Consider the following 56,444-nt stretch of genomic DNA (forward strand, 5'->3'; position numbering starts at 1 on the left):
GCAGGAAACAATCGTCGCGCAAAATTGAGTCTAAACGATAGCGAACTTCAGATTCACCACACTAGATGCAGATCGGATTTGCGAATTCGATGAGGAGACCAACGTCGCTCAGCGGGAAGGAGGACTAGACGGAAAGAGCAGCAGTGCGACGGCGAAAATCACCGCCGAACCTACGCTATTGCCGCCGATTACCCTCTACTCCCACTCGATCGTGCCCGGCGGCTTTGACGTATAGTCGTAGACCACGCGGTTGATGCCCTTCACCTCGTTGATGATCCGGGTCGCGACCTGGCTCAGGAAGGTGGCGTCGAAGGGATAGATGTCGGCGGTCATGCCGTCGGTGGAGGTGACGGCGCGCAACGCGCAGACGCTGTCGTACGTGCGGCCGTCGCCCATCACGCCCACGGTCTTGACCGGGAGCAGCACCGCGAAGGCTTGCCAGATCGCGTCGTACAGGCCGGCGTTGCGGATTTCCTCAAGGTAGATGGCGTCGGCCTTGCGCAGGATATCGCAGCGCTCGCGGTTGACTTCGCCGGGGATGCGGATGGCAAGGCCGGGGCCGGGGAACGGATGGCGGCCCACGAAGATCTCGGGCAGGCCCAGCTCGCGGCCCAGTTCGCGCACTTCGTCCTTGAACAGCTCGCGCAAGGGCTCGACCAGCTTCATGTTCATCCGCTCGGGCAGGCCGCCGACGTTGTGATGGCTCTTGATCGTCACCGAAGGCCCGCCGGTGAACGAGACGCTTTCGATCACGTCGGGATAGAGCGTGCCTTGCGCGAGGAATTCGGCGCCGCCGATCTTCTTCGCCTCATCCTCGAACACGTCGATGAAGGTCTTGCCGATGAACTTGCGCTTGGCCTCGGGATCGGTGACGCCCTCCAGCCCCTTGAGAAACAGGGTGGAGGCATCCACATGCACCAGCGGAATGTTGTAGGCGTTGCGGAACAGGCTGACGACCTGCTCGGCCTCGCCCAGCCGCATCAGGCCGTGATCGACGAACACGCAAGTGAGCTGATCGCCGATCGCCTCGTGGATCAGCACGGCGGCCACGGCGGAATCGACCCCGCCCGACAGGCCGCAGATCACCCGCCCCTCGCCCACCTGCTCACGGATCTCGGCGATCTTGGTCTTGCGGAATTCCGCCATGGTCCAGTCGCCGGCCATGCCGCAGACGTGGCGCACGAAATTCTTCAGCAGCTTGCCGCCATCGGGCGTGTGCACCACTTCGGGATGGAACTGCATCGCATAGATGCGTTTTTCGTCGTTGGCGATCACCGCGTAAGGCGCGCCGGCGCTGGCGGCGACGGGGCGGAAGCCTTCGGCCAGCGCGGTGACCTTGTCACCGTGGCTCATCCAGACCTGATGGCGCTCACCCACCGACCACAGCCCGTCGAACAGCGCGCACTGGTCGCCGATCTCGATGAAGGCGCGGCCGAACTCGCCCGAATCGCCCGGCAGCACTTCGCCGCCCATCTGGTGCATCAGCGCCTGCTGGCCGTAGCAGATGCCCAGCACTGGCCGGCCGCTTGCAAGGATCGCCTCGGGAATGCGCGGCCCGTCGGCATCGAGCACCGAGGCGGGCGAGCCCGAGAGGATCACGCCGACCGGGTCGAGCCGGGCGAAAGCCTCCTGCGCATGGGAAAACGGCGCGATTTCCGAATAGACGCCCGCCTCGCGCACGCGGCGGGCGATAAGCTGGGTCACCTGGCTGCCGAAATCGACGATCAGGACGGAATCGGATTGCTGCGAACTGGTCATGATCAGCGCGTTACGCAGGTCCGCGGCCAAAATCCAGCGGGCTACGCGGGTTGCGCGCAGCTCAAGCCGGAGCGCGCGGCGTGGCGCGGAATTCCCCGCCAAATCTAAAGCTTGCTTCAGGTCTTGCGAAATCGGCAACCCCGGCTGCCTTTTTCGCACTTGCACAATTTTGCTGCAATGCAACAATCACCGTGCAATCAGAGCAAAAGCGGATGTCCCACGAAAGGCGGCTGAACTTTCAGGAAGGACAATGCGATGAAAAAGCTGATCATTTCCGGTTTCGCCGCTGCCTGTCTCGTCGCCGCGCCCGCGGCCTTCGCCGAGCAGGTCACGGTCAAGATCAATTATACCGACCTCGATCTCTCCCGCCCCGACGACGTGCTGGCCTTGCGCAACCGGGTGCGCAACGCCGTTCGCGAAGCTTGCGCGCCGACATCGGCGGTCATCGGCTACTATTCCTCGGATGCGTCCTGCGCGAAGGATGCGATTGCGCGGGCCGAGGCCCAGATCCAGAGCGGCCGCACCCTGGCGCTTGCCATGGCCGGCGACGGCAAGCGCTAACCCTTCGATTTTCGGAACTTTCGTGCCGGGCCGTCCGATCCGTCGGGCGGCCCGTTCGATTCGCAATCGTTGCCGCCGCGTAAACGCGCGGCTTGCGAAAAATGCAAGTTATTTTGTTTCATTTGCGCTTGCAAAAATTACTAACCTACCTTAGTTACAGAACAGTCAGGGATGCCGGCGTCGAATCGCCGCGCACCTTAAAGGGAAGGAACACGATCATGACCATCATGCAGAAGACGGCCGGTGTCGTCGCGGCGCTCGGTCTTCAGGTCCTCGTCTTCGCGCTCACGCTCGCCTGAGGGCCAGCGGACGCGGCGAAACGAAGACACGATACCGACAGCAAGACATCGACAGCAGACAGGGCGGCCCGCAAGGCCGCCCTTTTTGCATCTCCGGTCCGCACCGGGGCACCGTTCAGCGTTGTGGATGGAAGGGGTTGTTGCGGCTTTCCCCATGCCCCCGGAATGCTTATATGCTCGCTATGGCAAGCACTACCGACAGCGGCAAAAGCAACGGAAACTACGGCGCGGATTCGATCAAGGTTCTCAAGGGCCTCGATGCGGTGCGCAAGCGCCCCGGCATGTATATCGGCGATACCGATGATGGTTCGGGCCTGCATCACATGGTATTCGAGGTATCGGACAACGCCATCGACGAGGCGCTGGCCGGCCATTGCGATCTCGTGCTGATCGAGCTGAATGCCGATGGCTCGGTCTCGGTGGAAGACAACGGACGCGGCATTCCCACCGGCATCCATACCGAGGAAGGCGTTTCCGCAGCCGAAGTCATCATGACCCAGCTTCACGCCGGCGGGAAGTTCGACAACACCAACGACGACAATGCCTACAAGGTCTCGGGCGGGCTGCACGGCGTGGGCGTCTCGGTGGTCAACGCGCTTTCGGAATGGCTGGAGCTGACGATCTGGCGCGACGGCGAGGAACACTGGATGAAGTTCGCCCATGGCGACGCGGTGTCGCCGCTGGTGGTGCGCGGCCCCGCGCCGGCCGGCAAGAAAGGCACGCGCGTCACCTTCCTCGCCTCGACCGACACGTTCAAGAACGTCACCGAATTCGATTTCGAGAAGCTGGAGCATCGCTACCGCGAGCTGGCCTTCCTCAATTCGGGCGTGCGCATCCTGCTGCGCGACAAGCGGCACGAGGAAGTGCTGGAGCACGACCTGTTCTATGAAGGCGGCATCGCCGCTTTCGTCAAATACCTCGATCGCAACAAGACGCCGCTGCTGCCCGATCCGATCGCGATCAGTTCCGAGCGTGACGGCGTGGGCATCGACGTCGCGCTGGAATGGAACGACAGCTACTACGAAAACGTGCTGTGCTTCACCAACAACATCCCGCAGCGCGACGGCGGCACGCACCTGGCCGCGTTCCGCGCGGCGTTGACCCGCACGCTCAACAACTATGCCGAGAAATCGGGCCAGTTGAAAAAGGAAAAGGTCAACCTCACCGGCGAGGACATGCGCGAGGGGCTGACCGCGATCGTCTCGGTCAAGCTGCCGGACCCCAAGTTCTCCTCGCAGACCAAGGACAAGCTGGTCTCGTCCGAAGTGCGACAGCCGCTGGAAAGCCTGATGGCCGACCGGATGAGCGAATGGCTGGAGGAAAACCCCGCCTATGCCAAGGCGGTGGTCGGCAAAATCATCGATGCCGCCGCCGCGCGCGAGGCGGCGCGCAAGGCGCGCGAGCTCACTCGCAGGAAGGGCGCGATGGACATCGCCAGCCTGCCCGGCAAGCTGGCCGATTGCCAGGAACGCGATCCGGCCAAGTGCGAACTGTTCCTGGTCGAAGGCGATTCGGCCGGCGGTTCGGCCAAGCAGGGGCGTGACCGGAACACGCAGGCGATCCTGCCGCTGAAGGGCAAGATCCTGAACGTGGAGCGCGCGCGGTTTGACCGGATCATCTCGTCGAAGGAAGTCGGCACGCTGATCCAGGCGATGGGCACCGGCATCCGCGACGATTTCAACCTGGCCAAGCTGCGCTACCACAAGATCGTCATCATGACCGACGCCGACGTGGACGGCGCGCATATCCGCACGCTGCTGCTCACCTTCTTCCACCGCCAGATGCCCGAGATCATCCGCGCCGGGCACCTCTTCATCGCCCAGCCGCCACTCTACAAGGTCGCCAAGGGCCGCTCGGAAGTCTACCTCAAGGACAATGCCGCACTCGATCGCTATCTGGTCGAGGCGGGCCTCGCCGGCCGCCTGCTCGAAACCACGGGCGGCGCGCGCGGCGGCCAGGAACTGGAAGCGCTGGTCGAGCACGCATTGCGGCTGCGCGCGCTGATGGGCTTCGTGCCGCGCCGCTATGATCCCGCCGTGATCGAAGTGATGGCGCTGGCCGGCGTGTTCGATTCCGATCTTTCGCGCCCCGCGCGCGAAGCGGCGGTCCAGCGCGCGGCCGAATGGCTGGGGCGCGGCGATCCCGAAGCGGTGTGGAAAGGCCTGGTGCTCGATGACGAATCGGTCCGGCTCGAACGGATCTGGCGCGGCGTGACCGATGCCTTCCCGGTGGAGGCAAGCTTCCTGTTCAGCCCCGAGGCGCGCAAGCTGGCGCGGCTGGCGGGCGAACACGTCGAAGTCTATCGCGGCACCGCGCAGCTCGTGCGCGCCGGCGCGGCGGCCCCCGAGCCGGAACCCGCAAGCGGGGACGAGGAGGAAGAGGAGCCCGCCGCCGCCACCCGCCCGACGCTGGGCGAAGGCACGATCACCCGGCCCACGCAATTGCTCGACACGGTGCTCGCGAACGGTCGCAAGGGCCTGTCGATCGCCCGCTACAAGGGCCTTGGCGAAATGAACGCCGAGCAGCTCTGGGAAACCACGCTCGACCCGGACCATCGCATCCTGCTGCAGGTGAAGGTCGAGGATGCCGACGTGACCGACGAGATCTTCACGCGCCTGATGGGCGACGTGGTCGAACCCCGCCGCGACTTCATCCAGGAAAACGCATTGAACGTCGCCAATCTGGACGTCTAGGACCGATCGACATTCAGAAGATGACGTGCCGAAAATGGGGGTTTTTCGGGACCCGGAGCGCAGCGTACTAAAGGTACGTGAGCACCGGAAGCACGGAAAATCGCCATTTGCAGGCCGTCAGGGCTGAATGTCGATCGGCCCTGGGCGGGTAGCCGGATTGCTACCCGCTGTTCCGGCCGTTTTCCAGGAAGTACCAGATCGCTGAGATCACCACCGAGCCTTCGCCGACGGCCGAGGCCACGCGCTTGACCGAGCCGGTGCGCACGTCGCCGACAGCGAAGATGCCCGGACGCGAGGTTTCGTAGGGCGATTGCGCGCCGGCTTCGGCCCCGGTCCTGACAAAGCCGCGCTCGTCCAGCTCGACCAGGCCCGAGAGCCATTCGGTGTTCGGCGCAGCGCCGATCATCACGAACAGCGCGCTGGTATCGATCCGGTTGTCGCCGCCGGGCTGCTTCAGCGTGACACCTTGCAAGTGATCATCGCCATGCAGGGCCGAGACTTCGGTGTGGTAATGGATGGTGATGCGCGGATCTGCCTCCAGACGCTGCGAGAGATAGGCCGACATCGATTCCGCCAGCCCGCCGCCGCGCACCACGACATGGACATGGCGCGCTACGCGCGAGAGGTACATCGCGGCTTGCCCGGCCGAATTGCCGCCGCCGATCACCACCACCTCGGTCTTGCGGCAGAAGCGCGCTTCCATCTCGGTCGCGGCATAGAACACGCCCTTGCCTTCCAGGTCGGCAAGCCGGTCGATCGGCAGCCGCCGGTATTGCACGCCGGTCGCCACCAGCAGGGCGCGGGCGCAGATCACGCCGTCCTCGATCGTCGCGCAGAACAGGCCGTCGGGCCGCTGCTCCAGCCCGCTGACCCGGCGCGGCATGGCAAAGCGCGTGCCGAACTTGAGCGCCTGGATCTGGCCGCGATAGACCAGGTCCGATCCCGAGATGCCGGTGGGAAAGCCCATGTAGTTCTCGATCCGGCTGGAGGTGCCCGCCTGCCCGCCGATCGCCGCATCCTCGATCACCAGCGCCGCCACGCCCTCTGCCCCGGCATAGACCGCCGCGGCGACGCCCGCCGGCCCGCCGCCAACGATCAGCAAGTCCACTTCCGGGTTCTCGCCCGCGTCGAGATCGAGATGGAGCAGCCGGGCGATCTTGCGCGGGGTGGGCTCGGCAACGATGTGGTCGCGCGCGAAGATCACCGCCGGTTCGTGATGCGCCAGCTGGCACAGCCGCGAGGCTTCCGCCTCCGCCGAATCGAGATCGAAGGACTGGAACGGGATGCGGTTGCGCGCCAGGAAGCTTTCCACCCGCTGCACTTGCGGATCGCGATCGGCACCGATCACCTTGATCGCGCTGCCTTGCGAGGCGAACTGCCGCTGCCGGCGCGCGGCGAACACGGTGATGACATGGTCCGACAGTTCGGGAACGCGCGCCATCAGCGCCAACATCGCTTCGCGCGGGGCTTCCAGCGTGCGCGTCGCCATCGAGGCGCGCATCGGCAGGTAATAGCTGCCGGAATTGAGGAAGGCGATCTCGCCCATGAACTGGGTGGCGCCGATGCCCGATTCGTAAAGCCGCTCGCCCGAATAGGGATCGACGAGTTCCACCTCGCCTTCCAGCACATAGACGAACTTGTCCATCGGCTCGCCCACGTCGGCCACGATCGCGCCCGCGTGGTAATGCCGTTCCTCGGCGATCTCGCGGATCGCGGCGAGGTGATCGTCCGCGAGCGGAACCCGCTTCATCACTTCCAGGTCGGCGCCGATCGTTTCCATGCCGTGATTCCGATTCGCCAGGGGGCCGGGATCACCAGCAGTGACACGCCGCGCGGCACCTGGGAACCCGCCCCCGCGCATCCGGCCCGGCTTGGCCCGCGCCCGCGCGCGCCCTATATCGAGGGGCATGACCAAAGCCCCCGGTAGCGATGCCCTCCATGCCCTGGCGCAAGCCGCGTTCCAGCGCATCCCGCCGCCATTCGCCGCCCACCTGGACGGGATCACGATCCGCATCGAGGAATTCGCCGACGACGAGACGCTGGCAGCGCTGGGGATCGAAGACCCCTGGGAACTGACCGGGCTCTACCATGGCCGGCCGATGGATGAGGAATCGATCTGGTCCTCGGGCGATCTGCCGCCGGTGATCACGCTCTATCGCCAGCCGCTGCTGGCCGAATGGTGCGAAACCGGAGTGCGGCTCGCCGATCTGGTGACGCATGTGGTGATCCACGAAGTCGGCCATCATTTCGGCTTGTCGGACGAGGCGATGCACGCGCTCGAACGGCAGGCGGGCTAGCAGCGGCATCCCTGGCGGATGGCGCGCGGTCTTGCCGCCGTCATGCGCAGCGGCGATACGCAAGGCATGACTCGCCTGCTTCGCTTCGCCCCCGCCTTCGCCTCCATCCTGCTGGCCGCCTGCGCCACGCCGCAAGCCGCGCGGCAGGCGGCCGCGCCGGTCGAGATCGGCATTGTCGCGATCAACGATTTCCACGGCGCGCTGGAACCGCCCCGGCAGGCCGTGCCCGCGCCCGACGGCATGGGCGGCAGCGCGCCGGTGCCCGCGGGCGGCGCGGCCTGGCTTGCCTCGGCGATCGATTCGATCAAGGCGAAACATGCCAACCACGTCGTCGTCGCGGCGGGCGATCTGACCAGCGCCTCGCAGCTTGCCTCGTCGATCTATCTCGACGAGCCGGCGGTGGGCGTGATGAACCGCGTCGGGCTGGAATTCAACGCGGTGGGCAATCACGAGTTCGATCGCGGCCGCCGCGAACTGCTGCGCCTGCAGAACGGCGGCTGCGAGAAGAACACCACGCGCGAGCCCTGCCAGATCGAAGCGTTCAAGGGCGCGGCCTATAAGTACCTTTCGGCCAGTACGATCACCGAAGACGGCTCCACCCTGTTTCCCGCGACCGGGCTGAAATCGTTCGGCACCGGCGCGAGCAAAGTGACGATCGGCTTCATCGGCCTGTCGCTGAAAGCCGTGCCGGAACTGGTTTCGCCCGACGGCATCAAGGGCCTGACTTTCGCGGACGAGGCTGACACGATCAACCGGGCCGTGCCCCTGCTGAAACAGCAGGGCGCCGATGCCGTGGTCGTGCTGATCCATCAGGGCGGCAAGACCACCGACGATCCCGATCCGAATGGCTGCAAGGGCATGACGGGCGAGATCCTGCCGATCCTGGCCCGGCTCGATCCGCGCGTCGACGTGGTCGTCTCGGGCCACACCCACTGGGCCTATGTCTGCAACTACGGCGATGTCGATCCCGCGCGCCCGATCCTGCTGACCAGCGCGGGCGTCTATGGCGAGCTTGTCACCGACATCACGCTGACGATCGACCCGGCGGCGGACCGCGTGGTCGCCAAGGCGGCGCACAACGTGATCGTCCAGTCGCCGGGCTATACCGGCGGGCGCGGCGCGGTGCCGAACAGCGATCGCTATCCCCGGTTCGCGCCGCGCGCCGATGTCGGCGAATATGTGCAGCGCTATGTCGATGCGGCCAGCGCCTATGCCCGGCAGCCGGTGGGCCACTTGTCCGGCCCGGCCGAAAAGCCCGACGGCCTGGCCAGCAACACCGGCGGCTTGCTGGGCAACCTGCTGGCCGACGCGCATCTGGCGGCAACGCGCGATGCCGGCGCGCGGATCGCCTTCACCAACCCCTTCGGCATCCGCGCTCCGCTGGTGCCGGCGGCCGACGGCAGCGTCACTTTCGGGCAGATCTATGCGGTGCAGCCGTTCAACAACACGCTCATCACCGAAACGCTGACGGGGGCCGAGATCCGGCAGGCGATCGAGGAAGGGCTGGACGATAGCGGCGCACAGCAGATGCTGGCCCCTTCGGCCAATGTCCGCGTGACTTACGACATGACCCGCCCCTCGGGCCAGCGGGTGGTCGCGCTGACGATCGACGGCCAGCCGATCGATCCGGCCGCGACGTACCGGGTGGCGATCAACAACTTCCTTGCCGGCGGCGGGGATGGCTATGCGACGTTCGCCAGGGGCACCGACGCGCGGATCGGCATGTCGGACCTTGACGCGCTGGCTGCCTGGCTCGCCGCGGTGCCGGTGCGCCAGGTGCCGCCGGAAGAGCGCACCGTGCGGCTGGACAAGTAGGAGGGTTTGCCCGGCAATGCGCCGATAGGCGCATTTTCAAACCATCCCCTTCAACCGAACAGCCACCGCCCCAGCAGGCGGTGGAACGGGAAGGTGAAGAACCCGGCCGTCAGCAGCGCGCCCAGGCACAGGCCGCGCACCAGCCGCTTGTGCAGCGCATGGTTGTGCCGCCGCGCGGCCAGCACCAGCGCGGGCAGCAGCACCAATGTGATCACCGACAGCAGATGGATCACGCTGAACCCGCCGTGATTGGTGAAGCGCAGGCGAAAGCTGACAAGGGCCGTCACCGCCAGCGCCGTCACCCAGGCATAGCCGGCCACGCGATGCCGCAAGGTGCCGCGCCGCATCCACAGGATCGCCGGCGTCAGCGCCAGGGTCAGCGCCATCGTGGCCAGGTGCAGCCACAGCTCCCACGGCAGCTTGCCCCAATCGGCCGAACCTTTCGCGACCGCGGTGACGACGAAGCCCAGCAGCACCAGCGCCAGCACGCCGATGACCTTCTCGATCCGGTCGGGCATGAGCGAAACCGGCTTGCCTGTCATGATGGAAACCCCGCTGCTTCGGGCCAGTTCGGATCGGCCAGCCCCATGACCTTGAACAAAGTGCCCATCTCGCCCTCGCCGATCAAGCGGTCGCGCGCGGCGTGGATCGCGGCGGCGTGCTGGGGCGCATAGGCGGCCAGGCTTTCGGCCCGCGTCTCGATCCCCAGCTCGCGCAGCCAGCGGCCCTGCGTGACCGTGCCCAGCCACCGGCAGCCGCGCGCCTGGGCGACTTGCACCAGCGTTGCGAAATCGACGTGCGCGGTCAGGTCGGCCAGGCCCGGCATGGCGAAAGGATCGACCTTGCGATGCGCGCGCACCGCCTGCAGCGTCGATCCGGTTCGCGCGATATCATGGCCATAGTCGATGATCAGCGCCGCGCCGCCCTGTGCCAACAGCCGGCCGGCGATCTCGTCCACCACGGCGGCGGCACCGGGGCAAGTCTCGATGATGGTACCCGGCGCCATCTCGCGCATCGCCTCGGGCACGGCGGCGTCCATCGGCCTGTCACCCGCGACCGGGACGAAACGGCCATCGGCAAGACCCACCATGCGCTCGCGCCAGCCCTGCCCGGTCCTGACCAGCTGGCGGATCGGCAGCGCGTCGAGGAACTCGTTGGCGACCAGCAGGATCGGCCCGTCCCCCGGCACGCCGGACAAGTCATGATGCCACTGCGCCTGCGGCACCGTCACGCGCTGGGCCTCCCGCAAGGCGGGCGAGCTTTCGACGAAGTGCACCTTGGGCTGCAGGCCATAGCGCCGCGCCGCGCGCAAGGCATCGCGCGCCAGCGTGCCGCGCCCCGGCCCCAGCTCGACATAGTGCACCGGCGCCCCGTGCCCCGCGCGAATCCACATGTCGGCCAGCCACAGGCCGATCAGTTCGCCGAACATCTGGCTGATCTCGGGCGCGGTGACGAAATCGCCGGCCTCGCCCAGCGGATCCTTGCCGGCGTAATAGCGCGCGTTCGATTCGCCCATGTACTGCGCCACGCTGATCGGCCCGTGGCGGATTATCAGCCGTTCGAAAATGCCCGCAAGCGATTCGGCCGGCGCGCCTGCTTCACCGTTCATGCCGTGGCGGGCCGTCCCGTTGCCAGCGGCGGCTTCATCAAGGCCCGCGTGACGGCCGCCAAGCCGAACACCATCAACGGGATCGTCAGCCACTGGCCCATCGACAGGCCGGTGCGCAGCGCGAAGTCCTGAAGCTGGGCATCGGGCTCGCGGAAGAATTCGACGCAGAACCGGGCGAGCGAGATGCCGGTGGCGAACACGCCCACCAGCAGGCCGGGGCGAAAGCGCGCCCTGGTCTTCCAGAACAGCACCAGCATGACGATCATCATCGCCAGCCCTTCCAGCCCGGCTTCGTAAAGCTGGCTGGGATGGCGCGGCAGCGGCCCGCCATCGGGAAAGACCATGGCCCAGGGAACCGAGGCATCGGTCACGCGGCCCCACAGCTCGCCATTGACGAAGTTGGCCAGCCGCCCGAACAACATGCCGAACGGCACGCAGACCGAAATGTAATCGCCCACGCGCAGCAGGTTCAGCCCGTTGCGCCAGGATACCCAGACCAGCGCCAGCACCACGCCGATCAGCCCGCCGTGAAAGCTCATGCCCCCGTGCCAGAGCTGGACCAGCTCGACCGGGTGCCTGAACAGGTAGAAATCGGGCGAATAGAACAGCGCATAGCCCAGCCGTCCGCCCAGGATGATGCCCAGCGTGCAATAGAAGAACAGATCGTCGGCATGGCGCTGCGCGAGCGGCGCGCCGGGCAGCCTGATCATCCTGGTCAGGTGCCAGTAGCCCAGCACGATGCCCGCCAGATAGGCGAGCGAATAATAGCGCAGCGTGAAGAAGCCCAGGTCGATCCCGTTGCGCAGGCCCAGATCGAGCCAGTGGATCGGCTCATGCCCGGCGGCAGCGGCGGCTGTCAGAAGCAACAAGGGGCAAGACCTCGCGTTTGTCCGGTTGCCCGCCGCTGTCCGGGCGGGGCTCGTGCCGCCTTCTGGCATAGCCGCGCGCGCGATGGTAGCCGGCTCTTGCGCGCCGCCCGCGATTTCCGCTTCGCCGGGGAGCCCGCGCCGATTGCCTGTGCGCCGTGCGGCGCGGGTTTCCCTTCGCCCCGCCAGTGTCTAGATAGGCAGGGCATGAGCGTGATCCGCATTCCTTCCCCCCGATCCGTGATCGACCGACGCGACTTGACCGAGCGCATTGCCGCGCTGGTGGAGGAGCACGGCAAGAAGGCGCGCCTGCCGGTCGTCGAACTGCTGCGCGGCGCGCTGGCGCAAGGCCGCGCGGAAGTGGCGCGGCGTCTTACCGAAAAGCCCACGGCCGGGCACGAGGTGGCCGAGGCGCAGGCCTTCCTGGTCGATCAGCTGCTGCGAATCATCCACGATCACGTCACCACGAGCGTCTATCCGGCGATGAACCCCTCCACCGGGGAACGGCTGACGGTGATGGCCGTGGGCGGCTACGGGCGCGGCGAGATGGCACCGCATTCGGATGTCGACGTCGCCTTCCTCACCCCGATCAAGCACACCGCCTGGTGCGAGCAGGTGATCGAGGCGATGCTCTATTTCCTGTGGGATCTGGGGCTCAAGATCGGCCATTCCAGCCGCTCGCTCGACGATATGGTGCGCATGTCGCGATCGGACCTGACGATTCGCACCGCCATGCTCGAAGGCCGCTACGTCTGGGGCGACCAGGATCTTTACGAAGAGGCCCGCGAACGCTTCTGGACCGAAGTGGTCTCCGGCACCGAACGCCAGTTCGTGACCGAGAAGCTGGCCGAGCGCGAGGATCGGCACAAGCGCATGGGCGACAGCCGCTATGTGGTCGAGCCCAATGTCAAGGAAGGCAAGGGATCGCTGCGCGACCTGCACACGCTCTACTGGATCGGCAAGTATATCCACAAGGTGCGCGATCCGTCGGAGCTGGTCCAGGTGGGCCTGCTGACGCAGAAGGAATACCGCGCCTTCCGCCGGGCGGAGAACTTCTTCTGGGCGGTGCGCTGCCACTTGCACACGATCACCCGCCGCGCCGAGGACCGGCTGACGTTCGATCTCCAGCGCGAAGTGGCGGCGCGGATGAATTATTCCGATCGGCCGGGCAAGAGCGCGGTCGAGCGGTTCATGCAGTACTTCTTCCTCCAGGCCAAAGTCGTCGGCAATCTCACCGGCGTGTTCCTGGCCCAGCTTGACGAGCAGTTCGCCGCCAAGCCGGCGCGCGGCCTGCTTGCCGGCTTTCGCGCCAAGGCGCGCACGCTGAAAGGCTACAAGATCTTCGGCGGCCGCATCCGCGCGCCGACCGACGACTGGTTCGCCGCCGATCCGGTGCGCCTGGTGGAGATTTTCGTGCTGGCCGATCGCGAGGGGCTGGAAATCCATCCCGAGACGATGCGCCTGATCGCGCGCGACGCGACGCTGATCAAGGAAGGCGTGCGGCAGGACAAGCGCGCCAACGAGCTGTTCTTGGAACTGCTCACCAGCCCCAACGACCCGGAAAAAGGCCTGCGCGCCTTCAACGAGGCCGGCGTCTTCGGCCGCTTCGTCACCGAATTCGGCCGCGTCAACGCGCAGATGCAGTTCGACATGTACCACCACTATACGGTGGACGAGCACACCATCCGCGCCATCGGCCTGCTCTCGCGGATCGAGAAGGGGGAGCTGAAGGACGATCATCCGCTGGCGCACGATATCATCCACAAGATCCATTCGCGGCGCGCGCTCTACACCTCGGTGCTGCTGCACGATATCGCCAAGGGCCGGGGCGGCGACCATTCGGTGCTCGGCGCGGAGATCGCGCTGAAGCTGTGCCCGCGCCTGGGGCTGGACGAGAACGAGACCGAGCTGGTGAGCTGGCTGGTGCGCACCCACCTGCTGATGAGCGCCACCGCCTTCAAGCGCGACTTGTCGGACTTCAAGACGATCAGCGATTTCGTCGAGGTGGTGCAGTCGGTCGATCGCCTGCGCCAGCTTACCATGCTGACGATCGTCGATATCCGCGCGGTGGGGCCCGGCACCTGGAACAGCTGGAAGCGCCAGCTCATTGCCGAGCTTTACGCCGCGACCGACGAACGCCTGCGCCTGGGCCACGCCGAATACGGGCGCGAACGGCGCATCGCCGCCAAGCAGGCCACCGTCGCCGAACGGCTGGGCAACCGTGGCGATCTGGTCGCGCAAGTGGGCAGCCAGTTCGTCGATTCCTACTGGATCGCCGAGGCCGACGACGTGATCGCCAAGAACCTGGTCCAGTTCGCCGCCGCCAGCAACGCCCCGCTGAGCATCGCCACCGAATACTATCCGGCGCGCGGCGCCACGCTCGTCACCGTGATCGCGGCCGATCATCCGGGCCTGTTCTATCGCATCGCCGGCGGCATCCACCTGGCCGGCGGCAACATCATCGACGCGCGTATCCACACCACGCGTACCGGCCGCGCGGTCGACAACTTCCTGGTGCAGGACCCGATCGGCCGGCCATTCCGCGAACAGGCCCAGCTCGAACGGCTGCGCACGCTGATCGAGAACGCGCTGGCCAACCGGGTCAAGCTGCTGCCCCAGCTCCACGCCCGGCCCAACGCGCGCCTGCGCGCCGATGCCTTCGACGTGCGGCCCCGCGTCATCTTCGACAACAAGGCATCGAACCGCTTCACCGTGGTCGAAGTCAATGCGCGCGACCGGCCCGCGCTGCTCAACCGGCTGGCCTATGCGCTGTTCGATTCGCGGCTGATGGTCTATTCCGCGCACATCGCCACCTATGGCGAACGCGCGGCGGACACCTTCTATGTGACCGACCTGCTGGGCGAGAAAGTGCAATCGGCCAGCCGCCTGAAATCGCTGGAACGCCGGCTGCTGGAAGCGGCCAACGAAGTATCGGACGCGGTCGCGGCATAGCGCCGCCGCCCTTTCTATTCAGGCCGCGCGCGGATGCCGGCGATCAGGATATCGACCAGTCGGCGGGCATTGGCTTCCCAGTCGGGACCGGCCCCGACACTGGCGACCGCCGCGATCGCCCGCAGCAGTTCCAGCGGCTCGATCTCCAGCCGCACCTCGCCGCTGCGCACGGCGTTTTCCGCAAGCTGGTCGATCGTCGCCTGCAGCCGCGCGCCCGAAGCCGCGTAAAGCTCGCCCGGCCCGCGAGACAGCGAGGTCAGCGCCGCGGCCATGGCATGTTTGGTGCCCATGTATTCGACGAACAGCAGCATCCAGGCCCGCAAGGCCTCGACCGGAGGCAATGCCTCCGAAAAGCGCTCGGCCGCTTGCGCAAGCTGCTCCATCTCGTTGCGATAGACCGCCTCGATCAGCGCGTCGCGGTGGGGGAAATGACGATAGAGCGTGCCCGCGCCCACGCCGGCCGCCCGCGCGATCTCGTCCAGGCTCGCTTCCGCGCCCTTTTCGGCGAACACGGTCTTGGCGGCCTGCAGCAGCAGCGCGCGATTGCGTTGCGCATCCGCGCGCGGCTTGCGCGCCGGCCTGTCGATCTTGTCGCCTTCCAACCAGCACCCCTTGTTAAACGGAGGGTGTCTCCGTATATAAGCGGAGACACTCTCCCCTTATAACCACGACAACCGATCCGGCAAGCCACGGATCGGGCGGGGAGCGCTGTGTCACCCGTTCATGGAGACCAGAATGACGACATCGTTCAATCACACTTCCACTACCGAAGACGTGCTCAAGGGCGTTTCGCTGACCGGCAAGCGCGTGCTGATCACGGGCGTTTCGGCCGGGCTCGGCGTGGAAACCGCCCGCGCGGCGGCCGCGCACGGGGCCCAGGTGGTGGGCGCGGCCCGCGATCTGGCCAAGGCCGAGGCCGCGACCGCGGTAGTGCGCGAACAGGCCGCCCACGGCGGATCGCTGCGCCTCATCCAGCTCGATCTCGCCTCGCTCGCCAGCGTGCGCGCGGCGGCCGACGCGCTGGTCGCGGCCGGTGAAAGCTTCGACGTCGTCATTGCCAATGCCGGCGTGATGGCAACGCCGTTCGGCCACACCGCCGATGGCTTCGAGACGCAGTTCGGCACGAACCACCTGGGCCACTTCCTGTTCGTCAACCGGATCGCCGCGCTGATCGCGCCGGGCGGGCGGCTGGTGAACGTCTCGTCCTCGGGCCACCGCTTTTCCGACGTCGATCTGGACGATCCGAATTTCGCCCACACGCCCTACGATCCATTCCTCGCCTATGGCCGGTCGAAGACCGCCAATATCCTGTTCGCCGTGGAGTTCGACCGCCGGCACAAGGAACGCGGCATCCGCGCGACGGCGCTGCATCCCGGCGGCATCCAGACCGAGCTTGGCCGCCACATCGGCGAGGAGACGCTGGCGGGGATGCTGACGACGATCAATGCCGAACTGGCGGCCGAGAACCTGCCGCCGTACGAATGGAAGACCATTCCGCAAGGCGCGGCCACTTCGGTATGGGCCGCGTTCGTTGCCTCCGGCGAGGAGGTGGGCGCCCGCTATTGCGAGAATTGCCACGTTTCGCACATCACCGACGGCCTGATCAACGCGGCCGCCGAAGGGGTGCGTTCCTATGCGCTCGATCCGGAGCGGGCCCGCGCACTCTGGGCGAAGAGCGAGGAGATGGTGGGCGAACGCTTCTGATGGCCTGATCCCCGGCGGGGCGGTGCGCGATTCGCATCGTCCCGTCCTGGCCCCGGCCGATCCCGCCCGACGATCGGCCTTGCAAGCCCGCCCCGCCGACCCCAATTGTGCTGCGTCGCAACATCCGCAGCAAGGCTTCATGACCCTGGCACCAGCCCGCACCGAACCCGTGATGCAGAACGTCCTCGTCCTCCAGGGCGGCGGTGCGCTAGGCGCCTACCAGGCCGGCGTCTACGAAGCGCTGGCCAAGGTGGATTGCCGGCCCGACTGGGTGGCCGGCATCTCGATCGGCGCGATCAATGCCGCGATCATCGCCGGCAACCCGCCGGGCAAGCGCACCGAACGGCTGCGCGCGTTCTGGGATCGGGTCTCTTCCGAACTGCAATACCGGCTTGACGAGCCGATCGGCTTTGCCCGCCGCGCGTTCAACGAAGCTTCGGCCGCGATCGCCTCGACGTTCGGCATCCCCGGCTTCTTCTCGCCGCGCTTCCCCCCGGCGCTGCCCGAATGGCCGGCGGAGTTCGGCGCGCTCAGCTATTACGACACCTCGCCGCTGCGCCAGACCCTGCTCGACCTGGTCGATTTCGACCAGCTCAACCGCGGGCCGACGCGCTTCAGCGTCGGCGCGGTCAACGTGCTGACCGGCAACTTCATCTATTTCGACAATCGCGAGCGCGAGATCGGCCCCGAGCACGTGATGGCCAGCGGCGCGCTGCCGCCGGGCTTTCCGCCCGTGAAGATCGACGGCGAATGGTATTGGGATGGCGGCCTGGTTTCGAACACGCCGCTGCAATACGTGCTCGACAACCGGCCGCTGTGCGAGCTGACCGTGTTCCAGGTGGACCTGTTCAGCGCGCGCGGCATCGTTCCGCGCACGCTGTCCGACGTGTTCCAGCGCGACAAGGACATCCGCTATTCCAGCCGGACGCGCCTCAACACCGACATGTCGAAGAAGCTGCAGGAATTCCGCGCCGCCGCGCACCGCCTGGTGCAGAAGCTGCCCGAGGAGATGCGCGGCGATGCCGATCTCAGGCTGCTGCTCGATCACCAGCCTTTCGGCCCGGTCACGATCATGCACCTGATCAACCGCTGCGACCCTTACGAAACCAATTCGAAGGACTATGAATTCTCGCGCATGACGTTGAACGAGCACTGGGCGGCGGGCCTCGCCGACGCCGAATACTCGCTCGCCCATCCCGACTGGACCGGCCGCGCGCGCGAGCCGGATGAAATCACCACGTTCGACCTCGCCGGCCAGAGGCGCTGACCGGCAGGCCACCCAAGGAGAAAAGCCCCATGAAGCTCAAGGACAAGGTCTGCATCGTCACCGGCGCCGCCAGCGGCATCGGCAACGCCATCGCCCACCGCTATGCCTCCGAAGGCGCCAAGGTCGCCATCGCCGATCTCAATATCGATGCCGCGCAGAAGGCGGCCGATGACATCACCGCCAGGTTCGGCACCGCCGCGCTCGCCATCGCCATGGACGTGACCAGCGAGGAGCAGGTGAACGCCGGCGTGCAGCATGTGATCGACGCCTGGGGCGGGGTCGACGTGCTGGTGTCGAACGCGGGCATCCAGATCGTCAATCCGCTGGAGAACTTCGCTTTCGCCGACTGGAAGAAGATGCTGGCGATCCACCTCGACGGCGCCTTCCTCACCTCCAAGGCGGTGCTGCCGCACATGTACGCCAAGGGTTCGGGCTCGATCATCTTCATGGGCTCGGTCCATTCGAAGGAAGCCAGCCCGCTCAAGAGCGCCTATGTCACCGCCAAGCACGGGTTGCTCGGCCTCGCGCGCGTGATCGCCAAGGAAGGCGGCGCCAGGGGCGTGCGCTCCAACGTGATCTGTCCGGGCTTCGTGCGCACGCCGCTGGTGGACAAGCAGATTCCCGAACAGGCCAGGGAACTGGGCATTTCCGAAGAGGAAGTGGTGCGCAAGGTGATGCTGGGCCAGACCGTCGATGGTGAGTTCACCACCGTCGATGACATCGCCGAAGTCGCCCTGTTCTTCGCCGCGTTCGAAACCAACGCGCTCACCGGCCAGTCGCTGGTGGCAAGCCACGGCTGGTTCATGGAGTAAGATTCGGTTTGGTCATGCGCCGAAAGGCGCATGGCGGCACCAGCCTGCTCCCCCACCCTGCCTCCCACGGAAGTATACTTGATGGAAGGCCGGGTGGGGGAGCGGGCTGGTGCCGTAACGAAATGCGCTCTTCCGCGCATTTCCAAGCCGACTCCAGCCCCCCTCGGCGCGTCTCGGACAAAAGGGGGCCGTCAATCCCGGTGATAGAACGGCGGCCGGCCGGCCAGGACGTTGCGCGCCATCTCGCCCGCGTCGTGGGTGGCCAGCGAGCCGGCGCCGTGGCTGTCTTCCCAGAAGTCGGGATCGGCATAGAGCCGTAGCGCTTCCTCCAGCCGGGCGAGGCGCGCGGCGTGGCCCAGCGTGACCGCGCGGGCAGCCTCGACTTCGGGAAAATCATCGCCATCGCCGCGCAGCACCATCGCGGCAAGATCCGCCCGGCCGTTCCGCCGCAGGAGCGCGGCGGCGAAGCCGCGCGCCTCGGCCAGTTCGGGCGGGGCCGGAGCGGGAGTTTGTATGGTATCCTGCATCATTCTGTCCGCATCCTGAGGAACCATGCCCGGCTCACGCCGTAGCGAATTTTGCGCCTTCTGCCGATTATCCGCGAATCTCTGGACAGATAGGCGTGCATTATGTACGGCTATATGCATCACAATATGCATGGATGTGATTCAATGCAAGAACCCGCCGAAGGTGAGAAGCTGCGCTGGATAATCTGGACCGGGTGGCATGGCCTGTGCCCCCGCTGCGGCAGGGCCAGCATGTTCCGCAAATGGCTCAAGCTGGCCGATCACTGCCCCGCCTGCGGCCTGAACTACCAGTTCGCCTCGCCGGACGACGGGCCGGCTTTTTTCTCGCTGTGCATCATCGCCTTCCCGCTGACCTTCTTCGTCGTCTGGCTGCAAGTGGCGTTCGAGCCGCCGTTCTGGGTGCACCTGATCGTCTCGGTGCCGCTGATGGTGGCGGGCTGCGTGCTGCCGCTGCAATGGATCAAGGGCTGGCTTGTCGCCTCGCAATATGTGAACAAGGCGCAGGAGGCGGGCACCGAGCAGCTCTGGGCCAAGCTCAACTTGCGCGAACGGCAGGAGGCCGACGATCATCCCGATGGTTGATGCCTGGCTTGCGGACATTTCCCGAAATCCCGGCCCGAAGTACCGGGCCATCGCCGATGCGCTGGCGGCCGCGGTGGATCGGGGCGCGCTGCGCCATGGCGATCGCCTGCCGCCGCAGCGGGATCTGGCCGCGCGGCTCGATGTCGACCTGACGACCGTTACCCGCGCTTACGAACTGGCCCGCCAGCGCGGGCTGATCGAGGCGCGCGGCCGCGCGGGCAGCTTCGTGCGCGCGGGCTCCGGCGGCGCGGTGGCGGCGCCCGCGCAGTTCGACGCGACGATGAACAATCCCCCGGTGCCGCCCGGCGGATTGCTGCAAGAGGCCATGGCCCGCGCCTGCGACGATCTGGCCCGCTCCGGCGCGATCGCCCGGCTGCAATACCAGCGCCCCGGCGGCGAGCCCGGCGATCGTGCAGCCGGAGGGCAAGTGCTCGCCGCCCTGGGGCTCGACACCTCGCCCGAGCAGGTGGTGGTGACGGCCGGCGGGCAGAACGCGCTGCACGGCGTAGCCCAGACCATCCTGCGCCCCGGCGACCGGGTGGCTTGCGGGCGCTTCCTCTATCCCGGCTTTCGGGCCGTGGCGCGGCGGCTGGGCGTGACGCTGGTACCGCTGGCGACGATGGGCGCCGCCGCCTTGGCCGAAGCGCACCGCGCCGCGCCGCTGCGCGCGCTCTACGTGGTGCCCGGCAACGACAACCCCACCACCGCGACGATCGAGGCCGGGGAACGCGCGGCCCTGGCCGCCTTCGCGCAAGGCGCGGGGCTGTGCATCATCGAGGACGATGCCTATGGCTTGCTGGCCGATGCGCCCTTGCCGCCCATCGCCCGCTTCGCGCCCGATCGCACATGGTACATCGCCAGCACCTCCAAGATCATCTCGCCCGCGCTGCGCGTCGGCTTCGTCCGGGCGCCGGGCATCGCCGAAGCGCTGCAACTGATCGGCGCGCTGCAGGAAAGCGGCGTGATGGCACCCCCGCTCAACGCCGCCATGGTCTCGGCCTGGGTGGCAAGCGGGCTGTTCGGTCGCCTGACCGCCGCCACGCGCCAGGAAGCCGCCTGGCGCCAGCAGCAAGTCCGCGTGATCCTGCCCGAAGGCCGCTATGCCGCGCATCCGCAAGGCTATCACCTGTGGTTGCCGCTGCCCGGAGAATCCCAGCCGCATGACCTTGCCGCCGCGCTGGGCCAGCGGGGGCTGTCAGCCGTGCCGTCAGACCGCTTCGCCGTCACGCCGGGGGGCGAGAAGGCGCTCAGGATCTCGCTGGGCGGCGTGCTCGATCGCGACGGGCTGGTGCAGGCGCTGCGGATGCTCGCGGGCTATGTCAGCGCGCCAATGGCACCGACCGAGCTGATCATCTAGGGCTTTGGTCCGCCGAACCCGCCGCTCGCAACCGGGCCACCGCCGCTTCCCGGCCGATCAGCGGCAGCAGCGCTCCCATGTCCGGGCCGTGATCGCGGCCTGTGAGCGCCTGGCGCAGCGGCAGGAACAGCGCCTTGCCCTTGCGTCCCGTCGCCGCCTTGAGCGTGCCGGTCAGCGCGTGCCAGGGATCATCGCCCCACTCCCCCGCCTCTATCGCGTCGGCCGCTTGCGCGAGATAGGCCCGCGTTTCCGCGTCGCAGGCCGGCGGCGCGATCGGGCCTGTGACCACGCGCCACCAGTCCGCCGCTTCGGAGACGCGCGCGAGGTTCGGCCGGATCGCTTCCCAGGCGGCCGCGTCCATGCCGGCCGGCAGCCGCGCGGCGACTTCGGCGAAAGGCAGGGCGTGGACGACGGCGGCGTTGATCCGCTCCAGCTCGGCATCGTCGAACCGGGCCGGCGCGCGGCCGAAGTGCGCAAGCGCGAAGCTTGCCGCCAGCGCCTCGACATCGAGCGCGGGATCGACCGGATCGGACGTTCCCAGCCGCGCCAGCAGCGCCACCAGGGCATGCGGCTCGATCCCGCTCTCGCGGAAATGCGCCGCGCCCAGCGAGCCCAGCCGCTTCGACAGCTTGCCTTCGGTGCCGACCAGCAGCGCCTCGTGCGCGAAGCGCGGCACCGGCGCGCCCAGCGCCTCGAACATCTGCACTTGCGCCGCCGTGTTGGAAACGTGATCCTCGCCGCGCAGGATATCGGTGACGCCCATATCGACATCGTCGATCACCGAAGGCAGCATGTAGAGCCACGATCCGTCGGCGCGGCACACCACCGGATCGGACATCTGCGCCGCATCGAACCGCTGCGGCCCCCTGATGCCGTCATCCCAGGCGATCGGGCTGGCATGGTCCAGCAGGAAGCGCCAATGCGGCTTTTCGCCGGCGGCCAGCTTCGCCGCCTTCTCCTGCGCGCTCAGCGCCAGCGCCGCGCGGTCATAGATCGGCGGCAACCCGCGCCCGAGCCGGACCTTGCGCTTCAGCTCCAGCTCCTGCGGGGTTTCCCAGCAGGGATAGACCCGGCCCGCCGCCTCGAGCCGGGCGAACTGCGCCTCGTAAACGCCGAACCGCGCCGATTGCCGCTCCTCGCCATCGTGGTCCAGGCCCAGCCAGGCAAGATCGGCGCGGATCGCCGCGACATAGTCCTCGCGGCTGCGTTCGGCATCGGTATCGTCGATCCGCAGCAGGAACCGCCCGCCCGCTTGCCTCGCCAGCAGCCAGTTGTGCAGCGCCGTGCGGATATTGCCGACATGGAGATGGCCGGTGGGCGAAGGCGCGAAGCGGGTGGTGACAGTCATGGCCTGCGCCGTTAGCGCTTCGCCGCCGCTCTGTCAGCCACTGCGGAACGCGTGCGTGATCGGATAGCGGCGGTCGCGGCCGAAGTTCCGCGCGGTCAGCTTCACGCCCGGCGGGGCCTGGCGGCGCTTGTATTCGGCAAGGTGGAGCAGGCGTTCGATGCGCTGCACGGTCTCGCGCTCGAACCCTTCGGTGACGAGCTGCTCGACACTCTTGTCGTGCTCCACCAGGCCCAGCAGGATCGGATCGAGCACTTCGTAGGGCGGCAGCGAATCCGCGTCCTTCTGGTTCTCGCGCAGTTCGGCCGTGGGCGGCTTGGCCAGGATGTTCTCCGGGATCACCACGCCGCCGGGGCCCAGCCCAATGCGCGGCCGCGCCCGGTTGCGCCAGCGCGAGATGGCGAACACGGTCATCTTGTAGGCATCCTTGAGCGGATTGTAGCCGCCGGCCATGTCGCCATAGATCGTCGCATAGCCGACGCTCATCTCGCTCTTGTTGCCGGTGGTCATCAGCATCGGCCCGAACTTGTTCGACAGCGCCATGAGCCCCAGCCCGCGGATGCGCGATTGCAGGTTCTCTTCGGTCAGGTCGCGATTCGTGCCGGCAAAGCTTTCGGCCAGCATCGCTTCCATGCCCGTGACGGCCGGGGCGATCGGCATCACGGTGTAGCGGCAGCCCAGCGCCTCGGCACAGGCGCGCGCATCGTCGAGGCTTTCCTGGCTGGTGAAGCGCGACGGCAGCATGACCGCCCAGACCCGGTCCGGCCCCAGCGCGTCCACCGCGATGGCGGCGCAGGCGGCGCTGTCGATCCCGCCCGAAAGCCCCAGCACCACGCCGGGAAAGCCATTGCGATCGACATAGTCACGCAGCGCCAGCACCATGGCGCAGTAGATGTCCTCGGGATGATCGGCCAGCGTGTGCAGCTCGCCGCGATCGCAGCGCCAGCCCTGCGCGGTCTTGGTCCAGCTCGTCTGGACTTCCTGCTCTTCCCAGTCGCGCATCTGCACGGCCAGCGCGCCATCGCCGTTGACCACGAAGCTGGCGCCATCGAACACCAGCTCGTCCTGCCCGCCGACGCGGTTGAGATAGGCCAGCGGCAGCCCGGTATCGACCGCGCGGCGCTTGGCCACGCCTTCGATGCGCAACGCGTCCTTGTTGATCTCGTAAGGGCTGCCGTTGATGCACACGAACATCTCGGCGCCGAAATCGGCCAGATGGCGGCAGACTTCGGGCCGCCAGATATCCTCGCAGATGGGCACGCCGATCATCGTGCCGCGCAGCACCACCGGCTCCGGCAGGGGGCCGGGCTGGAACAGCCGCATCTCGTCGAAAGTGCCGTAATTGGGCAGCTCGTGCTTGAGCCGCACGGCCGCGACCTTGCCCTGATCGAGCAGCGCGACACCGTTGTGCAGCGCCCCGTCGAGCACGAAGACCGAACCGACCAGCATCGCCGGCCCGTCCGAAGCGCTGGCCCGCGCCAGGTTCTGGAGTTCGGCCGCCGCCCGCTCGATCAGCGAGGGCTTGAGGATCAGATCCTCGGGCGGATAGCCGATCAGGTGGAGTTCGGGAAAGACCACCAGGTCTGACCCGCGGGCCCGTTCCCGGGCAGCCAGCACGCCCTGCGCGTTGCCGGCGATATCGCCGACAGACTGGTTGAGCTGCGCGAGTGTGATCTTCAGCGTGTCGGGCATGACGGCGTGATGCCGCCTGTCCAACTGTCATGCAAACAAAAAACCCTCCCGATGGGGGAAGGCTTGCGCGACGTCACTGCCGGCCCCCGGATCAACGGGCGACCGCAGCCGATTGAGCGGGGGCGGGCCGGAAGCGAAACGCGCCGGCCGCGCCCCCGTCCAGATTACATCGCCGCTTCGGACGCAGCCGCAGTGGCTTCGGCGCTCGTGGCGTCTTCGGTTGCCATCGGATCGGCAGCCAAGGTTTCTTCAGCCACCGTCTCGGCGCTGTCGGTCGCGGTATCCTCGGTAGCGGTCTCCGAGCTGCCGCAAGCAGCGAGAGCCAGAGCAGCGGCCGACGCAAATGCGGCGTAAGCAATCTTCTTCATGCGAATCCCCTTGCAATGTTTGGCGCAGGCGCCAACGCTTGCAGGCAAGCCTGCGCCTACTGTGTAGACCAGAGCATGGCTTGCCGTAAACCCCATTAAAGGGGGACAAAATCCTCGGAAATGCTAGGGGTTGCGATGATATAAAGATATCTTTATATCCCACTCCCATGCGAATTGACCCACTTTTCCGGGCGCTGTCCGATCCGACGAGGCTGCGGATCATGCGTCTGCTGGCCCACATGGAGCTGGCCGTGGGCGAGCTTGCGCAAGTGCTCGGGCAGAGCCAGCCCAGGGTCTCGCGCCATGTCCGCATCCTGTGCGACGCCGGCTTGGCGGAACGGCGCAAGGAAGGCAGCTGGGTCTTCCTGCGCAGCGCCATCGGCGAGGACAGCGCCCCGCCGCTGGGCGCGGCCGCCGCCCGGCTGCTGACGCTGGCCGAGCGCGACGATGCCGGCTTCGCCGCCCGCTGCGGCGAGGACCGGCGCCATCTCGCCGCGATCCGCGCCGCGCGCGAGGCGAGCGCGCAGGCCTATTTCGCCCGCCATGCCGACCAGTGGGACACGCTGCGATCGCTGCACAGCGCCGACGGGCCGGTCGAGGCGGCGCTGGCCGAAGCGCTGCAGGGCGAAGGCAAGTCCGGCTCGCTGGGCGCGCTGCTCGATGTCGGCACCGGCACCGGCCGCATGGCCGAACTTTTCGCCGCGCGGGCCAACCGCGTCACCGCGCTCGACAAGAGCCCGGAAATGCTGCGCATCGCCCGCGCCCGGCTGCAAGCCCTGCCTTCGGACAAGATCGACCTTGTCCAGGGCGATTTCACCGCGCTGCCTTTCGCCGAAGCCGCGTTCGACACGGTGCTGTTCCACCAGGTGCTGCACTATGCCCAGGCCCCGGAAACCGTGCTGGGCGAAGCGGCGCGCGTCACGCGCGAGGGTGGACGGATCGCCGTGGTCGATTTCGCCGCGCACGATCGCGAGGAACTGCGCAGCGCCCATGCCCATGCCCGCCTCGGCTTTTCCGACGAGCAGATGCTGGCGCTGCTCAGCGAGGCCGGCTTCGCCGCGAACCCGCCGGTGGCGCTGGTCGGCAAGCCGCTGACCGTCAAGATATGGACAGGCCGCCGCCAGCGCGGCCCGGCGCCCCTGCGCAAGGACGCCGCAACAGGAGAGGTCGCGCACCCATGACGTTCTTCGCCGCCGGAGTTCCCGATTCGCCGCTGTTCGCGGGACTGCCGGGAGACATCCGCATTTCCTTCGAGTTCTTCCCGCCCAAGACGGAGAAGATGGAAGCGCAGCTGTGGGATGCGATCACCCAGCTTGCCCCCCTGGCGCCCAGCTTCGTCTCGGTGACTTACGGCGCGGGCGGCTCCACGCGTGAGCGCACCCATGCCACGGTCGCGCGGATCGTGGCCGAAACCACGCTGCTGCCCGCCGCGCACCTGACCTGCGTGGCCGCGAGCCAGGATGAGATCGCCGAAGTCGCCCAGCAATACTGGGACGCGGGCGTGCGCCACATCGTCGCGCTGCGCGGCGATCCGCCCGCCGTGGATGCCGGCCGCTTCGTCCCGCATCCCCAGGGCTATGCCAGCGCGGCCGATCTGGTGCTGGGGCTGAAGCGCCAGCACGATTTCGAAGTCTCGGTCGCCGCTTATCCCGAAGTCCACCCCGAGGCGGCGAGCGCCGAGGCGGACCTCGACAACCTCAAGCGCAAGCTCGATGCCGGGGCGAGCCGGGCGATCACCCAGTTCTTCTTTTCGACCGACGCCTATTTCCGCTTCCTCGACAAGGCGCTCGCCGCCGGAATCACCGCGCCGATCCTGCCGGGCATCATGCCGGTGACGAGCTTCGCCGCGATCCGCCGCATGTCGGCCAATACCGAGATCCCGGACTGGATGACGCACATGTTCGAAGGGCTGGACGAGCGCCCCGGCCCACGCGGGCTGGTCTCCGCCGTCGTCGCCGCCGACCAGTGCCGCCGGCTCTATGAAGGCGGCGTGCGCGATTTCCATTTCTATACGCTCAACAAGGCCGAGCAGGCCTATGCCATCTGCCACCTGCTCGGCCGCCGCCCCAGGGAGATTGCCGCATGAGCGCTCGTGAACGCCTGAACGCCGAGGCCGCCAGGCGCATCCTCATCACCGATGGCGCCTTCGGCACCGAGATCCAGGGCTGGAAGCTGTCCGAGGCCGACTATGCCGGCGACCTTGGCCTGGCCAAGGACCAGAAGGGCAACAACGATATCCTCGCGCTGACGAGGCCCGAAGTGCCCGAGGCGATCCACCGCGCCTATTTCGCGGCGGGCGCGGACATCGCCGAGACCAATACCTTCTCGGCCAACCGCATCAGCCAGGCCGACTATGCGGCCGAGCATCTGGTGCGCGAGATCAACCTTGCCTCGGCGCAACTGGCGCGGCGCATCGCCGACGAGTTTCAGACCAAGGATGGCCGGCCAAGGTTCGTCGCCGGGGCGATCGGCCCGACCAACAAGACGCTCTCGCTTTCGCCCGACGTCAACGATCCGGGCTATCGCGAGATCGACTGGGATACGCTGGTCGACGTCTATCACGAGCAGGCGGCCGCGCTGGTCGAAGGCGGGGTGGACTTCATCCTGATCGAGACGGTGTTCGATACGCTGAACGCCAAGGCGGGCGTGATGGCGGTCAAGCGGCTGGAGCACGAGCTGGGCCGCGAAGTGCCGATCATGCTGTCGATGACGCTGACCGACCTTTCGGGCCGCAACCTGTCGGGCCACACGGTCGAAGCCTTCTGGCACGCGGTGCGGCACGCCAGACCCGTGACGGTCGGGCTCAACTGCTCGTTCGGCGCGACCCAGCTTCGCCCGCATGTCAAGGCGCTCTCCGAGATCGCCGACACGCTGATCATGGTCTATCCCAACGCCGGCCTGCCCAACGAACTGGGCGCCTATGACGAGTTGCCCGAAACGACGGCGGCGCTGGTGAAGGAATGGGCCGAGGCGGGGCAAGTCAATATCCTGGGCGGCTGCTGCGGCTCCACGCCCGCGCATATCGCGGCGATGGCGAAGGCGGTCGCCGGCCTGCCGCCGCGCAAGCTGCCGGTGCTGGAGCCGGTGACGCGGCTCGCCGGGCTGGAGCCGTTCATCATGGCGGCATGAGTTCCCGCTCCCCTGAAGGGGAGCAGATCAGGGAGAGGGGATCGTCTCTTCGCATCGCATCATATCCAGGCCGGCTCGAGGACGCCCCCTCTCCCCGGCCCTCTCCCGTCAAGGGGAGAGGGAGTCAGCAATGAACACCCAGTCCTCCGCCCGCTTCGTCAATATCGGCGAGCGCACCAACGTCACCGGCTCGGCGAAATTCAAGAAGCTCGTCATGGCGGGCGATTATCCGGCGGCGGTCGAGGTCGCGCGCCAGCAGGTTGAGAACGGCGCGCAAGTGATCGACGTCAACATGGACGAGGGCCTGCTCGACGCGACTCTCGCGATGACCACCTTCCTCAAGCTGATCGCCGCCGAGCCCGATATCGCCCGCGTGCCGGTGATGATCGACAGTTCCAGGTGGGACGTGATCGAGGCGGGGCTGAAATGCGTTTCCGGCAAGCCGATCGTCAATTCGATCTCGATGAAGGAAGGCGAGGCGCCGTTCCTCGAAGCCGCGCGCAAGTGCATGGATTATGGCGCCGCCGTCGTCGTCATGGCCTTCGACGAGGCCGGGCAGGCCGATACCAAGGCGCGCAAGATCGAGATCTGCACGCGCGCCTACAAGCTCCTGACCGACATCGGCTTCCCGCCCGAGGACATCATCTTCGATCCCAACGTCTTCGCCGTCGCCACCGGTATCGAGGAGCACAACAATTACGGGGTCGACTTCATCGAGGCCGTGCGGGAAATTCGCGAACTGTGCCCGCATGTCCATTTTTCGGGCGGCCTCAGCAATCTGTCCTTCAGCTTCCGGGGCAACGAGATCGTCCGCCGGGCGATGCATTCGGTGTTCCTCTACCATGCCATTCCCGCCGGGCTCGACATGGCCATCGTCAACGCCGGGCAACTGGAGATCTACGACCAGATCGACCCGGTGCTGCGCGAGGCCTGCGAGGACGTCATCCTCAACCGCGGGCAGGACGTGCCCGATGGCGAGCCGACGGCCACCGAACGGCTGATCGAGCTTGCCGAAAGCTTCAAGGGCAAGGACGTCGTCGCCGAGAAGGCCGCCGAGGAATGGCGCGGCTGGGACGTGACCAGGCGGCTCGAACACGCCCTGGTCCGGGGGATCGACGCGCATATCGTCGCCGATACCGAGGAAGCGCGCCAGCTGGCGGCCCGCCCGATCGAGGTGATCGAAGGCCCGCTGATGGACGGGATGAACGTGGTCGGCGACCTGTTCGGATCGGGCAAGATGTTCCTGCCGCAAGTGGTCAAGTCCGCGCGGGTGATGAAGAAGGCGGTCGCCCACCTTATTCCCTATATCGAGGCACTGAAGGAGCCGGGCGCCAGGGCCAAGGGCCGCATCGTCATGGCCACGGTCAAGGGCGACGTCCACGACATCGGCAAGAACATCGTCGGGGTGGTCCTACAGTGCAACGGCTATGAAGTGATCGACCTGGGCGTCATGGTCCCCTGGGCGACGATCCTGCAGGCGGCGAACGAGAACCAGGCGGACATCATCGGCCTGTCCGGCCTCATCACCCCCTCGCTCGACGAGATGGTCACGGTGGCCGAGGAAATGCAGCGCGCCGACATGACCATCCCGCTGCTGATCGGCGGGGCGACCACCAGCAAGGTGCACACCGCGCTGCGCATCGACCCGGCTTACGAAGGCCCGGTGATCCACGTGCTCGACGCCAGCCGCGCGGTCGGCGTCGCCTCGCAGCTCCTGTCCGACACGCAGGCGGACGGGTTCAAGTCCTCGGTGGCGATCGACTATGCCAAAGTGCGCGAGGCGCGCGAGGGCAAGGGCCAGTCGGACCTGCTACCGCTCGCCGAGGCGCGCGCCAACGCCTTCCAGCCCGACATGGCAGACAAGCCGCCGGCCCCCGCGCAGCCGGGCCTGCACGTGTTTGAGGACTGGGATCTGGCCGACTTGCGCGCGATCTTCGACTGGACTCCCTTCTTCCGCGCCTGGGAACTGGCGGGCACCTATCCCGCGATCCTGGAGGACGAAGTCGTCGGCGAAAGCGCGCGCGGCCTGTTCGCCGACGCGCAGGCGATGCTCGACCGCATCGTTGCCGAGAAATGGCTGACCGCCAGGGCCGTCTGCGGCTTCTGGCCCTGCCACCGCGAGGGGGATGACGTGATCCTGCATTCCTCCCCGAGCTCGCTCGGGGAGGGGGACCATGCGAAGCATGGTGGAGGGGGAATTTCCGGCCGCCCCCCCTCCACCACCCGCTTCGCGGGCGGTCCCCCTCCCCAAGACGAGCTTGGGGAGGAAGCGGTCCGCGTGCCCTTCCTGCGCCAGCAGTTCAAGAAGAGCCGGGGCCGCGCCAATTTCTGCCTCGCGGACTTCATCGACACCGAGAGCGACTGGCTGGGCGGCTTCGCCGTCGGCATCCACGGCATCGACCCGCATCTCGCGCGGTTCCAGGCGAACCACGACGATTACTCCGACATCCTGCTCAAGGCGCTGGCCGATCGCTTCGCCGAGGCTTTCGCCGAACGGCTGCACCAGCATGTGCGCACCACGCTATGGGGCTATGCGCCGGGCGAGCAATTGACCAACGAAGCGCTGATCCGCGAGGAATATCGCGGCATCCGCCCCGCGCCGGGCTATCCGGCCTGCCCCGACCATTCGCTCAAGCCCATCCTGTTCGATCTGCTGAAGGCGCAGGACAACGCCGGCATCACCCTGACCGAAAGCCAGGCGATGCTGCCGACCTCGGCGGTCTCGGGCTTCTATTTCGCCCATCCCGAAAGCCAGTATTTCGGCGTCGCGCGGATTGGACGGGACCAGCTGGAGGACTACGCGCGGCGGCGCGGCGTCGACCTGCCGACCGCCGAACGCTGGCTGCGGCCCAACCTGGACTGACCCGCCCGGCGCGTCAGAAGGGCGTGTAGGTTCCCTGCGTCCAGCCGGTGGCCGGATCGCAGCACCATTCGGTCGTCTTGTCCTCGTAAGTGCAATAGACGCGGATGTGCTCGCCGTCGCTCGCGGTCCAGCAAATGGCCGAAACCGCGCCGCCCGGCTTGTTGAACTGGCCCGTCTGCCAGCCCTGGCCGTCGTTGCAGCGCTCGGTCACCTCATAGCCGTCGGTCGAGTAGACCCGGATATGCAGCGCGTTGCTGCTGTCGAACCAGCTTACCGCAGCGGTCGAGATCGGATAATTCGGGTTGCCCGCCATGCCTGTTGCCCTCCCATGATGAACCCGCGAGCAGCGACTCGCGGGGGCGGCGGCGATGCTACGCGCGATCCCGGCGCGCGGGAAATCGAACCCGGGCCGGATCGGCGCGATCCCCGTGGCAATCCGGTGGGCGCGGCGGAAGCGAGGTGCCGCCAGCCGCCCTGTCAGGCCGCGCGACCGAAAATACGCTCGATCAGGCCAGGGCGCGAATCCATCGGCACGATCGGGCCATAAGTCAGATAGCGCTGGTGCGCATCGCGGTGCGCACGCGGCAGGATCGATTCGTGCGGACGGCTGCTGCGAAAAACGAACGCGGACATGGTGAAATTCCTTTTTGCGTGCCGGCGGCGGGCGCCGGTCACAATCCCTGGCGATGCGGATACATCCTGAACGGAAGCGCGGTATCCCCCCTGCCCGGCGCGCGCCGGTAGGACCGGCTGCAATCGGGGCTGGCCGCGGCCGCGCCCAGGGCGAGAGGCTGTGCGATGACGCCGAACAACAGGCCTGCAAGGGGTTCCATGATCGTACTCCCGGTGGCTCAGGTACCGCCCGGAATGCCTCATGCGCCCCGGACACCGCCCTTATGGAACCCCCAGGGAAACCGCGCTGTGGCGAAGTCCACCGGCGCGACGTGATTTAGCGCACACCCTGCCCGGCGGCCGGGGTGGCGCGCGCGGTCAGGCGATCTGCGCGGGGCTTTTGACCAGCTTTTCCGCCTCGTCCCAGAACCGCGCGACATAGGCCGGATCATCGACATGGGGATTGGGCGCGCGGGGCGCGCGCTGGTGCCAGTATCCGCCGCTCGACCGGCCCGGCGCGTCGGCCGTCGCCAGCCAGATCAGCGTGTCCGCCCCTTCGGCATTGGTCAGCTTGGGCGCGTCGCCATAGGCATCGCGCACATGGTCCGGCGTATGGCTGAAGAAATTGCTGTCGACCGTGCCGGGGTGTACCGCATGGGCGACGATGCCATCGTCGGCCAGCCGGCCCGCCAGCGCCCGGGCATGGAGCACGTTGGCCAGCTTGCCGCTGCAATAGGCCGCGCCCGAACTCCAGTTGCCCAGGTTCTGCAGGTCCGCGAAATTGACCGAGGGGATCATCTCGCTCGCGTCCGAGGCGGTGTTGATGATCCGCACTGCGCCTGCCGGCGCGTCCTTCGCGGCGGCGCGCAGCAGCGGCAGCAGGCGTTCGGTCAGCACGAACGGGCCGAGGAAATTCGCCGCGAAGTTCCCTTCATAGCCTTCGTCGGTCATCACCAGCGCGCTGGCCATGCCGCCGGCGTTGTTGACCAGCACGTCGACCCGGTCGGTGCGGGCGGCGATCTCGTCCGCCAGCCGCCGGGCATCGGCCAGCAGCGACAGGTCGGCGCGCAGGAACTCCACCTCGGCCCCGCTCGCCGCCGCGCGGATCTCGGCCTCGGCCGCCGCGCAGCGATCGGCGTCGCGGCCCGACGCGATTACGCGCCAGCCCCGCGCGGCCAGCGCCTTGGCGGTTTCCTTGCCGATCCCCGAACTTGCCCCGGTCACCACCGCCACTCTGGGCCCGCCTGCCGTCATCGCGTCCTCGCCTTGCTTTCTCTGGTCCATCGCGAAGTTGACTATAGACAGCCGCCACCGGCCGGCAAGCAAGCGGGGGCTCGCCGGGGAGAAATCGGCGCAAACACCCCTCGGGCGATTTTCCCTTGCCGCCGCGATCTGCCATAAGCGCGGCCCGTGGACGCTTTCGACCCCCTTCCCGCCGACCTGCTGCCCGATCATGCCGACGCGCTGGCCGCCGCGCGCGAGGCCTTGCATGCGACGTTCGGCTTCTCCGCGTTTCGCGGCGTGCAGCAGGACGTGGTCGCCCGCGTGCTGGCCGGGCGATCGACGCTGGCGGTCATGCCGACCGGCGCGGGCAAATCGCTGACCTATCAGTTGCCGGCGGTGATGCTGCCAGGCACCTGCGTCGTCGTCAGCCCACTGATCGCGCTGATGCATGACCAGTTGCGCGCGGCCACGGCCAACGGCATCCGCGCCGCGACGCTGACCAGCGCCGATGCCGATCGCGAGCAGACGATCGACCGCTTCCGCGCGGGCGAGCTGGACTTGCTCTATGTCGCACCCGAACGCGCCAGCCAGCCGCATTTCCGCGAGCTGCTGACGCGGGCCCCGATCAGCCTTTTCGCCATCGACGAGGCGCATTGCGTTTCCGAATGGGGCCACGATTTCCGCCCCGACTATCGCCTGCTGCGCCCGCTGCTCGACAGCTTCGGGCACGTGCCGCGCCTGGCGCTTACCGCCACGGCCGACCGGCACACCCGCGCCGATATCCTGGCACAGCTGGGCATTCCCGAAGAGGGGCTGATCGTCGCCGGGTTCGACCGGCCGAACATCCGCTATGCCATCCGCCCGCGCGACAATGCCATGCGGCAATTGAAGGCGCTGCTCGACGAGCAGCCGGGCCCCGGCATCATCTATGCGCCCACCCGCGCGCGCGTGGAGCAGCTTGCCGAGGCGCTGGGCGCGGGCGGACGGCGCGTGCTGCCGTATCATGCCGGCCTCTCGCCGGAGACGCGCGCGCGCAACCAGGCCGCCTTCGTCGCGTCCGAGGACATGGTCATGGTCGCGACGGTGGCTTTCGGCATGGGCATCGACAAGCCCGACGTGCGCTTCGTCGCCCATGCCGGCATCCCCAAGTCGATCGAGGCCTATTACCAGGAAACCGGCCGCGCCGGGCGTGACGGCGATCCGTCAGTGGCGGTGATGTTCTGGGGCGCGGACGATTTCGCCCGCGCGCGCCAGCGGCTCGGCGAGGTGGAGGAGCACCGCCGCAATGCCGAGCGGGCGCGGCTCGACGCGCTGGCCACGCTGGTCGAGACGGCCGAATGCCGCCGCGCCATCCTGCTGCGCCATTTCGGCGAGAACCCGCTGGCGACTTGCGGCAATTGCGACAATTGCCTGGAGCCGGTTGGCGTGCTCGATGTGACGCGGCTGGCGCAGAAGCTGCTTTCGGCGGTCTACCGCACCGGGCAGAGCTTTGGCCTGGGGCATGTGGAAAAAGTGCTGACCGGCCAGTCGGACGACCGGGTGATCCAGCGCGGGCACGATGCGCTATCGGTCTTCGGCATTGTCGATGCCGATGAGCAGCCGCTGCTCAAGCCGCTGGCCCGCGCCTTGCAGGCGCGCGGCAGCCTGGTGCCCACCGAGCACGGCGGCCTTGCCCTCGGCGGCGATTCGCGCGCGATCCTGAAAGGCGAGGCCGAAGTGCGGATCGTGGTGCCGCCCAAGCCCGAACGGCGCAAGCGCCAGCGCGGCAGCGCCGGGGGCGACAGCGCCAACCCGGTGGGCGATCCGCTGTTCGAGGCGCTGCGCGCGCTGCGCCGCGATCTGGCGCAGGAGGCCGGCGTGCCGCCCTATGTCATCTTCCACGATTCGACCTTGCGCGAAATGGCCGCCGCGCATCCCACGTCCCTGGCCGAACTGGGCGAGATCGGCGGCATCGGCGCGCGCAAGCTCGATGCCTATGGTGAAGCCTTCCTCGCGGTGATCCGCCAGCACTAGGGCCGATCGCCATTCCGCCCTAGGCCACCAGGCAACCGGGCCTGGCCCAGCCCGAAGAACTTCTCGGCGCAGCCGGCCAGGATCCAATCGCGCTCCGCCGTGGGCACGCCGCGGAAGTTCTCCGCGATCGCCCGGTGGGAATGCGGAAACGTCGTTTCCGAATGCGGATAGTCGGACGACCACATGATGTTCCGGCCGCCCGGCTTGTGGCGCAGTTCCACGCCGACCGGATCGGAAATGAACGAGGCATAGATGTTCTGGTCGAAATAGTGGCTGGGCGGGTGTTTGATCGCGCAGCCGGTCCAGTGCCGCTGCATATGCCAGGTGCGGTCCATGTATTCGCAGGCCCAGGGAATCCAGCCCACGCCCGATTCGATCAGGCCCAGGCGCAAGCGCGGAAAGCGATCGAACACCCCGCCATAGATCATGATCGCGGGCGGTTCGAGCATGGCCGGCTTGCCCATCACCACGTCGGGCAGGAAATTGGTCTTGTCCTTGTAGCGCGAGACGCGCGCGCCCAGGTGAAAGGTGATCGGCATGTCGAGATCGACGGCGGCGGCCCAAAGCGGATCGAACTCGGGATCGCGATACTGGCGCGTGCCGTCGGGATCGCCGGTCATCGCCTGCCAGACCGAGCCTTCCTTGGTGAACTGGCTCAGCGACTGGGGGAAGGCGGGCAGGTTCACCGCGACGTCGCCGCGCGCCCGGGCCGCGCGCATCCCGGCGATCGTCTGCTCGACATCGACCGTGGTGAGGAAGGCAACGCCGAACATCCGGCCGTTCGAATCGGCGCAGAAATCCGATTGCCAGCGGTTGAACGCATCGAAGCTGTCGAGATAGAGTTCCAGGCTGCCCGTCGAAAGCGGACCGCCGCCGAAGACGATGGCCTTGTCGATGCCGTCGCGGTCCATGTCGTCAAGGCGCCTTTGCGGCATCCAGCCGCCCACGCGCATGTCGGAAAGCTTGCCGGCGTTCTTGTACTGGTCGAACGCGCGGCCGGCTTGCGATTGCATCAGGTTCACCGGGCGGCGCGTGCCTTCGAACATGATGAAGTCGTATTCGCCCTCGCTTTCCACCCTGGGCGCAAGCTCGCGGAAACGGGGCGAGAGGTATTCCGCCCAGAACGTGGGTGGCGGCGTGACGTGCACGTCGGCATCAACCACATAATCGGCCACGCGCGGTTCGGCCGCGATCTCGCGGTTGATGTCGATGGTATCGGCTTCGGCCATGGTTCCCGATCTCCCGTATGGCCCGCTCGCGGAGCCTTCGCGAGTGACTTACCAAACGCTTGCTACATAAGCAAACCGGAACTCGCGGCGGCAAGCCCGGCCGAGCCGCCTCAGCCCTCTCCGGCGCGGGCGCCGTGAGTGACGGGAACGGCCAGCAGGAACGGCAGATCGGGCGAGGCGATGCGCGATTCGCGGCCATTGTCATGGATCAGCACGACGCGCCCGACACCCGGCGTCGCGACCACGGCCGTCACGGTATCGACCCATTGGTGCAGGATCGCGCGCACGCGGGCCAGCGCCTCTCCCTCGGTCGTGGCGTTGCCGGCGGCTTCAAGCTCTGCCTCCAGGTCGATCACCCGGCTGGTGGCGGCCTCGATCTGGCTCTCGGTGCTCGGCTTCTCGGTCATGTTGCGTCCTCTTGGCTGGCGGCTCTTGCCCAAGGTGGGGCCGAGCGACGGGCGGAGCAAGCCCGGCCAGCCGGCTGATCGCCGCCGCGCTGCGCCCGGCCGGTTCGTGGATGGCATTGACTGGCAAGCCCGGCTATTTATGATATACAGTGTATCACCAAAAGCCAGAACACCGGGGAGACCGATCGTGGCAACCGCAGCCGAACCGCCGCTCGTGGAGCGGGACTACTTCACCGACCATTCCATCCTCCGCGATCCTTACGCCTATTTCGAGGCCCTGCGCGCCAAGGGGCCGGTCCATCGCCCCGCCGGCGGCAAGATCGTGTTCGTCACCGGCTTCGACGAATCGACCGAGATCCTGCTCAACACCGATGACTTCTCGTCCTCCATCGCGGCGCTTGGCCCGGTCGCGCCGCTGCCGTTCAAGCCCGAGGGCAGCGACATCAGCGACCAGATCGAAGCCGCGTTCGACCCGATGTCGCTGACCAGCCTGCTGGTGAACTATGACGGCAAGCGCCATTCCGACGCGCGCTCGCTGCTCAACCGGCTGTTCATTCCCTCGCGCCTCAAGGCCAACGAGGAGTTCATGGAGGACTACGCCGACCAGCTCGTGCGCGAGGCGGTGGCGAGCGGCGGCTGCGAGCTGATCAACCAGATCGCCACGCCTTACGTCACGCTGGTGATCGCCGACCTGCTCGGCGTGCCCGAAGGCGATCGCGAGAAGTTCCGCGAAGTGATCGATTCCGGCCCGCCCGCCGGCGACCTCGACAATGCCAGCGCCGTCCAGGCCAGCCCCGCGCTGATGTTCATGGGCGCCTACTTCATGGATTATGTCCAGGCCCGCCGCGCCAACCCCACCGATGACGTGCTGAGCGAGCTGGCCAACGCGAAGTTCCCCGACGGCGCCACGCCCGACATGCTCGAAGTGGTCAAGGCGGCGATGTTCCTGTTCGCCGCCGGGCAGGACACCAGCGCCAAGCTGCTGGGCAACGCGATGCGCTTCGTCATCGACGATCCGGCGCTGCAGGCCCGGCTGCGCGCGGACACCACGCTGATCGCCCCGTTCCTGGAGGAAGTGCTGCGCCTGGAAGGCTCGACCAAGGGCACGTTCCGCCTGGCCAAGCGCGACACCCGGATCGGCGACATGGAGATCAAGGCCGGCACGCCGGTCGTGGTCGGCCTTGCCGCCGCCAACCGCGATCCGCGCCGCTGGGACAATCCGTCAGAGCTGATCATCAACCGCCCCAGGATCAAGGAGCACCTGGGCTTCGGCCGGGGCGCGCACACCTGCATCGGCGCGCCGCTGGCCCGTGTCGAAATCCGCGTGATCTTCGAGCGCTTCTTCGAGCACACCTCGCACATCGAACTCGATACCGCGATCCACGGCGCCGGCACCAGCCGCGAGCTGGCCTATGAACCAAGCTACATCATCCGTGGCCTCGAATCGCTGAACCTCAAGCTGACGCCGCGCTGAGGTTCACGTCAGGCCCCCTCTCCCGCAAGGCGGGCCGGGGGGCCTGATCGGCCGGATCAAACTGGCCGGATCAGAACGGGTTGTCGAGTTCGATGATCGCTTCGTCACTCTTGCGCTGGGTGGTCTTGAGCTGGCGCGGGGCAGCGAAGCTGGCCAGCACCGGCTTGTCGCGCCCATAGATATCACCGAACTTCCTCAGCTCGCCGTCGATCGAACGGGCCATGGTGAAATAACCGATATAGACCGGGAAGGTCCGCGTCATTTCCACCTTGGTATACTTGCCCGAGCGCGAAATATCCGCCGCGTCCTCGGCCGGCATCTGCGCGCCCAGGATCGCCATGGTCATGCCCAGCTCCACCGCGCGCTCGGTGCGGATGCAGCCGTGGCTGAACGCGCGCACATCGGCGTTGAAATAGCTCTTCGAAGGCGTGTCGTGCAGATAGATCGCGTGCGGATTGGGCATGTCGATCTTCATCAGCCCCAGCGCGTTGTTCGGCCCCGGCTGCTGCACCACGGTGATCGTGCCATCGGCGTTGCGCGTGCCCTTGTAACCGTTGGCCGCCGCCCAGCCCGGACTGCCCAGCACCCGCGCGCCCAGCCCTTCGCCCTTGACGATCGACTGCGGCACCGTCCAGGTCGGGTTGAACACCACCGCCGTCACCGTTTCGGCCAACTGCGGCGTGGCGGTGCGGCCCGGCTTGCCGACGACCGTGCGGTACGAACGGATGATGCGGTTCTTCACCGTGAGGCGAAGCTGGAATTCGGGCACGTTGGTCAACAGGTAGACTTCGCCCAGATCGCGCTTGAGCCAGCGCCAGCGATCCATGTTGGCGCGGATCAGCGCGCGCGTCGCCTTGTCGGCGGCGGGGGTTTCGGCCAGCGCCTGCTTGAGCGTGGCGTAATCGGGAACCGTCGGCGCCAGCTTGTCGACCACGCCGGCCACGTCATGGTCCGACAGGGCCTGCGCCATGATCTGCGCCGTGGGCATGTCGTCCTGATCGGGATCGACCGCGAACCACTGTACGCGCGCCGTCATCGGCGTGCGCCCATCGCGCAAGTCCTCGACCAGCCACGAGAACGACTTGCTGGCGACATCGTCAAGATCGGGGCCCTCCCCCTTGGCGATCGCGGCGCGCAAGGCATCGGGACGGTAATCGGCAGGGGCCAGCCCTTCGGCGCCGATCCCCTCGATCACCGCGAGCAGATCGCGCGCGTCCTTCACCGGCCAGGCCATGACCGATTCGAACACCGGCAAGGGCTGCTGCGCCACCGCCTGATTCGGCGCGGGCGAGGTCGGCGCGGGCGATGGCTGCGCGGCGGGGGCCGGCCAGTTGTCGGCGGGCACTTGCGGCTCGATCGACTGGGCCAGGGCCGGCTGGCCGGCCAGCGCCACCAGCGCCGGAAAAACGCCGAACCGCATCATTTCACGCAAACCCTGTGTCATGGCCGAAACCCGATTTCCCTCCACATGCCGGATGATCTCCGGCCGCGACCGGTCCAACCCTGATTAGCCCTTATGGCTTGCCTTCATCAAGCCATCCTCCTTTCGCCAAGCTGAATCGCCGCCACACTGCGGCGCGGATGCGTCACTTTCCGCCGCGCGCGAACAACAGCCGGCCCTGCGGAGAAGGCACGGGACCGCCCGGCGAAAACGGGATGCCGCGTGCCAAGCGGCGGCCCGCGCTCTATGGCCGGGGCATGATCCGGGAGAGACGATTCGCGCCCTTCGTGGCGGTCGTGATCGGCATCGCGACGTTCAGCGCGATGGACGCCGCGATGAAAAGCGCCGCGCTCCAGACCGGCGTCTACACCGCGCTGCTGCTGCGCAATGCCGGCGGCACGCTGCTGATTCTGCCCGCCTGGCTGGCGACGAGCCGCCGCCTGCCCTCGCCCACGGTGCTGCGGGTCCATCTCCAGCGCTCGGCGGTGACGGCCTGCATGGCGGCGCTGTTCTTCTATGGCCTGGTGCGCATCCCGATGGCCGAAGGCATCGCCATTTCCTTCATCGCCCCGCTCGTGGCGCTTTATTTCGCGGCGGCGATGCTGGGCGAAACGATCCGGCCCGGCGCGATCCTCGCCTCGCTGCTGGGCATCGCCGGAGTGATCGTGATCGCCGCCGGCCGCTTCGGCGCGGGCGAACTCGATCGCGAGACCGCGCTGGGCACCGCCGCGATCCTGGTCTCGGCGCTGTTCTATGCCGTGAACCTGGTGCTCCAGCGCAAGCAGGCGCTGCTGGCGGGGCCGGTGGAAGTGACGCTGTTCCAGAACCTGCTGACGGCGTTGATCCTGCTGGGCTTCGCGCCCTGGCTGCTGGTTTGGCCCGATGCCGCCGCGCTGCGCGCGATCCTGGCGGGTGCGGTGCTGGCCACGCTGGCGCTGCTGTTCCTGGCCTGGGGCTATGCCCGCGCCGAGGCGCAGGCGCTGATGCCCATCGAATATAGCGGCTTCCTGTGGGCGGCGCTGTTCGGCTGGCTGCTGTTCGGCGAAAGGATCGACACGGGAACGGTCGCGGGCGCGGTGCTGATCGTCGCGGGATGCGCCCTGGCCGCCCGTTCGCGGCCCGAAAAGCACCTCGAACACGTCATCGCATAGGCCCGCACCCTTGACCTGAAGGCGCCGAACGCGCATCGGCGGAGCCGACGAATCCCGCTATTTCGCACATGCAGCGCGGGCAACCGCGCCCGCATGGCAACAGGCACAATCACGAAGGGGAAATGCCCGTATGACGCAGGTCGGACAGGACACGCTCGGCACTCGCAGCACCATGACCGTGGGCGGCAAGGAAGTCGCCTATTACTCGCTGAAGAAGGCCGCGGAGAAGATCGGCGATATCTCGCGCCTGCCTTTCTCGATGAAGGTCCTGCTGGAAAACCTGCTCCGCTTCGAGGATGGCGGCTTCACCGTTTCCACCGCCGACATCCAGGCGCTCGCCGACTGGCAGAAGAACCCCGTCACGGGTGACGAGATCCAGTATCGCCCCGCGCGCGTGCTGCTGCAGGACTTCACCGGCGTGCCTTGCGTGGTCGATCTGGCCGCGATGCGCGATGCCATCGCCACGCTGGGCGGCGATACCAGCAAGATCAACCCGCTGGTCCCGGTCAACCTGGTGATCGACCACTCGGTGATGGTGGACGAGTTCGGCCACCCCAAGGCGTTCGAGCAGAACGTCGAGATCGAATACCACCGCAACATGGAACGCTATGACTTCCTCAAGTGGGGATCGAAGTCGCTGGCGAACTTCTACGCGGTGCCGCCGGGCACGGGCATCTGCCACCAGGTGAACCTGGAGAACATCGCCCAGACCGTGTGGACCAGCACCGACCAGAGCGGCGTCACCGTCGCTTATCCCGACACTTGCGTGGGCACCGACAGCCACACCACCATGGTCAATGGCCTGGGCGTGCTGGGCTGGGGCGTCGGCGGGATCGAGGCGGAAGCGGCGATGCTGGGCCAGCCGGTCTCGATGCTGATCCCCGAAGTGGTCGGCTTCAAGCTGACCGGCGAGCTCAAGGAAGGCGTCACCGCCACCGACCTCGTGCTCACCTGCACATCGATGCTGCGCAAGCACGGCGTGGTCGGCCGCTTCGTCGAATACTATGGCCCCGGCCTTGCCTCGCTCAGCCTGGCAGACCGCGCCACGCTGGCCAACATGGCGCCCGAATACGGCGCGACCTGCGGGTTCTTCGGCATCGACGACAAGACGCTCGATTACTTGCGCCTCACCGGCCGCGAGGAAGACCAGATCGCGCTGGTCGAAGCCTATGCCAGGGAGCAGGGCTTCTGGATGGAGCCGGGCGCGCCCGAGCCGGTTTTCTCCTCGGTGCTCGAACTCGACCTGGCGACCGTCGTTCCCTCGCTGGCCGGCCCCAAGCGCCCGCAGGACTGGGTGGCGCTGCCCGAGGTCGACGACGTGTTCAACAAGGACATGGCCGAGACCTACAAGAAGGCGCAGTCGCGCGTTCCGGTCGAAGGCAAGGACTTCGACATCGGTGACGGTGACGTGATGATCGCCGCGATCACCTCGTGCACCAACACCTCCAACCCCAGCGTGCTGGTCGCCGCCGGCCTCGTCGCCAAGAAGGCCGATGCCTTCGGCCTCAAGCCCAAGCCCTGGGTCAAGACCTCGCTGGCGCCGGGCTCGCAAGTCGTCACCGACTATCTGGAAAAGGCCGGGCTGCAGTCGCACCTCGACAATATCGGCTTCAACCTGGTCGGCTATGGCTGCACCACCTGCATCGGCAATTCCGGCCCGCTGGCCGAGCCGATCAGCAAGGCGATCAACGAGAACGGCCTGGTCGCCGCCGCGGTGATCTCGGGCAACCGCAACTTCGAAGGCCGCGTCAGCCCCGACGTGCGCGCCAACTTCCTCGCCTCGCCGCCGCTGGTCGTCGCCTATGCGCTCAAAGGCACGGTGATCGAGGACTTCACCACCACGCCGATCGGCCAGAGCACCAGCGGGCAGGACGTCTATCTCAAGGACATCTGGCCGACCAACCTGGAAGTCGCCGAGACCATGGCCACCTGCATGGACCGCGCGATGTTCCAGGCCCGCTATGCCGACGTCTACAAGGGCGACAAGCACTGGCAGGCGATCAACGTCACCGGCTCGGAAACCTACCAGTGGCGCGCGGGATCGACCTATGTCGCCAACCCGCCCTACTTCGAGGGCATGGAGATGACCCCGGCCCCGGTGAGCGACATCATCGAGGCCAGGCCGCTTGCCATCCTGGGCGATTCGATCACCACCGACCACATCTCGCCGGCCGGCTCGATCAAGGCGGACAGCCCGGCCGGCAAGTGGCTGATGGAGCACCAGGTCGCCAAGGCGGACTTCAACTCCTACGGTTCGCGCCGTGGCCACCACGAAGTGATGATGCGCGGCACGTTCGCCAATATCCGCATCAAGAACGAGATGGTCCCCGGCATCGAAGGCGGCATGAGCCGCTTCGGCGGCGAGGCCCTGCCGATCTACGACGTGGCGATGAAGTACAAGGAACTGGGTACGCCGCTGGTGGTGATCGCCGGCAAGGAATACGGCACCGGCTCCTCGCGCGACTGGGCGGCCAAGGGCACCAGCCTGCTGGGCGTGCGCGTGGTGATTGTCGAGAGCTTCGAGCGTATCCACCGTTCGAACCTGGTCGGCATGGGTGTGCTGCCGCTGCAGTTCAAGGACGGCGACACGCGCCATTCGCTGGGCCTGACCGGCGATGACAGCTTCACCATCCGGGGCGTCGCCAGCCTGAAGCCGCGCCAGGACGTCGAGGTCGAAGTGACCCGGCCCGATGGCTCGACGTTCACCTTCACCGCGCTGTGCCGCATCGATACCGCCAACGAGGTCGAATACTTCATGAACGGCGGCATCCTGCAATACGTGCTGCGCAAGCTGGCGGCCTGATCCGCCCCGGCCGCTGACGGCAAACGAGGCCCCGCCCGCCGCAAGGCGTGGCGGGGCTTTTGTTTTGGCGAGCGTGTGGATGGCAAGCCCGGCGGCGCGCCCCGCACAGTCGTGCCTACGCCCCGCAATCGCACAAAAAAAGGGCGACGCGGCCGCGTCGCCCTCACTCCCGGTTCCAGGGGAGCTTGCACTAAGGCTGTCAGTCGTCCTTGCGGCGCGTCAGCCGGCGGCGGCCGACCACGGTGGCGGCGGCGGCACCGAACAGGATGAGCATCGGCGGGGCCGGAACGTCGGTCGGCGGGCCGCCCGAGGTGCTGGTGCCGCCCGAAGACGAACTGCTGGAGCTCGACGACGACGAGGATGAGGAGCTGGAAGACGAAGACGAACTGGAGCCGCTGGACGATCCTGAGGATGAGGAGCCCGAGGACGAGGAGCCGGACGAGGAAGACCCCGACGACGACGAGCCCGATGAGGATGAACCCGAGCCGCCCGAACTGGAACCATGCCCCGGCTTGCCGCTCGAACCGCCGCTCGACGAGCTGGAAGACGAACTCGACGAGGACGAGGAGCTGGAAGACGACGAGGACGAAGACGACGACGAGCTGCTGGTGACATTGCCCGAAGAGCTGGTCACGCCGCCCGTCGAGGTCGAGACATTGCCCGACGAGGTGGAGACACCGCCGGTCGAGGTGGAAACACCACCCGTCGAGGTCGAGACGCCGCCGGTGGAGGTCGACACGTTGCCCGAGCTGGTCGAGGTGGTCGAACTGATGCCGCCGGTGGTCGTGGTCGAGGTCATGCCGCCCGTCGAGGTCGACGAGCCGCCGCTCGACGTCGTCGAGGTGATCCCGCCGGTCGAGGTGGACGAACCGCCCGAGGAGGTCGAGGACCCACCCGAAGACGTCGAGGAGCCGCCGGTCGAAGTCGACGAGCCACCCGAAGAGGTGGTGGAGGTGATGCCGCCGCTGCTGGTCGAAGTGATGACGACATTGCCGCCGCCACTGCCGCCGCCGCCGAAGAAGCCCCCGAAGAAGCCGCCGCCGAAACCGCCGAGCGGGCCGCCGCCGATCACGATCGGCACGCCGCCGCCACCGCCGCCCGCCATGGGTTGCGGCGCGGGCGGGATATAGGGCGGGGGCAGCGGCACCATCGCCATCTGCGGCTGTTCGCAGCAGGTGCGCTTGATGATCTTGCGCACCCGCTTGGTCGTGCGCGGCGCGGCGGCCTGGCGGACCACGCGCTGCATCGGCTTCGCCTGCTTGACCTGCTTGATCTTGCGATACTGGCTTTCCTTGGCCGGCGTTTCGGCCACATGAACCGCTCCGCCGCCGATCAGCGCGCAGCCTGCCGCGCAGGCAGACAGTTTCGCGAGGGCCATCCGAACAGACATAAGCGTTGCTCTCTTTTGTTTCCCCTGTGGGCGCCTGAGCCTCGACTGCTGCCGGGGCCATCGCTCCATCTCACACAGAAAACGCAGAGAGTGCTTAACCGAACAATGGTGTTAACCCTGTTTCAAACGTCCCGATGTGAGATTCAGGGTTAATTTCGGATGAGCGTTCGGCAACTGTCCCGAAACGGGACTGATGCCTTTCGTAAGTGTAAACGATACCGGCATTTTCAGGCCTGCGCCGCATCCTCGCCGGGATCGAACAGACCGCCCTGATTCCCGGCCGGCGGCGCCATTCCGAGGTGCTTCCAGCCCCCTTCGTTAAGGCAGCGCCCGCGCGCGGTGCGCGCCACCAGGCCAAGCTGGATCAGGAAGGGTTCGATCACTTCCTCGATCGTGTCGCGCGGTTCGGAAAGGCCCGCGGCCAGCGTTTCCACGCCCACCGGACCGCCTTTGTAGATATCGGCGATCATCCGCAGATAGCGCCGGTCCTGCGCGTCGAGCCCCAGCGAATCGACTTCGAGCCGGGTCAGCGCATCGTCGGCGATGGCGCGCGTGACGGTGTCACTGCCGGCGACATGGGCGAAATCGCGCACCCGGCGCAGCAGCCGCCCGGCGACGCGCGGCGTCCCCCGCGCGCGCCGCGCGATTTCGCCCGCGCCGCCCCTGTCCATGCCGATCCCCAGCAACGCGGCGCCGCGCGTGACGACGTGTTCCAGCTCGGCGACGGTATAGAAATTGAGCCGCACCGGAATGCCGAAACGATCGCGCAAGGGCGTGGTCAGCAGGCCCTGCCGCGTGGTCGCGCCCACCAGCGTGAACGGCGGCAGATCGATCCGCACCGATCGCGCCGAGGGGCCCTCGCCAATGATGAGATCGAGCGCGCGATCCTCCATCGCCGGATAAAGCACTTCCTCGACCACCGGGTTGAGCCGGTGGATCTCGTCGATGAACAGGACGTCGCCCTCTTCCAGATTGGTCAGCAGCGCCGCCAGATCGCCCGACTTGGCGATCACCGGGCCGGACGTGGCGCGAAAGCCCACGCCCAGTTCCCGCGCGACGATCTGCGCCAGCGTGGTCTTGCCCAGCCCCGGCGGCCCGAAGAACAGCACATGATCCATCGCCTCGCCGCGCGACTTCGCGCTTTCGATGAACACGCGCAGATTATCCTTGGCGCCCGCCTGGCCGACGAATTCGGCCAGTGTCTTGGGACGCAGCGCAGCGTCCGCATCCTCGGACTGGCGGGTGGAGGCAAGGAGGGGGTTATCGGTCATAGACCCGCCGCGTGGGGCCAAATGGACCCTGAAACAAGTTCAGGGTGACGCTTCCGGGTGAGACAGGCCCCCATCACCCCGCCGCCCTCTTCAACGCCACCCGCACCAGATCGTTCAGCCCGGCGCCCTCGCCCAGTTCGTCCACCGCGTGCGCCACGGCGGTGCTGGCGACGACGGGCTTGAAGCCGAGGTTCTGCAAGGCCGAAATGGCATCGGCGCTGGCCGATCCCGCCGGCGCGGCGACAGGGGCGGCGCCCGGCACGGTGGCAAGGCCGCCGGCCTTGTCCTTCAACTCGTTGACGATGCGTCCCGCCAGCTTCGGGCCGACGCCGTTCGCGCGCGTCACCATGGCCGCGTCGCCCTGGGCGCAGGCGCGTTGCAGTTCCTCGGTGGTGAGCGCGGAGAGGATCGCCAGCGCCACCTTGCTGCCCACGCCCTGCACGCCGGTGAGCAGGCGGAACCAGTCACGCTCCGCGCCGCTGGCGAAGCCAATCAGCCGCACGTCGTTTTCCGAGACCTGCATGTCGGTGAAGACCGCCACGCGCTCACCACGCGCGCCCAGCGCGTCGAGCGTGCGGGCCGAGCAGTGGACGAAATAGCCCACACCCGAAACGTCGATCACGGCCCAGTCGGGGCCGAAATCATCCAGCAGGCCGGTCAGCTTGGCGATCATGGCATGGTGATAGCCGCGCCGGAACGAAAAGGGAATCTTTCTCGTACCGCCGATCCACCGCTTGCGGCAGGGCAGATCGCGCCTTACCCCAAGGCTTCCAAGGGGAGGGAGGGACAATGCGACAAGTCACGTTATTCCTGCTGGCGGCCACGGGCGCGCTGGCGCTGACAGGTTGCGGCGACAAGCAGGCGAGCGAAAGCGGCACGGCGAGCGAGGCCGCGACGGCCGGCGGCGCGGCCGGCGCCTTGCCGGCCGACTGGAAAGCCACCGATGCCTGCACGATCCTGGACAAGGGCGCGGTCGCCAAGGCGCTGAAAATCGACGTGCCGCAAACCCAGCTCTCGCTGGTCAACGAACCGGGCGCGCAAAGCGCCGCGACGTCCACCTGCACTTATCTGGGCAGCGATGGCGCCAGCGTCGCCAGCCTGATGACGCGCTGGTCGCCGATCGGCGACAACACGCCCGAAACCATCGCGGCCACCCGATCGACCACGGCATCGACGATGAAGGCGTTCAGCGACAAGCCGCTGGAAGACATTCCGGGCCTGGGCAAGGCGGCTTTCCTGGTGCCGGGCATCAACCAGCTCAACGTCTTCGTCGACGAGGCGCGGATGATGATCCTGACGGTCGAGAAAGTGCCCGACGGTGCTTCGGGCAAGGATATCGCGGTCGATCTGGCGAAGCAGGCCGGGGCCTGAAAAAACGGTTCGAGGATGCGCTTTCAGGCGCATCACGGCACCGGCCCGCTCCCCCACCCGGCCTCCCATCGGGATGATACGCTGCGGGAAGCCGGGTGGGGGAGCGGGCCGGTGCCGCGCCGAAATGCGCCCTTCCGCGCATTTCGGGACACGACGCACGCCGCCGTTCAGTTCCTGACGATATGCGCGTGCGCGATGGCGACGGCGAGCGCGTCGGCGGCATCGGCGCCGGCCAGCTTCACGCCGGGCAGCAGCACCTTGAGCATGGCCTGGACTTGCGCCTTTTCCGCGCCGCCCGTGCCGACGATCGCCTTCTTAACCAGCCGCGTGGCATATTCGCTCACCGGCAGGCCGGCGCGGGCGAGCGCCAGCAGGCAGACCCCGCGCGCCTGACCCAGCTTGAGCGTCGATTGCGCGTTGGTGTTGACGAAGACTTCCTCCACCGCGCCGGCATCGGGCCGGTGGCGTGCGATCACATCGGCCAGTTCGCGATCAAGCGTGACCAGCCGCTCGGCGATCGCCGCCCCGGGATCGGTGCGGATCTGGCCATTGGCGACATGGCTGAGCCGGTTGCCCGCCTTGGCCACCACGCCCCAGCCGGTGCAGCCAAGCCCCGGGTCGATGCCCAGCACTAGCACGCGCCGGCATCCTCCCCGCAGCGGGGGAGGGCCGGATGGATCAACCCAGCTTCTCCATGACCGCGTCGGAGACTTCGTAATTGCCCCAGACGGTCTGGACGTCGTCATCGTCGTCAAGCGTGTCGATCAGCTTGAACAGCGTCGCGGCACTGTCTTCGCCGACATCGACCTTGAGGTTGGGCTTCCACGCCAGCTTCACGCCCTCGGCCTCGCCCAGCGTCCTTTCCAGCTCGCGCGCCACTTCGTGCAGGCTTTCCACGCTGGTCCACACCGAATGGCTTTCGCCATCGCTCTCGACATCGTCGGCGCCCGCCTCGATCGCGGCTTCGAGCACGGTGTCCTCGTCACCCACCGAGCCGGGATATTCGATCAGGCCCAGCCGCTCGAACCCGTGGCTCACCGCGCCCGAAGCGCCCAGGTTGCCGCCGTTCTTGGAGAAGGCGGTGCGCACGTTGGTGGCGGTGCGGTTGCGGTTGTCGGTCAGCGCCTCGACGATGATGGCAACGCCACCGGGGCCATAGCCCTCATAGCGCACTTCCTCATAGTTCTCGCCATCGCCCTTGCTCGCCTTGTCGATAGCGCGCTGGATATTGTCCTTGGGCATCGACTGCGCCTTGGCCGCGTTCACGGCGGCGCGCAGGCGCGGGTTCATGTCCGGGTCGGGCATACCCATCTTGGCCGCGACGGTGATTTCGCGGCTGAGCTTGCTGAACTGCGCCGAGCGCTTCTTGTCCTGCGCGCCCTTGCGGTGCATGATGTTCTTGAATTTGGAATGGCCTGCCATGGTCGTTTCGTCGGTTGTGCCTCAAAAGTTGCGGCGCCTTACACCGCGAAGCGGGCCGAGGGCAACCGCGCTCCGCATCGCCAGCGCCTTGCCGGCCACGCCGCCACGGATTCGGCATTGCCCGTGTGCCGGGTATGCGGGGCCGGAATTCGCTTTGGCGATTTTAACCCTCCGATGGCAAAAGCAGGCGATGAACGCACGCAAAACCTTGCGCCCGGCCGCCATGCCGCGCGAATTCCTCGCCTTCCTCAAGGCCCCCGCGCTGGTCCAGCCGGCGGGGCTGCGCGCGCCGGGCGCATTGCACGCCTGGGCGATGCTGGTCGCGCTGCATATCGCCGGGCTGCTGCTGGTGGTGCTGCCCATCCTTTATGCCTGGCAAAGCGCGTTCAACCTGCCATCGCCCGACGCTTTCGGGAAAGTGCCGCCCGGCTGGCTGCCGCCGCTGGTGATCGCGATCGCCCCGGTGATCGAGGAACTGGTGTTTCGCGGCTGGCAAACCGGGCGGCCACGCGCGCTGTGGCTGCTGGGCTGCGTGATCGCGGCGGGCGCGGTGCTGGTGATGCGGCCCCATGGCCTGCCGCCGCTGGCGATCGGCGTGGGCCTGCTGGCGATCCTGGCGGCCGCGCTCGCCGGCTGGCTGTGGCTGCGCCGCCGCGCGACGCCGGGCTGGTATGCCCGCGCCTATCCGGTGGTCTTCTATGCGGCCGTGGCAGTCTTTGCCGCGCTGCACCTGATGAACTATCCGCGTGCCGCGCTGATCGGCCTGCCGATGGTGCTGCCACAGCTCTGGGGGGCGCTGCTGCTGGGCTTCATGCGGATGCGCATCGGCCTGCCCGCCTCGATCCTGGGCCACGCGGCCGCGAACGCCACGGTGCTCGCGGTCGCGATGGTGACGAACTGAGCCGGCTCAGCCGAGGCCGAGCGCCGACTTGTAGGTATCGAGCACCATTTCCATCTCGCGCCGATCGTCGGGCTTCATCTTCCGCAAGCGCACGATCTGGCGCATGATCTTGACGTCATAGCCCACTGCCTTGGCCTCGGCATAGACGTCGCGGATATCGTCGGCGATGCCCTTCTTTTCTTCCTCAAGGCGTTCGACGCGCTCGATCAGAAGGCGCAGGCGGTCATCGGTGGGCTCGGCATCGGCCATCGGGAGTGACTCCGGTAACGGGTGAATCGGTTGGCCGGCGCTGATAGACGCTGGCTTGCCGGCGCGGAAGGCATGGCGCCCGCGAATCTGTTGATGGAGGGGTGACAGCCTGGAAGTGGCACCGGGCCGGTGCCGCAAGGCCATGACGGATGTCATGGCCGCACCCGGCTAATGACTCCCGCCATTCTTCTTCAGGCTCTCTTCCATGCGGGCAAGCTGCTCGGCCGTCGCCTCGGTCTGGTAGCTGGCCTTCCACGCGTCCGCCGGCATCCCGTGGATCAGCTCGCGCGCGGCGCTCTTGTCGCCCGGATAGCCGGCGTCGCGAATCCAGTCGGCCAGGCAATTGCGGCAGAACCCGGCCAGCCCCATCAGATCGATGTTCTGGGCATCGTGCCGCTGGCGCAAGTGGCGCACCAGCCGGCGGAAAGCGGCGGCGGCGACGGCATCGTCCAGCGTGTCGAGCGCATCGGGCTTGTCTGATTGATTCATGGCGATTCGGTTTCGTCCTTGGTTTGTCATCGCGCCTTTGCCATAGGACGCGGCGAATACCCAAGGGGGCATACCGACGTGGCCAGGAACGATCCGCAAAAGGGCATCAAGCGCACCCGCAAGATCAAGATCCTTGCAACGCTGGGGCCCGTCAGCAGCTCCAAGGAGATGATCGCCAGGCTGCTGCGCGCCGGCGTCGACGCCTTCCGCGTCAACATGAGCCATGGCGAGCACGAGATCCACGCCCGCACGATCTCCGCGATCCGCGCGGTGGAAAAGGAACTCGGCCGCCCGGTGGCGATCCTGTGCGATCTCCAGGGCCCCAAGCTGCGAGTCGGCAAGTTCAGGGACGGATCGGCCTTCATCCGCCACGGGGCGCACTTCACGCTCGACCGCAATCCCGAGCCGGGTGACGAGACCCGCGTTCAGCTGCCGCATCCCGAGCTGTTCGGCATCCTCCAGAAAGGCCAGCGGCTGCTGATCGACGACGGCAAGCTGCGCCTGACGGTGATCCGGGCCGAGCCCGACGCGATCCTGTGCACCGCCGAAGTGGGCGGCACGATTTCCGATCGCAAGGGCGTCAATATCCCCGACGCGGTGGTGCCGGTGCCCGCGCTGACCGAGAAAGACCGGCGCGATCTGGCCTTTGCGATCCACGAAGGGGCGGACTGGATCGGCCTGTCCTTCGTCCAGCGGCCCGAGGACGTGGCCGAGGCGCGGCGGCTGATGGGCGGCTATGGCGCGCTCATGGCCAAGATCGAAAAGCCCTCCGCGATCGACCGGCTGGACGAGATCATCGACCTGAGCGACGGCGTGATGGTCGCGCGCGGCGATCTGGGTGTCGAACTCAATCCCGAGGAAGTGCCGCCGCTGCAGAAGCGGATCATCGAGAAGGTGCGCAGCGCCGGCAAGCCGGTGGTCGTCGCCACGCAGATGCTCGAATCGATGATCGAATCGCCCACGCCCACCCGCGCCGAAGTGTCCGACGTGGCCAACGCGGTTTATGACGGGGCCGACGCGGTGATGCTTTCGGCCGAGACCGCCGCCGGGCAATGGCCGGTCGAAGCGGTGACGATCATGGACCGCATCGCCGCCAAGGTGGAAGCCGACGTGACTTATCGCGAGCGCATCCACCTGGCCGAAACGCCGCCCGACGCGACCACGGCCGACGCGCTGTCCGAAGCTTGCGCCAGCATCGCCGATACGCTGCCGATCGCAGGCATCATCATCTTCACCGGATCGGGCATCACCGCGCGCCGCGTCGCGCGCGAGCGGCCTTCGGCGCCGATGCTGGTGCTCACGCCCTCGCTGCGCACCGCGCGCCGGGGCGCATTGCTGTGGGGCGCGCATACCGTGCTGACCAAGGACATCGGCAGCTTCGAGGAAATGATCGCCAAGGGCAAGCGCATGGCGCTGCGCCACGGCTTCGGCGAGGCGGGCTCACGCCTGATCGCGCTGGCGGGCGTGCCGTTCGGCGTGCCGGGATCGACCAACCTGCTGCACGTGGTGACGCTGGCCGGCAACGAGCTGGACAAGCACGACAAGAGCAACGACTGACGCCGCCGCCGGATGGCGCCGACGCGGATGATGCCCGGCCGGATTCAGTCCCGCGCGCCGAACAGCGCGCTGCCCACCCGCACGTAAGTGGCGCCCAGCATCACCGCCGTCTCGAAATCGCCGCTCATGCCCATGCTGCGTTCGGGCAGGCCATCGTCATCGGCCATCCTGGCGAGCAGCGCGAAATAGGGCGCGGGTTCCACACCGACCGGCGGCACGCACATCAGGCCGACCACTGGCAAGTCCGCTTCGCGCGCCGCGCCCAGCAGCGCGGGCACATCGGCGATGGCACAGCCGCCCTTCTGCGCTTCCCCGCCGATATTGACCTGGACCAGGCAATCCACGCGCCGCCCCTGTCGGTCCATCGCCCGGGCCAGCGCCGAGACCAGCGAGGGACGATCGAGCGAATGGATGCAATCGAACAGCGCCACCGCGTCTTCCGCCTTGTTCGACTGGAGCTGGCCGACAAGGTGCAGGCCGATGCCGGGGGTCTCCGCGATCAGCGCGGGCCATTTGGCCTGCGCTTCCTGCACGCGGTTCTCGCCGAACAGGCGCTGGCCTTGCGCGATCAGCGGCGCGATGCGTTCGGCCGGATGCGTCTTCGCTATCGCGATCAGGCGGATTTCGGCCGGATCGCGCCCGGCGATGGCGGCGGCACGGGCAATCCGCGCGGTGACGTCCGCAAGCGGGGTATCGGGCGGGGTGGCTGGCTGATCCATGGCGCGCTGCTATAGCGGCTGCGTGCCGAACCGCCAGCCGTCCCGATCCCGAAGCGCCTTGCCGCCGATCTGGCTGGTGAGCGACGCACGCAACGACGCCGGGCTGGAAGCCGCGCTGCGCCGCCTGCCGCGCGGATCGGGCCTGATCTTCCGGCACTATCACTTGCCCGAACCGGCGCGGCGCGCGCGGTTTCGTGCCTTGCGGCACGCGGCCCGCCGGGGCGGCCACGCGATCGTGCTGGCGGGCAGCGCGGCGATGGCGCGGCGATGGCGCGCCGATGGGGCTTACGCCGCGCCCGGCCGGCTGACACGGGGGCCGGCGCTGGCAAGGCTGGCGACCGCGCATGGCCTGCGCGAGATCGGGCAGGCGAACCGCGCGCGCGCCGATGCGGTGCTGCTCTCCCCCGTATTCCCCACCCGGTCGCATCCCGGCGCGCGGGTGCTGGGGCCCGCGCGGTTCCGCCTGATCGCCGCGCGATCGCGCGTGCCCGTCATCGCGCTGGGCGGCATGACCGCAAGGCGCGCGCGGCATTTGCACGCGGCGCGATGGGCCGCGATCGACGCGCTTTCCTGAGAGATTCCGGTTGGAAATACGCGGCAGAGCGCGTCTCGTTTACGGCACCAGCCCGCCTCTTTCCAAAGATGCGCACAGCCCGATTTCGCAAGGATTCTTGACGGCGAGTCCACGCCGGGCGCATTATCGCGTTCCAATCAGGGGAACGAGACAATGGCGACACGGCCCATGCCGCCCGGACGGCGCATCGCCAAGCCGAACTGGCGCGCGGTCCTGAAGCGCAGCATCCGCCGCGCGAGCGAGCTTGGCGGCGCGGTCGTGCTGTTCGCCGCGATGGCGTTCTTCGCGCTGGCGATCCTGAGCTATCACCAGACCGATCCGTCCGCCTCCACCGCGGCCGGCGGCGAAGTGCGCAACTGGATGGGCACGACCGGCGCCTGGATCGCCGAGCGCGCGCTGTTCCTGTTCGGCCCGGTCTCGGCGCTGTTCCTGCCGCTGCTCTATGTCTTCGCGCGCAAGCTGTGGCGGCTGGTCGAAGAAGAGGACGGATCGCTCGAACCCAGCGACCAGAAGTGGTGGCGGCCGGTGGGCGTGCTGGTTTTCGCCATGGTGCTGCTGTCCACCGTGCTGTCGCTGGTGTTCACCGAGCCGGGCGGATCGCTGCCGGCCTCGATGGGCGGGGTTTCCGGCCTGCTCGGCGCGCGCGGGGTCGAGGCATTGGCCGCGCTGCTGCCCGAGGCGGGGCGTGGCTGGGCCATGCTGGGGGTGGAGATCGTCTGCCTCGTCGCCGGCGTCGCGCTGGTCGGCAAGGTCTTCGCGATCGACTGGGGCATGTTGCTGACGCTGCCCGGCCGGCTGGGCCGCGTGCCCGCGCTGCCCATGCCCGCCGACCTGCCGTTCATGCCCGCGCGCGATACCGCGCGTGAGGAAAGGGAGACCTTGCCCGCCGCCGTTCAGCCCGCGCCATCGGCCGAGAAATCGCGCAAGGCGCCCGAGATCGTCGATCCCAGCAAGCCGGCCAAGCCCGCTTTGCTCGGCACCGGCAGCCGCCAGCGCGACCTGTTCGACGAATACGAGCTGCCCGGCCTGGACCTGCTGGCCGATCCGCAGCCCAATTCGCAGCCGAAGATCGACAAGCTCTCGCTGGAACGCAACGCGCGCCTGCTCGAAACCGTGCTCGACGATTTCAACGTCAAGGGCGAGATCACCGCCGTGCGCACCGGCCCGGTGGTGACGATGTACGAACTGGAGCCCGCGCCCGGCATCAAGGCCAGCCGGGTGATCGGCCTGGCCGACGATATCGCCCGCAACATGAGCGCGATCTCCGCACGCGTCTCCTCGATCCCGGGTCGCACCGTCATGGGCATCGAACTGCCCAATGCCGATCGCCAGATGGTCTCGTTCAAGGAAATGGTGGGGTCGGAGGCTTTCGCCCATCACAAGGGCATGTTGCCGATCATCCTGGGCAAGGACATCGCGGGCGAGCCGGTCGTCGCCGATCTGGCGACCATGCCGCACCTGCTGGTGGCAGGCACGACCGGCTCGGGCAAGTCGGTCGGCCTCAACTGCATCCTGCTTTCGCTGCTCTACCGCATGACGCCGCAGCAGTGCCGGCTGATCCTGATCGATCCCAAGGTGCTGGAACTCAAGAGCTATGACGAGATCCCGCACTTGCTCTCACCCGTCGTCACCGAGCCGCCCAAGGCGGTGCGCGCGCTGAAGTGGGCGGTGGAGGAAATGGAACGCCGCTATCGCATGATGAGCGAGATCAGCGTGCGCAACCTCGCCAGCTTCAACGAGAAGGTCCGCGCCGCCGCCGCCAAGGGCAAGCCGCTGGGCCGCCGCGTGCAGATCGGCTTCGATCCCGATACTGGCGAGGAACTCTACGAGGACAACCAGCTCGATTACCAGACGCTGCCGCAGATCGTGCTGATCGTGGACGAACTGGCCGACCTGATGGTCACGGTCGGCAAGGAGATCGAGGTCCTGATCCAGCGGCTGTCGCAAAAGAGCCGCGCGGCGGGCATCCACCTGATCATGGCGACGCAGCGGCCTTCGGTGGACGTCATCACCGGCGTCATCAAGGCGAACCTGCCTACCCGCATCAGCTTTGCCGTCACCAGCCGCATCGACAGCCGCACGATCCTGGGCGAACAGGGCGCCGAGCAGCTGCTGGGCAAGGGCGACATGCTGTTCAAGCCCAATACCGACCCGATCAAGCGCGTCCACGGGCCTTTCGTGAGCGACGAGGAAGTGGAGCAGGTGGCCGAATTCTGGCGCGGCCAGGGCAGCCCCGACTATGTCGATGCCGTCACCGAGGAGCCCGAGGACGGCGGCTTCGGCTTCGAGGACATCGACGCCGCGTCCGACAATCCCGAGGAGCGCCGTTATCGCCAGGTCTGCCATCTGGTGTTCGAGAACCAGAAGGTCTCGGTCTCATGGCTGCAGCGGCAGATGGGCGTGGGCTACAACACGGCGGCGAAATGGGTCGAGCGGATGGAGCACGACGGCTTCGTCGGCCCGGCCAACCATGTCGGCCGCCGCGACATCTATCGCGACGAGCACGGCAACCCGCTCTGACGCCGGCGCGCGCCGGATAAGGCGAACTACGGCGTGATCGCGTCGGCCGGAGTCACCAGGATCACCACGCGGCGGTTCTCGCGCCGGCCCTGGACGGTGCCGTTGCTCTCGATCGGCCGGTCCTCGCCATAGCCGATCGCTTTGAGCCGGTCAGGCGCCATGCCGCCGCCCTGCATCGCATCGCGCACCGCCTCGGCCCGCCGCAGCGAGATCTGGCGATTGTATTGCGCCGATCCGGTCGAATCCGCGTGGCCATCGATCTCCGCGCCGATGATGCCGACCTCGATCAGGGCTTGCGACAGGCGGGCGATGCGCCCGCGCTGCTCCTCGCCCAGCGTGGTGCTGTCGATCGGGAACAGCAGCTTGTCCTCGAAACCGAGTTCCCAGTTGTCGCCCTTCTGCTCGAAGCCGCTCTGCTGGAGCAGCGCGACTTGCCGGGCCGTATAGGGCCCCCGGGTCTCGACCGTCTGGCACCCGGCGAGGAGCAACAGCGCGGGCAGGAACGCGCCAAGCCTAGCAAGGCGATTCATCATGGCCAAACTCGCGCCTCCTGAACTTTTCCTGGTACATGGACTTGTCCGCGCGCCTGACGAGATCCAGCGGGTCCGTGCCGTCTTCGGGATAAAACGCCAGGCCGATGCTCAGCGTCATCGCGATCGTGCTGCCATCGGGCAGCGCCATCGGCGGCTCGATCGCTTCGGTAATGCGCGAGACCACGGCGGCGGTATGGCCACGGCTGGGGCAAGGCGCAAGGATCACCGAAAATTCGTCACCCCCCAGCCGGAAAGCGCTGTCCTGCTGGCGCACCGCCAGCCGCAGGCGGCCGGCGATCGCCCGCAGGATCGAATCGCCGGCATCGTGGCCATGGACATCGTTGATCGCCTTGAACCTGTTGGCATCGAGATAAAGTATCGCAAAGCCGGTGTCGTTCGCCACCGATTCGCTGATCACCAGCTGCAGCCGCTGCTCGAACGCGGCCCGGTTGCCCAGGCCGGTCAGCGGGTCTTGCAGGGCCTGGCGCACCAGTTCCTGGTTCTCGCGCGTGATGCCGGTGTGCCAGCCCTGCAGCTCTTCCAGCAGCGAATTGAAATCCTGCACCAGCTTGTCGATCTCGGCGAGGCCGGACACCGG

50 protein-coding genes (1 of these 50 running past the window's edge) are annotated in these 56,444 nt (G+C 67.4%); 25 read left to right on the forward strand and 25 right to left on the reverse strand.

What is annotated here, in order from left to right; all coding sequences use genetic code 11:
- Window positions 1–195: 195 nt before the first annotated feature.
- Complete coding sequence (gene guaA, locus PYV00_RS03135) at window positions 196–1,758, reverse strand: glutamine-hydrolyzing GMP synthase (RefSeq protein WP_275226795.1); 1,563 nt, start codon at window positions 1,756–1,758, stop codon at window positions 196–198.
- A gap of 255 nt (window positions 1,759–2,013) precedes the next feature.
- Here guaA and PYV00_RS03140 point away from each other — a divergent pair, with 255 nt between their 5' ends.
- From PYV00_RS03140 to gyrB, 3 genes are all read left to right on the forward strand, one after another.
- The gene (locus tag PYV00_RS03140) at window positions 2,014–2,319 is read left to right on the forward strand and encodes a UrcA family protein (protein ID WP_275226796.1); all 306 of its coding nucleotides are present in this window, start codon (window positions 2,014–2,016) and stop codon (window positions 2,317–2,319) included.
- Between the two features lie 101 nt (window positions 2,320–2,420).
- Complete coding sequence (locus tag PYV00_RS03145; RefSeq protein WP_275226797.1) at window positions 2,421–2,618, forward strand: hypothetical protein; 198 nt, start codon at window positions 2,421–2,423, stop codon at window positions 2,616–2,618.
- Between the two features lie 173 nt (window positions 2,619–2,791).
- Window positions 2,792–5,311: a DNA topoisomerase (ATP-hydrolyzing) subunit B gene (gyrB, locus tag PYV00_RS03150; protein ID WP_428981604.1), complete on the forward strand. Its 2,520-nt coding sequence runs from the start codon at window positions 2,792–2,794 to the stop codon at window positions 5,309–5,311.
- Between the two features lie 160 nt (window positions 5,312–5,471).
- On the opposite strand, the gene PYV00_RS03155 is transcribed toward gyrB, so the two are convergent.
- Window positions 5,472–7,091 carry an FAD-dependent oxidoreductase gene (locus tag PYV00_RS03155; RefSeq protein WP_275226799.1) on the reverse strand — a complete coding sequence of 540 codons (1,620 nt, stop codon included), beginning with the start codon at window positions 7,089–7,091 and terminating at the stop codon, window positions 5,472–5,474.
- 127 nt (window positions 7,092–7,218) lie between these two features.
- Here PYV00_RS03155 and PYV00_RS03160 point away from each other — a divergent pair, with 127 nt between their 5' ends.
- Window positions 7,219–7,608 carry a metallopeptidase family protein gene (locus PYV00_RS03160; RefSeq protein WP_275226800.1) on the forward strand — a complete coding sequence of 130 codons (390 nt, stop codon included), beginning with the start codon at window positions 7,219–7,221 and terminating at the stop codon, window positions 7,606–7,608.
- Window positions 7,609–7,674: 66 nt separating this feature from the next.
- On the forward strand, window positions 7,675–9,423 hold the full coding sequence (locus PYV00_RS03165; protein WP_275226801.1) for a bifunctional metallophosphatase/5'-nucleotidase: 1,749 nt from the start codon (window positions 7,675–7,677) through the stop codon (window positions 9,421–9,423).
- A gap of 50 nt (window positions 9,424–9,473) precedes the next feature.
- On the opposite strand, the gene PYV00_RS03170 is transcribed toward PYV00_RS03165, so the two are convergent.
- The 3 genes from PYV00_RS03170 to lgt are packed head-to-tail and all read right to left on the reverse strand — an operon-like array spanning window position 9,474 to window position 11,901.
- Window positions 9,474–9,965: a DUF2306 domain-containing protein gene (locus PYV00_RS03170; RefSeq protein ID WP_275226802.1), complete on the reverse strand. Its 492-nt coding sequence runs from the start codon at window positions 9,963–9,965 to the stop codon at window positions 9,474–9,476.
- The gene (locus PYV00_RS03175; RefSeq protein WP_275226803.1) at window positions 9,962–11,032 is read right to left on the reverse strand and encodes a class I SAM-dependent methyltransferase; all 1,071 of its coding nucleotides are present in this window, start codon (window positions 11,030–11,032) and stop codon (window positions 9,962–9,964) included. The genes PYV00_RS03170 and PYV00_RS03175 overlap by 4 nt, the downstream gene beginning before the upstream one ends.
- The gene (gene lgt, locus PYV00_RS03180; RefSeq protein ID WP_275226804.1) at window positions 11,029–11,901 is read right to left on the reverse strand and encodes a prolipoprotein diacylglyceryl transferase; all 873 of its coding nucleotides are present in this window, start codon (window positions 11,899–11,901) and stop codon (window positions 11,029–11,031) included. Before lgt ends, PYV00_RS03175 begins: the two co-directional genes overlap by 4 nt.
- A 204-nt stretch (window positions 11,902–12,105) precedes the next feature.
- Here lgt and PYV00_RS03185 point away from each other — a divergent pair, with 204 nt between their 5' ends.
- Complete coding sequence (locus tag PYV00_RS03185) at window positions 12,106–14,850, forward strand: [protein-PII] uridylyltransferase (protein WP_275226805.1); 2,745 nt, start codon at window positions 12,106–12,108, stop codon at window positions 14,848–14,850.
- Window positions 14,851–14,864: 14 nt separating this feature from the next.
- On the opposite strand, the gene PYV00_RS03190 is transcribed toward PYV00_RS03185, so the two are convergent.
- Window positions 14,865–15,452, reverse strand: coding sequence for a TetR/AcrR family transcriptional regulator (locus tag PYV00_RS03190; RefSeq protein WP_275226806.1), 588 nt, complete (start codon window positions 15,450–15,452; stop codon window positions 14,865–14,867).
- A 133-nt stretch (window positions 15,453–15,585) separates the two neighbouring features.
- Between PYV00_RS03190 and PYV00_RS03195 the strand changes: the two genes are divergently transcribed.
- The 3 genes from PYV00_RS03195 (at window position 15,586) to PYV00_RS03205 (ending at window position 18,633) form a co-directional block, all read left to right on the forward strand.
- A complete protein-coding gene (locus tag PYV00_RS03195; protein ID WP_275226807.1) occupies window positions 15,586–16,554 on the forward strand; it encodes an SDR family NAD(P)-dependent oxidoreductase in 969 nt (322 codons plus the stop codon).
- A gap of 139 nt (window positions 16,555–16,693) precedes the next feature.
- A complete protein-coding gene (locus PYV00_RS03200; protein ID WP_275226808.1) occupies window positions 16,694–17,821 on the forward strand; it encodes a patatin-like phospholipase family protein in 1,128 nt (375 codons plus the stop codon).
- A 29-nt stretch (window positions 17,822–17,850) separates the two neighbouring features.
- A complete protein-coding gene (locus tag PYV00_RS03205; protein ID WP_275226809.1) occupies window positions 17,851–18,633 on the forward strand; it encodes a 3-hydroxybutyrate dehydrogenase in 783 nt (260 codons plus the stop codon).
- Between the two features lie 191 nt (window positions 18,634–18,824).
- Here PYV00_RS03205 and PYV00_RS03210 read toward each other — a convergent pair whose 3' ends face one another.
- Complete coding sequence (locus PYV00_RS03210; protein ID WP_275226810.1) at window positions 18,825–19,163, reverse strand: hypothetical protein; 339 nt, start codon at window positions 19,161–19,163, stop codon at window positions 18,825–18,827.
- 141 nt (window positions 19,164–19,304) lie between these two features.
- Here PYV00_RS03210 and PYV00_RS03215 point away from each other — a divergent pair, with 141 nt between their 5' ends.
- Together PYV00_RS03215 and PYV00_RS03220 are read left to right on the forward strand one after the other, a co-directional pair.
- Window positions 19,305–19,742 (forward strand): DUF983 domain-containing protein, encoded by a 438-nt coding sequence (locus PYV00_RS03215; RefSeq protein ID WP_275226811.1) that lies wholly within the window; start codon window positions 19,305–19,307, stop codon window positions 19,740–19,742.
- Window positions 19,735–21,099 (forward strand): PLP-dependent aminotransferase family protein, encoded by a 1,365-nt coding sequence (locus PYV00_RS03220; protein ID WP_275226812.1) that lies wholly within the window; start codon window positions 19,735–19,737, stop codon window positions 21,097–21,099. Before PYV00_RS03215 ends, PYV00_RS03220 begins: the two co-directional genes overlap by 8 nt.
- On the opposite strand, the gene gltX is transcribed toward PYV00_RS03220, so the two are convergent.
- From gltX to PYV00_RS03235, 3 genes are all read right to left on the reverse strand, one after another.
- Window positions 21,092–22,447: a glutamate--tRNA ligase gene (gene gltX / locus PYV00_RS03225; protein ID WP_275226813.1), complete on the reverse strand. Its 1,356-nt coding sequence runs from the start codon at window positions 22,445–22,447 to the stop codon at window positions 21,092–21,094. The two genes, PYV00_RS03220 and gltX, sit on opposite strands and share 8 nt — an antisense overlap.
- 33 nt (window positions 22,448–22,480) lie before the next feature.
- Window positions 22,481–24,136 (reverse strand): NAD+ synthase, encoded by a 1,656-nt coding sequence (locus PYV00_RS03230; RefSeq protein ID WP_275226814.1) that lies wholly within the window; start codon window positions 24,134–24,136, stop codon window positions 22,481–22,483.
- 164 nt (window positions 24,137–24,300) lie between these two features.
- A complete protein-coding gene (locus tag PYV00_RS03235; RefSeq protein WP_275226815.1) occupies window positions 24,301–24,504 on the reverse strand; it encodes a hypothetical protein in 204 nt (67 codons plus the stop codon).
- A gap of 167 nt (window positions 24,505–24,671) precedes the next feature.
- On the opposite strand from PYV00_RS03235, the gene PYV00_RS03240 reads away from it, so the two are divergent.
- From PYV00_RS03240 to metH, 4 genes are all read left to right on the forward strand, one after another.
- Window positions 24,672–25,685, forward strand: a complete 1,014-nt coding sequence (locus PYV00_RS03240) for an ArsR/SmtB family transcription factor (RefSeq protein WP_275226816.1) — start codon at window positions 24,672–24,674, stop codon at window positions 25,683–25,685.
- Window positions 25,682–26,590 carry a methylenetetrahydrofolate reductase [NAD(P)H] gene (gene metF / locus PYV00_RS03245; protein ID WP_275226817.1) on the forward strand — a complete coding sequence of 303 codons (909 nt, stop codon included), beginning with the start codon at window positions 25,682–25,684 and terminating at the stop codon, window positions 26,588–26,590. Before PYV00_RS03240 ends, metF begins: the two co-directional genes overlap by 4 nt.
- Window positions 26,587–27,633: a homocysteine S-methyltransferase family protein gene (locus PYV00_RS03250; protein WP_275226818.1), complete on the forward strand. Its 1,047-nt coding sequence runs from the start codon at window positions 26,587–26,589 to the stop codon at window positions 27,631–27,633. The genes metF and PYV00_RS03250 overlap by 4 nt, the downstream gene beginning before the upstream one ends.
- Window positions 27,634–27,763: 130 nt before the next feature.
- Window positions 27,764–30,496: a methionine synthase gene (gene metH, locus PYV00_RS03255; protein WP_275226819.1), complete on the forward strand. Its 2,733-nt coding sequence runs from the start codon at window positions 27,764–27,766 to the stop codon at window positions 30,494–30,496.
- Window positions 30,497–30,509: 13 nt separating this feature from the next.
- On the opposite strand, the gene PYV00_RS03260 is transcribed toward metH, so the two are convergent.
- The 3 genes from PYV00_RS03260 to PYV00_RS03270 all read right to left on the reverse strand — a co-directional run bounded on the left by PYV00_RS03260 (window position 30,510) and on the right by PYV00_RS03270 (window position 32,392).
- On the reverse strand, window positions 30,510–30,809 hold the full coding sequence (locus tag PYV00_RS03260; RefSeq protein WP_275226820.1) for a hypothetical protein: 300 nt from the start codon (window positions 30,807–30,809) through the stop codon (window positions 30,510–30,512).
- A 164-nt stretch (window positions 30,810–30,973) separates the two neighbouring features.
- Window positions 30,974–31,129 (reverse strand): hypothetical protein, encoded by a 156-nt coding sequence (locus PYV00_RS03265; RefSeq protein WP_275226821.1) that lies wholly within the window; start codon window positions 31,127–31,129, stop codon window positions 30,974–30,976.
- Window positions 31,130–31,486: 357 nt separating this feature from the next.
- Window positions 31,487–32,392 (reverse strand): SDR family NAD(P)-dependent oxidoreductase, encoded by a 906-nt coding sequence (locus tag PYV00_RS03270; protein ID WP_275226822.1) that lies wholly within the window; start codon window positions 32,390–32,392, stop codon window positions 31,487–31,489.
- Window positions 32,393–32,518: 126 nt separating this feature from the next.
- On the opposite strand from PYV00_RS03270, the gene recQ reads away from it, so the two are divergent.
- Window positions 32,519–34,345, forward strand: coding sequence for a DNA helicase RecQ (gene recQ, locus PYV00_RS03275; RefSeq protein WP_428981605.1), 1,827 nt, complete (start codon window positions 32,519–32,521; stop codon window positions 34,343–34,345).
- Here the strand turns inward: recQ and PYV00_RS03280 are convergent.
- Together PYV00_RS03280 and PYV00_RS03285 are read right to left on the reverse strand one after the other, a co-directional pair.
- Window positions 34,342–35,574, reverse strand: coding sequence for an amidohydrolase family protein (locus tag PYV00_RS03280; protein WP_275226823.1), 1,233 nt, complete (start codon window positions 35,572–35,574; stop codon window positions 34,342–34,344). The genes recQ and PYV00_RS03280 overlap by 4 nt on opposite strands.
- Window positions 35,575–35,684: 110 nt before the next feature.
- The gene (locus tag PYV00_RS03285; protein WP_275226824.1) at window positions 35,685–35,981 is read right to left on the reverse strand and encodes a hypothetical protein; all 297 of its coding nucleotides are present in this window, start codon (window positions 35,979–35,981) and stop codon (window positions 35,685–35,687) included.
- Between the two features lie 187 nt (window positions 35,982–36,168).
- Between PYV00_RS03285 and PYV00_RS03290 the strand changes: the two genes are divergently transcribed.
- Complete coding sequence (locus tag PYV00_RS03290; protein WP_275226825.1) at window positions 36,169–37,455, forward strand: cytochrome P450; 1,287 nt, start codon at window positions 36,169–36,171, stop codon at window positions 37,453–37,455.
- 70 nt (window positions 37,456–37,525) lie between these two features.
- Here PYV00_RS03290 and PYV00_RS03295 read toward each other — a convergent pair whose 3' ends face one another.
- Window positions 37,526–38,899 carry a L,D-transpeptidase family protein gene (locus tag PYV00_RS03295; protein ID WP_275226826.1) on the reverse strand — a complete coding sequence of 458 codons (1,374 nt, stop codon included), beginning with the start codon at window positions 38,897–38,899 and terminating at the stop codon, window positions 37,526–37,528.
- A gap of 137 nt (window positions 38,900–39,036) precedes the next feature.
- Between PYV00_RS03295 and PYV00_RS03300 the strand changes: the two genes are divergently transcribed.
- From PYV00_RS03300 to PYV00_RS03310, 3 genes are all read left to right on the forward strand, one after another.
- Window positions 39,037–40,047 (forward strand): DMT family transporter, encoded by a 1,011-nt coding sequence (locus tag PYV00_RS03300; RefSeq protein ID WP_342803792.1) that lies wholly within the window; start codon window positions 39,037–39,039, stop codon window positions 40,045–40,047.
- A gap of 130 nt (window positions 40,048–40,177) precedes the next feature.
- A complete protein-coding gene (acnA, locus tag PYV00_RS03305; RefSeq protein ID WP_275226827.1) occupies window positions 40,178–42,850 on the forward strand; it encodes an aconitate hydratase AcnA in 2,673 nt (890 codons plus the stop codon).
- A gap of 209 nt (window positions 42,851–43,059) precedes the next feature.
- Complete coding sequence (locus tag PYV00_RS03310; RefSeq protein ID WP_275226828.1) at window positions 43,060–43,980, forward strand: hypothetical protein; 921 nt, start codon at window positions 43,060–43,062, stop codon at window positions 43,978–43,980.
- A gap of 487 nt (window positions 43,981–44,467) precedes the next feature.
- On the opposite strand, the gene ruvB is transcribed toward PYV00_RS03310, so the two are convergent.
- Window positions 44,468–45,511: a Holliday junction branch migration DNA helicase RuvB gene (ruvB, locus tag PYV00_RS03315; RefSeq protein ID WP_275226829.1), complete on the reverse strand. Its 1,044-nt coding sequence runs from the start codon at window positions 45,509–45,511 to the stop codon at window positions 44,468–44,470.
- A gap of 73 nt (window positions 45,512–45,584) precedes the next feature.
- Window positions 45,585–46,184 carry a Holliday junction branch migration protein RuvA gene (gene ruvA / locus PYV00_RS03320; protein WP_275226830.1) on the reverse strand — a complete coding sequence of 200 codons (600 nt, stop codon included), beginning with the start codon at window positions 46,182–46,184 and terminating at the stop codon, window positions 45,585–45,587.
- A 116-nt stretch (window positions 46,185–46,300) separates the two neighbouring features.
- On the opposite strand from ruvA, the gene PYV00_RS03325 reads away from it, so the two are divergent.
- Window positions 46,301–46,882 carry a hypothetical protein gene (locus tag PYV00_RS03325; RefSeq protein WP_275226831.1) on the forward strand — a complete coding sequence of 194 codons (582 nt, stop codon included), beginning with the start codon at window positions 46,301–46,303 and terminating at the stop codon, window positions 46,880–46,882.
- Window positions 46,883–47,049: 167 nt separating this feature from the next.
- Here the strand turns inward: PYV00_RS03325 and ruvC are convergent, their stop codons facing one another.
- Window positions 47,050–47,520, reverse strand: coding sequence for a crossover junction endodeoxyribonuclease RuvC (ruvC, locus tag PYV00_RS03330; RefSeq protein WP_275226832.1), 471 nt, complete (start codon window positions 47,518–47,520; stop codon window positions 47,050–47,052).
- A 40-nt stretch (window positions 47,521–47,560) separates the two neighbouring features.
- Window positions 47,561–48,304 (reverse strand): YebC/PmpR family DNA-binding transcriptional regulator, encoded by a 744-nt coding sequence (locus PYV00_RS03335; protein WP_275226833.1) that lies wholly within the window; start codon window positions 48,302–48,304, stop codon window positions 47,561–47,563.
- Between the two features lie 190 nt (window positions 48,305–48,494).
- Here PYV00_RS03335 and PYV00_RS03340 point away from each other — a divergent pair, with 190 nt between their 5' ends.
- The gene (locus tag PYV00_RS03340; RefSeq protein WP_275226834.1) at window positions 48,495–49,205 is read left to right on the forward strand and encodes a CPBP family glutamic-type intramembrane protease; all 711 of its coding nucleotides are present in this window, start codon (window positions 48,495–48,497) and stop codon (window positions 49,203–49,205) included.
- Between the two features lie 6 nt (window positions 49,206–49,211).
- Here PYV00_RS03340 and PYV00_RS03345 read toward each other — a convergent pair whose 3' ends face one another.
- Together PYV00_RS03345 and PYV00_RS03350 are read right to left on the reverse strand one after the other, a co-directional pair.
- Window positions 49,212–49,454, reverse strand: coding sequence for a DUF2312 domain-containing protein (locus PYV00_RS03345; RefSeq protein ID WP_275226835.1), 243 nt, complete (start codon window positions 49,452–49,454; stop codon window positions 49,212–49,214).
- A 168-nt stretch (window positions 49,455–49,622) separates the two neighbouring features.
- Window positions 49,623–49,943 carry a DUF1244 domain-containing protein gene (locus tag PYV00_RS03350; RefSeq protein WP_275226836.1) on the reverse strand — a complete coding sequence of 107 codons (321 nt, stop codon included), beginning with the start codon at window positions 49,941–49,943 and terminating at the stop codon, window positions 49,623–49,625.
- Between the two features lie 78 nt (window positions 49,944–50,021).
- Between PYV00_RS03350 and pyk the strand changes: the two genes are divergently transcribed.
- Window positions 50,022–51,500: a pyruvate kinase gene (pyk, locus tag PYV00_RS03355; RefSeq protein ID WP_275226837.1), complete on the forward strand. Its 1,479-nt coding sequence runs from the start codon at window positions 50,022–50,024 to the stop codon at window positions 51,498–51,500.
- Window positions 51,501–51,544: 44 nt separating this feature from the next.
- Here the strand turns inward: pyk and PYV00_RS03360 are convergent, their stop codons facing one another.
- Window positions 51,545–52,219 (reverse strand): YggS family pyridoxal phosphate-dependent enzyme, encoded by a 675-nt coding sequence (locus PYV00_RS03360; protein ID WP_275226838.1) that lies wholly within the window; start codon window positions 52,217–52,219, stop codon window positions 51,545–51,547.
- On the opposite strand from PYV00_RS03360, the gene PYV00_RS03365 reads away from it, so the two are divergent.
- Both PYV00_RS03365 and PYV00_RS03370 read left to right on the forward strand, forming a co-directional pair.
- Window positions 52,218–52,793, forward strand: coding sequence for a thiamine phosphate synthase (locus PYV00_RS03365; protein WP_275226839.1), 576 nt, complete (start codon window positions 52,218–52,220; stop codon window positions 52,791–52,793). The genes PYV00_RS03360 and PYV00_RS03365 overlap by 2 nt on opposite strands.
- A 153-nt stretch (window positions 52,794–52,946) precedes the next feature.
- Window positions 52,947–55,313, forward strand: a complete 2,367-nt coding sequence (locus PYV00_RS03370; RefSeq protein WP_275226840.1) for an FtsK/SpoIIIE family DNA translocase — start codon at window positions 52,947–52,949, stop codon at window positions 55,311–55,313.
- Between the two features lie 26 nt (window positions 55,314–55,339).
- Here PYV00_RS03370 and PYV00_RS03375 read toward each other — a convergent pair whose 3' ends face one another.
- Together PYV00_RS03375 and PYV00_RS03380 are read right to left on the reverse strand one after the other, a co-directional pair.
- Window positions 55,340–55,846 carry an OmpA family protein gene (locus PYV00_RS03375; RefSeq protein ID WP_275226841.1) on the reverse strand — a complete coding sequence of 169 codons (507 nt, stop codon included), beginning with the start codon at window positions 55,844–55,846 and terminating at the stop codon, window positions 55,340–55,342.
- Window positions 55,827–56,444, reverse strand: partial view of a diguanylate cyclase domain-containing protein gene (locus PYV00_RS03380; RefSeq protein WP_275226842.1) — the end only. Its footprint extends 624 nt past the window's final position; only the last 618 of its 1,242 coding nucleotides appear in the window; its start codon lies off the right edge, out of view; its stop codon occupies window positions 55,827–55,829. Before PYV00_RS03380 ends, PYV00_RS03375 begins: the two co-directional genes overlap by 20 nt.

The sequence above is a fragment of the Novosphingobium album (ex Liu et al. 2023) genome (assembly GCF_029076845.1).
Taxonomy (GTDB): Bacteria; Pseudomonadota; Alphaproteobacteria; order Sphingomonadales; family Sphingomonadaceae; genus Novosphingobium.

Coding starts and splice junctions, on each gene's coding strand:
- guaA (WP_275226795.1), bottom strand. CDS start 1,758: ATGACCAGTTCGCAGCAATCCGATTCCGTCCTGATCGTCGATTTCGGC.
- PYV00_RS03140 (WP_275226796.1), top strand. CDS start 2,014: ATGAAAAAGCTGATCATTTCCGGTTTCGCCGCTGCCTGTCTCGTCGCC.
- PYV00_RS03145 (WP_275226797.1), top strand. CDS start 2,421: ATGCAAGTTATTTTGTTTCATTTGCGCTTGCAAAAATTACTAACCTAC.
- gyrB (WP_428981604.1), top strand. CDS start 2,792: ATGCTCGCTATGGCAAGCACTACCGACAGCGGCAAAAGCAACGGAAAC.
- PYV00_RS03155 (WP_275226799.1), bottom strand. CDS start 7,091: ATGGAAACGATCGGCGCCGACCTGGAAGTGATGAAGCGGGTTCCGCTC.
- PYV00_RS03160 (WP_275226800.1), top strand. CDS start 7,219: ATGACCAAAGCCCCCGGTAGCGATGCCCTCCATGCCCTGGCGCAAGCC.
- PYV00_RS03165 (WP_275226801.1), top strand. CDS start 7,675: ATGACTCGCCTGCTTCGCTTCGCCCCCGCCTTCGCCTCCATCCTGCTG.
- PYV00_RS03170 (WP_275226802.1), bottom strand. CDS start 9,965: ATGACAGGCAAGCCGGTTTCGCTCATGCCCGACCGGATCGAGAAGGTC.
- PYV00_RS03175 (WP_275226803.1), bottom strand. CDS start 11,032: ATGAACGGTGAAGCAGGCGCGCCGGCCGAATCGCTTGCGGGCATTTTC.
- PYV00_RS03185 (WP_275226805.1), top strand. CDS start 12,106: ATGAGCGTGATCCGCATTCCTTCCCCCCGATCCGTGATCGACCGACGC.
- PYV00_RS03195 (WP_275226807.1), top strand. CDS start 15,586: ATGACGACATCGTTCAATCACACTTCCACTACCGAAGACGTGCTCAAG.
- PYV00_RS03200 (WP_275226808.1), top strand. CDS start 16,694: ATGACCCTGGCACCAGCCCGCACCGAACCCGTGATGCAGAACGTCCTC.
- PYV00_RS03205 (WP_275226809.1), top strand. CDS start 17,851: ATGAAGCTCAAGGACAAGGTCTGCATCGTCACCGGCGCCGCCAGCGGC.
- PYV00_RS03210 (WP_275226810.1), bottom strand. CDS start 19,163: ATGATGCAGGATACCATACAAACTCCCGCTCCGGCCCCGCCCGAACTG.
- PYV00_RS03215 (WP_275226811.1), top strand. CDS start 19,305: ATGCAAGAACCCGCCGAAGGTGAGAAGCTGCGCTGGATAATCTGGACC.
- PYV00_RS03220 (WP_275226812.1), top strand. CDS start 19,735: ATGGTTGATGCCTGGCTTGCGGACATTTCCCGAAATCCCGGCCCGAAG.
- gltX (WP_275226813.1), bottom strand. CDS start 22,447: ATGACTGTCACCACCCGCTTCGCGCCTTCGCCCACCGGCCATCTCCAT.
- PYV00_RS03230 (WP_275226814.1), bottom strand. CDS start 24,136: ATGCCCGACACGCTGAAGATCACACTCGCGCAGCTCAACCAGTCTGTC.
- PYV00_RS03235 (WP_275226815.1), bottom strand. CDS start 24,504: ATGAAGAAGATTGCTTACGCCGCATTTGCGTCGGCCGCTGCTCTGGCT.
- PYV00_RS03240 (WP_275226816.1), top strand. CDS start 24,672: ATGCGAATTGACCCACTTTTCCGGGCGCTGTCCGATCCGACGAGGCTG.
- metF (WP_275226817.1), top strand. CDS start 25,682: ATGACGTTCTTCGCCGCCGGAGTTCCCGATTCGCCGCTGTTCGCGGGA.
- PYV00_RS03250 (WP_275226818.1), top strand. CDS start 26,587: ATGAGCGCTCGTGAACGCCTGAACGCCGAGGCCGCCAGGCGCATCCTC.
- metH (WP_275226819.1), top strand. CDS start 27,764: ATGAACACCCAGTCCTCCGCCCGCTTCGTCAATATCGGCGAGCGCACC.
- PYV00_RS03260 (WP_275226820.1), bottom strand. CDS start 30,809: ATGGCGGGCAACCCGAATTATCCGATCTCGACCGCTGCGGTAAGCTGG.
- PYV00_RS03265 (WP_275226821.1), bottom strand. CDS start 31,129: ATGTCCGCGTTCGTTTTTCGCAGCAGCCGTCCGCACGAATCGATCCTG.
- PYV00_RS03270 (WP_275226822.1), bottom strand. CDS start 32,392: ATGGACCAGAGAAAGCAAGGCGAGGACGCGATGACGGCAGGCGGGCCC.
- PYV00_RS03280 (WP_275226823.1), bottom strand. CDS start 35,574: ATGGCCGAAGCCGATACCATCGACATCAACCGCGAGATCGCGGCCGAA.
- PYV00_RS03285 (WP_275226824.1), bottom strand. CDS start 35,981: ATGACCGAGAAGCCGAGCACCGAGAGCCAGATCGAGGCCGCCACCAGC.
- PYV00_RS03295 (WP_275226826.1), bottom strand. CDS start 38,899: ATGACACAGGGTTTGCGTGAAATGATGCGGTTCGGCGTTTTTCCGGCG.
- PYV00_RS03300 (WP_342803792.1), top strand. CDS start 39,037: ATGCGTCACTTTCCGCCGCGCGCGAACAACAGCCGGCCCTGCGGAGAA.
- acnA (WP_275226827.1), top strand. CDS start 40,178: ATGACGCAGGTCGGACAGGACACGCTCGGCACTCGCAGCACCATGACC.
- ruvB (WP_275226829.1), bottom strand. CDS start 45,511: ATGACCGATAACCCCCTCCTTGCCTCCACCCGCCAGTCCGAGGATGCG.
- ruvA (WP_275226830.1), bottom strand. CDS start 46,184: ATGATCGCCAAGCTGACCGGCCTGCTGGATGATTTCGGCCCCGACTGG.
- PYV00_RS03325 (WP_275226831.1), top strand. CDS start 46,301: ATGCGACAAGTCACGTTATTCCTGCTGGCGGCCACGGGCGCGCTGGCG.
- PYV00_RS03335 (WP_275226833.1), bottom strand. CDS start 48,304: ATGGCAGGCCATTCCAAATTCAAGAACATCATGCACCGCAAGGGCGCG.
- PYV00_RS03340 (WP_275226834.1), top strand. CDS start 48,495: ATGAACGCACGCAAAACCTTGCGCCCGGCCGCCATGCCGCGCGAATTC.
- PYV00_RS03345 (WP_275226835.1), bottom strand. CDS start 49,454: ATGGCCGATGCCGAGCCCACCGATGACCGCCTGCGCCTTCTGATCGAG.
- PYV00_RS03350 (WP_275226836.1), bottom strand. CDS start 49,943: ATGAATCAATCAGACAAGCCCGATGCGCTCGACACGCTGGACGATGCC.
- PYV00_RS03365 (WP_275226839.1), top strand. CDS start 52,218: ATGGCGCGCTGCTATAGCGGCTGCGTGCCGAACCGCCAGCCGTCCCGA.
- PYV00_RS03360 (WP_275226838.1), bottom strand. CDS start 52,219: ATGGATCAGCCAGCCACCCCGCCCGATACCCCGCTTGCGGACGTCACC.
- PYV00_RS03370 (WP_275226840.1), top strand. CDS start 52,947: ATGGCGACACGGCCCATGCCGCCCGGACGGCGCATCGCCAAGCCGAAC.
- PYV00_RS03375 (WP_275226841.1), bottom strand. CDS start 55,846: ATGATGAATCGCCTTGCTAGGCTTGGCGCGTTCCTGCCCGCGCTGTTG.